The sequence below is a fragment of the Paractinoplanes lichenicola genome, from assembly GCF_016785085.1.
GTDB lineage: Bacteria > Actinomycetota > Actinomycetes > Mycobacteriales > Micromonosporaceae > Actinoplanes > Actinoplanes lichenicola.
In genome coordinates this window covers 393,995-451,665 of the sequence record NZ_JAENHO010000002.1, presented here as the reverse complement: position 1 = coordinate 451,665, position 57,671 = coordinate 393,995, and the positions used below count along the sequence as shown (strand labels likewise).

The window sequence follows — 57,671 nt, the reverse complement described above, 5'->3', positions numbered from 1 at the left end:
ATGCCGGCGATCACGTTCTCCGCGTCCTCGGCGGGCGGCGCGCCCGCGATCACCTGGCCCGACCTGTCCTGCCGGACCGCGGCGGGCATGGTGGCCGCGCCGGTCGGGCCGCGGACCATCAGCAGCTGGGCGCCGTCCCAGACCGAGACCGCACACGAGCTGGTGCCGAGGTCGATCCCGACCACACGATGGAAAAACGGGTACGCGTCGGGATGCTCGGTCAAGGCCGCCCCCTGGACCAGCAGTTGCACGGTATATCTGGTCGCCAAATTAACATTCGTCGCCGACCCGACAGAACTGACAGCGATCGATCCGTCGGACATCCGACTGATGCTGGACAAAACATGGCAGGGTGCACGGCATGGCTGTGGTGCTTGTCGACCTGACCCAGGAGGAGCTCGTCCAGCGACGGCCGTCCATGATCGCGCTCTTCGCCGACGCCATGGTCCAGAACTACGGCGTCGGCCCGGCCGAGGCGTACGCGGAGGCCGTGCGGCAGACCGACGAGCTGCTCCCGGCGGGCGTGCACACCGCGGGCCAGCTGCTGCGCAAGGGCATGGACGGCGACGACGAGGTCGGCTTCCTGTGGATCTCGCTGCCCGGGATCCCGTACGCCACCATGGCCTGGATCGCCGAGGTCTCGGTGCGCGAGGACAGGCGCAACCGCGGCTACGGCAGCGCGATGCTGCGAGCCGGCCAGGCCGACCTGCTCGAGCGCGGCGTGCACCGGGTCGGCCTGCACGTGTTCGGCGTCAACACCGGCGCCCGGCGGCTCTATCGCCGGCTCGGCTATCGCATGCTGGCCCAGCTGCGCACCCGGCCCGTCACCGCCCGGACGGCGCCGGTCGGCCTCGTGCCGATGAGCCGGCCCGAATACGAGGCCCGGCTGGCCGAGGTGCTCGAGCGCGACCCGGTCGCGCTGACCCGCGACCCGCTCGCCCCGCCCACCCGCGCCGCCGAGGTGGCCCAGGTGCTGGCGCCGCAGGGGGTGGACAGCCCCGGCGTCCATCTGCGCCACGCGGTCAGCGGCGGCCGCCCGGTCGGCTGGATCTGGTTCTCGCTGCCCGGCCCGCACCGCCCCGGCACCGGCGCGGTCCACTACCTGACGATCGACGAACCGTTCCGCGGCCGCGGTCTGGGCCGGGCCCTGCTCGAGGCGGCCGAGGCCGAGTACGCCCGCCACGACGTGCCCCGGATGGGTCTCTGGGTCGCCGCGCCCGGCCCCGAGCGGTTCGCCGACGCGCTCGGCCTCGACGTCTCCTCCGAGCAGCTGGTCAAGGACCTGTAGCTCAGCCCTCGACCCCGGTGGCCTCGTGCGCCGAGCCGACCGGCTTGGACTGCGACGACCCGCGCTGCCGGAGGAAGATGGCCAGGATCGCCATCGACGCCACGGCCAGCAGCTCCGACTGCCAGTTCTGCAGGGTCCGGTTCCAGAAGTCCGCGCCGAGCACGTACTGCCCCCACGAGACCGGGTCCTGGCGCTCGCTGAGCTGCTCCTCGTTGAAGGCGGCGACCCCGGCCACCGACTGCGCGAGCCACGAACCCAGGAAGATCAAGCCCATCACGAGGCCCAGCGAGTTGGCGAACACCGACGTGCGCCACCCACCCACGCGGGCCCACTCGGGCGACTTCTCATCGGCGTACGGGCCGATCTTCTGCTCCTCGTCGGTCTCGCGGCCGGGCTTGTGCAGCGACTTCGACTCGGGCGAGCCCCTCTGCAGCAGCCACACCGTCAGCACGATGAACAGGAAGAACTGCAGATACTCGGACTGCCAGTTCTCGGCCACGTCGACGCCGAAGCTGGCCGAGGTCACGTAGCGCCAGAACGCGACGTCGGGCAGCCCGGAGGCGCGCTGGGCCTCGTTGAAGACCGCCAGGCCCGCGTACGCCTGCCCGACCAGCACGATCAGGAACAGCAGCCCGAACACCAGGCCGATGGAGTTCTCGCGCACGAATCGTCTCACCGGTGCAGCACCCCCAGCGCCGTGAAGTAGACGAGACCGGCCGCGACCACGAGCAGCAGCACGACGAACATCGAGCGCATCTCAGTCCCCCTCGACGGAGCAGTCGTACGGGCGGCTCGCCTGCGGGGTGCACCCGGCCGCGACCACGCGCCAGCCACCCGGGAACGCGCCCAGGAAGACCGTGTCGTCGTCCAGCTTGACCTGGGCCCACTGCCCGTAGACCGAGGTCTCGACCACGGTTCCCGGGCGGGGCAGGCTCTTCTCGAGGATCGCCTGCGGGCACGGCTCGTCCTCGGCCACCGTCCGCAGCGTCGCCGGGGCCAGCAGGGCACACGCCGCCTCGCCGTCGCCCGCGTCGACCACTGCAAGCAGCCGTACGGCAATGCCGGAGGCCGCCTCGGCCTGTTCACCGACCGTGGCGCAACCGGCCGCGGCGCCCAGCAAGGCCACGCTGACCAGCAAACTTCGGAATTTCACGGGGCGCCGCATGCCCGGATTTTGAGCGCCTATGCGGCTGCGCGCTCCGCATCTCCGAGGGCGTGCTCAGCCCAGCCGATGCGCTGGGCCGCCAGATACTGAGCGCCTATGCGGCTGCGCGCTCCGCATCTCCGAGGGCGTGCTCGGCCCAGCCGATGCGCTGGTCCGAGAGGTCGGCCTTGCGGGCCTGATCGACGGCCTCGCGCAGCAGCCGCAGGGCCTCGGCCAGGTTGCCCGCGGCCAGCTCGGCCTCGCCCAGCGCGAGCGTGCCGGTGGCCACCCGCCGCGGGTCGCCGTAGCGCTCGCGCAGCACCTGGGACATGCGCAGGTGCCGCAGGCCGCGCTCGACGTCGCCGGAGACGAAGACGTGGAAGAAGCCGATGTGCCGGTGCACCTCGGAGCGCACCATCTCGTCGGCGTAGCTCTCGGCCAGCGCCAGCGCCTCGGTGTAATAGGGCATCGCGGTCGTCCAGTCGCCCCGCAGCACCTGGTGCACCAGGCCCAGGCCGAACAGCGACTCGGCGGCGCCGGCCGGGTCGCCCACCTCGCGCTGGATGCGCAGCGCCGCGGTGAACAGCTGCTCCTCGGTGGCCCAGTCGGCCCGGGCCAGGTCGCCGCCGATCGCCGCGAAGTGCGCCAGCATGCCCAGCCGGGTCAGGGCGGCCGCCTCCTCGACGCGGCTCTGCTCGTCGCAGGCCCGGCGGCGCGCCCCCTCCAGCAGCTGCCACGCGGAAAGGAAGTCGCCGGTGCGGTACGCCGCCTCGAGCATCGCCTCGTTTCCGGCGGCCAGCAGCGCCCCGGCGGTCGACTCGCTCCCCATGGACGCTACGTTAGCCACCAATCACAACGCGCGCAGTGCCTCATCGATGGGGGTCGAGCCGCCGAACAGCTCGAAGGTCACTCCGATAGTCGATGGCGTCGTCAGGCAGGCCGCGATCACCGCCGCCACGTCGTCGCGGGTCACCGAGGCCCGGCCGCCCAGCTCCCGCGAGACGGTGACCAGGCCGGTGCCGGGCTCGTCGGTCAGGCCGCCCGGCCGCACGATCGTCCAGTCGAGGCCGGCGCGGGCCGTGACGTACGCGTCGGCCTCGCCCTTGGCCTCCAGATAGGCGCGCATGGCCTCGCCGCCCGCCGCGGGATCCTGAGCGCCGATCGACGACACCATCACATAGCGGCGGACACCCTCCTCGACGGCCGCGTCGGCCAGCTTGATCGCACCACCGAGGTCGACGGTCCGCTTGCGCGCGGGGCCGCTGCCCGGGCCGGCCCCGGCCGCGAAGACCACGGCGTCGGCGCCCTTGACGTACGGGGCAAGCGACTCGTCGTTCTCGAGGTCGCCGATCACCGGCACGGCCCCGACGGCCTGCAGGTCGGCGGCGTGGGCGGGCTTGCGGATCAGGCCGCGGGCGGTGTGGCCCTCGGCGGCGAGCAGCTTGAGCAGACGAAGAGCGACCTGACCGTGGCCGCCGGCGACAAGAATGTCCATGCCCCCGAGACTAAGGCCTGTTTCATGACTGGGACGGGGCTGCGGCAGGGCCCAGATCCCGCCTGGCGGCGTCCCGCGAAAGCCCGGTTCCAACACCGGGAGCCGGGCTTCCACGGGCCACCACCAGACGAAATCTGGACCCGGCCTCGCTGCCGCCCCAGTCATGAAACAGGCCTAAGCCGACTCCCGGATGACCAAGGTCGGCTGGAACGTGACCGAGCGCGGCAACCGCCCCGGCGACGCGATGTGGGCCATCAGCACCTCGGCCATCTCGGCCGCCATCTCCTCGACCGGCTGACGCACGGTGGTCAGCAGCGGCCGGCAGTCGAGCGCGGCGCTGCTGTCGTCGAAGCCGACCACGGCGATGTCGTCCGGCACCCGGCGGCCCAGATCCTGCACCGCGCGCAGGGCGCCCTCGGCCATCAGGTCGTTCGCCACGAAGAGCCCGTCGATCCGCGGATGCTGCGCGAGCAGCCGCCGCGCCGCGGTCTCGCCGCCGGCCCGGGTGAAGTCGCCCTCCACCGCCGGCACCTCCCGGCCCGCCAGATGCGCCCGGAAGCCCTCCAGCCGGTCGAGGCCGCTCGGGATGTCGAGCGGGCCGCTGATCGTGGCCAGCCGGGTGCGGCCCAGCGACAGCAGCCGGTCGGCCGCCAGCCGGGCGCCCAGCCGCTGGTCGACGTCGACGTAGCTGACCGCGATGGGCGAGGTGGGCCGGGCCGACACCACGGCCGGGATGCCCAGTTCGTGCACCTGGCGGGGCAGCGTGTCCTGCTCGTGGCTGCTGATCAGCAGCACGCCGTCGACGTGCCCCTGGCGCAGATAGCGGATGACCTGGTGGTGGTCGGTGGAGTCGGTCGGGATGACCACCAGGTGCACGTCGTGCGGGCGCAGCGCCCCGGTCGCGCCCGCCGTGATCCGCCCGAAGTACGGATCCGTGAAGATCCGGTTGAGGAACGAGTTGTTGTCGGGGCGGTCGGGCTCGCTGATCACCAGCGCGACCGAGTCGGAGCGGCGGGTCACCAGGCTGCGGGCGGCGACGTTGGGCACGTAACCGGTCTCGGCGATCGCCCGCTGCACCATCTCACGGATCTTGGAATCCACGCTCGGGGCGCCGTTGATCACGCGAGAGACGGTCGCGCGCGACACCCCGGCCGCCTCCGCGACCTGATCCATCGTCGGGTGTTGCCCACCACGCGCGGGCCGGGTTGTCATGCGGTCCGTTATAGCAGCGCTGTGGTTCTCCTGGTGACGGGTGCCGCCGCCGTCCGTTGCTCCGCCGGCGACACCCGTGGTCATCAGGGACGTCCGTCCGTGCCGCACTTGATGATCGGACGGATGCAGTCGTTCACCCGCCGGGCCAGCTCGTCGACCGGCCAGGCGTTGAAGAAGTCGCCGTGCATCGTGTAACCCGGCCCCGAGGCCAGCCGGAAGTTCGCCGGGTTGCCGTTGACCGGATACCGCATGACCTGCCGCAGCTTCGGCACGACGACCGGGTGGCTGGCCGGGCAGGCGTTGTTCACCGGGTACGCCATGTGGCTCTTGTGATCCGGCGAGTCCAGGTTGACGCCGTCCCAGCAGTGCGGGAAGTCGAGGTACGACTCCAGCATCGTGCCCGGCGGACAGGTGACGAAGTCGTGCGACGAGCCCGCGTCACCCGCGTGCAGGCACGACCAGCGCGAGATCGTGTTGTCGTTCGGCCCGGTCGCCTTGGCGTTGCCGGCCACGATCCGCAGGCCGAGCGGGAACGGCTGGGTCTGCGCGATCAGGTCGTCGCGCACCCCCTCACCCAGGTAGTAGAAGATGCCGGTGGTCGGCTCGACCGGGGTGTTGCCGTTGTAGAAGGTCGGAATCCAGTACGACGACTTGTCGATCGACGGGTTGCAGTTCGAGTTCGCGTTGAGCAGGTCCTGGGTGGTGCTGTACGCGTTCGTCACGGTGCTGCCGAAGAAGCTGTGCATGTGCGACGCGCCCGGCAGCCCCGGGAAGATGATCGGGTCGTCCGGCAGCCGGTGGCTGAACGGGCAGTCGGCCAGGAACTCGGCCACCCGCACGGCCCCGGGCGGGATCGTCGGCGTGGTGCCGCCGCCCCCGCTGCCGTACACCTGGAACTCCGTCAGCGAGACACCCCACTGCGTGGCCCGTACGGTGGTCTCGAGCCGGACGTAACGCCCGGTGCCGGTGACCGTCAGCGCCTGCCGGCCGCCCGTGCCGTTGGTGGTGTTGTAGACAGTCGTCCACGAGGAGCCGTTGGCCGACGTCTTGAGGCTGAAGCTACGGGCGTACGCGGCCTCCCAGTTCAGCACGACCGACGAGATGGTCGCGCTCGCGCCCAGGTCGACCTGCAGCCACTGGGGGTCGCTGAAGGCGCTCGACCAGCGGGTGCCGAGGTTGCCGTCGACCGCGTTGGACGCCGGGAAGGCGGCCGACTCGGACGAGCTGGCGGTGGCGGTCTTGCCTTGCGAGATGAGGGTGTCGGCGGCGCTCGCCTTGGTCGCGACGACCAGCAGGGACGAGACGAGCAGGGCCGCGGCGAATATGACCTTCTTACGCATGATGCCGTCCTTGGGGGAAGGCCGGGGGCTCGCACCCCCGGCCGGACGATCACTGGTAGACGCGCACGTAGTCGACGAGCATGCGGGACGGGAACGGGGTGCTGGCGTCGATCGGGCCGGGGAAGTCGCCGCCGACTGCCAGGTTGAGGATCAGGTAGAACTTGTGGTCGAAGATCCAGGGACCGCGGGTGTTCTCCACGGTGGCCTTGTCGGCGTTGAAGACCTGCCGGCCGTCCAGGAAGAACCGGATGCCCTTGCTGTCCCACTCGGCCGCGTACACGTGGAAGTCCTGCGAGAGGTCCACCCCGGCCGCGTTCTTCTGGCCGTATCCGCCGCCGCCGTTGTAGGCCGGGGCGTGCAGCGTGGTGTACATCTCGCTGGTGTTGCGGCCCAGGACCTCCATGATGTCGATCTCGCCGTTGTAGGGCCACGGGCGTCCACTCAGGAAGTCCTCGCCCATCATCCAGAACGCCGGCCACAGGCCGTTGCCCTTCGGCACCTTGATCCGGGCCTCGAACCGGCCGTACTGGGCGCTGAACTTGCTGCCCGTGTTCATCCGGCCCGACGTGTACTGCCGGCCCTGATAATCCTGCCGGCGGGCCTCGATGACCAGGTTGCCCTGCCCGTCGGTCTGCGCGTTCTCGCTGTTCGGCGTGTAGTACTGGATCTCGCCGTTCTGCGGGACGCCCGGGTCGTACGTCCACTTGGCCGTGCTCGGCTTCGTGCCGGCGCCCTCGTTGAAGTTGTCCTCGAAGACCAGGCGGGTGGCCGGGAACGTTGGGTCGGCGGGCTGGGCCGGCGGGTTCACCGGGGCGCCACCGGTGCCGTAGACGCTGAACTCCCACAGCGAGTAGCCATATGTACTACTACGGACCGTGCCGTACATCCGCACGTACCGGCCGGTACCGGTCGCGTTGATGACGTCCTTGAGCCCGTCACCGTTGGTCGTGCTGTAGATCGGCGTCCAGTTCGCGTTGTCGTTGGACACCTGGATCTGATAGCTCTTCCCGTACGCCGGGTCCCACTGCAGCACCACCTGCGAGATGGTGGCCGTGGCGCCCAGGTCGACCGAGATCCAGCCCGGGTCGACCCAGCCGTTGGTCGAGCTGGTCGCCCAGCGGCTGGCCGGGTCGTTGTCGAACGCCTTGTCCGGGCTGCACGGGTTGCAGTTGACGTCGTTCTGCCAGGTGGAGGCGGCCGCGGGCTTGTTGTAGGAGAGCAGCCGGGTGCCACCGGTCGGCGGGGTGGTCGGGGGCGTCGTCGGCGGGGTGGTCGGGCCGCCCGAGAAGACCTGGAACTCCCAGAACGAGTAGCCGTAGATCGGCAGTGCGCGCTCGGTCAGGTTGATCCGCACGTACCGGGCGGTGCCGGTGACCGCGATGCTCTGCTGCCCACCGGCGCCGGTCGTGGTGGCGTACGCCTGGGTGTAGCTGGTGCCGTTGGTCGAGAACTGGATATTGAAGGCCTTGGCGTAGGCCCCCTCCCAGTTGATGGCGATCCGGCTGACCGCCGTGGCCGCGCCGAGGTCGACCTGCCACCACTGGCTGGCCGAGAACGAGCTGGCCCAGCGGGTGCCGGCGTTGCCGTCGACGGCCTCGCCGGGCTGGTAGGCGCCGGCCACTTCGGTCGAGCTGGCGGTGGCCGGCTTGCCCTGCGAGACGACCACTTCGGCGGCCTGCGCGGTCTGCGTGGTGACGACGAAGAAGGCGGCGATCAGCCCGACGAGGGCCGCGCCGAGCGTGAGAATCCGGGCCGGGGACAGCCTGCTGCGAGGCGTCCCGAGCCCGTCCAGGACCGGGGATGTCATGGAGGACTCCTGCTTTTCGGGGATGTGTCCGAGCGGTTTCCACCTGGGGACCGGCTTGTGAAAGCGCTCTTTGTGACGTCACTCTGAACCGGGGTCTCCGCCCCTGTCAATGCCTGGTAAACGACTCGGGAAGCGCTTTCTCAACATTCCCGCAGGTGAACAGCAAAACGCCCCCGACGGTTCCGGAACCGTCGGGGGCGTCGAAAAGCCGGGTCAGTTGTCCTCGAGGTCGCCCTCGGTCTCCAGGTAGAGCTGCTGCAGCGCGTTCAACGTCTCGGGGTCAGGCGACTCCCAGAGTTTGCGCTCGGCCGCCTCCAGCAGGCGTTCGGTGACGCTGTGCAGGGCCCACGGGTTGGACTGCTGGAAGAACTTCTGGTTCTCCGGGTCCAGGGCGTACGTGGTGGCCAGCTGCTCGTACATGTAGTCGGTGACCACGCCGGCCGTGGCGTCGAAACCGAACAGGTAGTCGACGGTCGCGGCCAGCTCGAAGGCTCCCTTGTAGCCGTGCCGGCGCATCGCGGCGATCCAGCGCGGGTTGACGACCCGGGCCCGGAAGATCCGCGCGGTCTCCTCGGTCAGGCTGCGGGTGCGGGTGGCGTCCGGGTTGGTCGAGTCGCCCACGTACGCCGCGGGGGCCTTGCCGGTCAGCGCGCGCACCGTGGCGATCATGCCGCCGTGATACTGGAAGTAGTCGTCGGAGTCGGCGATGTCGTGCTCGCGGGTGTCGATGTTCTTGGCCGCCACGTCGATCCGCTTGTACGCGTTCTCCATGTCGGGCCGGGCGGGCACACCGTCCAGATCACGGCCGTACGCGAAACCGCCCCACACGGCGTACACCTCGGCCAGATCCTTGTCGGTGCGCCAGTTCCGGCTGTCGATCAAAGGCAGAATCCCGGCCCCGTACGCCCCCGGCCGCGACCCGAAGATGCGCGTGGTGGCCCGCCGCCAGTCGCCGTGGTCGTCCCGGTCGGCCAGGGCGTGCGCGCGGACGAAGTTGTCCGGCTCGTCGAGCTCGGCGACCATCCGGAAGGCGTCGTCCATCATGGCCACGACGTGCGGGAACGCGTCGCGGAAGAAGCCCGAGATGCGCACGGTGACGTCGATCCGGGGGCGGCCCAGCTCCTCGCGGGCGATCGGCTCGAGGCCGGTGACGCGGCGCGAGGCGGGGTCCCAGATCGGGCGTACGCCGATCAGCGCGAGAATCTCGGCGATGTCGTCGCCGGCCGTGCGCATGGCGCTGGTGCCCCAGGCCGAGAGCCCGACCGAGCGGGGCCAGTCGCCGTAGTCCGTCTTGTAACGCGTAAGCAGCGACTCGGCCATGGCCTGACCGGTCTCCCAGGCCAGCGCGCTCGGGATCGCCTTGGGGTCGACGGAATAGAAGTTGCGGCCGGTCGGCAAGACGTTGATCAGGCCCCGCAGCGGGGAGCCGCTGGGGCCGGCCGGCACGTAGCCACCGTCGAGCGCGTGCAACAGATTGCTCAGCTCGTCGGTGGTGCGCTCGAGCCGCGGCACAACCTCGGTGGCCGCGAACGCAAGCACGTCCCGAACCCGCCCAACGTCCGCAACACCCGCGCCCGCCGCGCCCGCCCCGCCCGCAGCCGTCGCACCCGCCCCGCCGGCAGCTTTCGCACCCCTCATTCCCGACATTTCAGAAATGTCGGGAAGTGGAGGGGTGGAGGAGGGGGTGGAGTCAAGGAAGGGCTCGGCGATGACTTCGATGGCCGCCGGATCCGTCGGCCATCCGTTCTCCTCCATCGCGATCACCAAGCCGCGCGCGATCGATTCGACGCGGTCGGTCTCCACGGTCGACGCGTCCTCGGCCAGGCCCAGCGCCTCGCGCAGCCCCGGCAGCGCCGCCACCTGGCCCGCCCACATCTGCCGGGCCCGCAGCATTGCCAGCACCAGGTTGACCCGGGCCTCCCCCGCCGGCGCCGCGCCCAGCACGTGCAGCCCGTCGCGGATCTGCACGTCCTTGACCTCGCACAGCCACCCGTCGACGTGCAGGATGAACTCGTCGAACTCCTCGTCGCCGGGGCGGCTCTCCATGCCCAGGTCGTGGTCCATCCGGGCGGCCTGGATCAGCGTCCAGATCTGGGCCCGGATCGCGGGCAGCTTGGCCGGGTCGAGCGCGGCGATGTTCGCGTGCTCGTCGAGCAGCTGCTCCAGGCGGGCGATATCCCCGTACGACTCGGCCCGGGCCATCGGCGGGATCAGGTGATCGACCAGGGTCGCGTGCGCCCGCCGCTTGGCCTGGGTGCCCTCGCCGGGGTCGTTGACCAGGAACGGATAGATCAGCGGGAGGTCGCCCAGGGCCGCGTCCGTGCCGTCCGAGGCCGACATGCCCACGTTCTTGCCCGGCAGCCACTCCAGGTTGCCGTGCTTGCCGACGTGCACGACCGCGTGCGCGCCGAAATCGTCGGCCAGCCACCGGTACGCAGCCAGATAGTGATGCGACGGCGGCAGATCGGGGTCGTGATAGATCGCCACCGGGTTGGCGCCGAACCCGCGCGGCGGCTGCACCATGACCACGACGTTCTCGTCGCGCAGGGCGGCCAGCACGATGTCGCCCTTGTCGGTGTAGAGCTCGCCCGGCGGCGGCCCCCAGTGCTGCTCGACCGACTCGCGCAGGTCGCCGGGCAGGGTCGCGAACCACGTCGCGTACGCGGAACCGGAGATTCTGACCTTGTTCTCGCTGAGCTGTTCCTCGGTGAGCCAGTCGGGATCCTGCCCGCCCGCCGCGATCAGGGCGTGGATGAGGCCGTCACCGTCGTATTCGGAGAAGGAACCGACCTGGTAGCCCCGCCCGCGCATCGCCTCGATCAGCGCGACGGTCGAGGCCGGGGTGTCGAGCCCGACCGCGTTGCCGATCCGCGAATGCTTGGTCGGATAGGCCGACAACATCAGCACGATGCGGCGCTCGGCCGGCGGGACGTGCCGCAGCCGGGCGTGCGCGACCGCGATGCCCGCCACCCGCGCCGCCCGCTCCTCGTCGGCGACGTAGACCGACAGCCCGTCCGGGTCGATCTCCTTGAACGAGAACGGCACCGTGATGATCCGCCCGTCGAACTCGGGGATCGCCACCTGCGTCGCCGCGTCGAGCGGGGACAGGCCGTCGTCGCTCGCCTCCCAGGCCGCGCGGCTGCTGGTCAGGCACAGCCCCTGCAGGATCGGCACGTCGAGGTCGGCCAGCACCCCGACGTCCCAGGCCTCGTCGTCACCGCCGGCGCTCGCGGTCGCGGGTCGCGTTCCCCCCGCGGCGAGCACGGTCACCACGAGCGCATCCGCCTTGCGCAGCTCGGTCAAGAGCTCTTCCGACGCCGTACGGAGGGAAGAAGTGAACAAAGGCAACGGCCGGCCGCCCTTGGCCTCGACCGCGCGGCACAGGGCCTCGACGAACGCCGTGTTGCCGGCCATGTGGTGAGCGCGGTAATAGAGCACCGCCACGGTCGGCCCGGTCGCCGTCGTCTCGCGGGGCAGCGGCCCCCAGTCGGGCGCGGCCTGCGGCGGCGCGAAGCCGTGCCCGGTCAGCAGCACCGTGTCGGAGAGGAAGTTGTGCGCCGCGGTCAGGTTGTCCGACCCGCCCTGGGCCAGATAGAGATGCGCCTCGGCGGCCACCCCGGCCGGCACCGTCGACAGCTTCATCAGGTCGGCGTCCGGCGCCTGCTCGCCGCCCAGCACCACCACCGGCACGGGCCCCGCGAGCAGCGCGTCGAGCCCCTCCTCCCAGGCGCGGCGCCCGCCGAGGATCCGCACGACGACCAGCGTCACGTCCTCGAGCAGGGCGGGCAGATCTTCCACACCCGTACGGGCCGGGTTGGCCAGCCGCCACGGCGAGCCGCTGGCACGGGCGCTGAGCAGGTCGGTGTCGGAGGTCGACAGCAGCAGGAACACGCAAAGCTCCCCTCGGGGTCCGCGCCCCGGGTAGTAGAGATCACGGCGACCGGAGTTCCTGGCTCCCAGATCGTTGCCGGCCTGGTGACAGTGGCGGGACCGCGCCGGACTCACACCGGCTTCCTCCGCGGCGTCGCCGCTCGTGACCTCCCACCCTTCCCGGCCCCGATACTCGCCGTCAAGGAGGGTGCCGCTGTGTGACGATCCCGACCCGAGGATGCGCCCCGGTCGGGGGTCGAACGTAGGATCCGGGCCGTGCCTGCCCGTAACTCCGACGTCGACGCGTGCCCCGGCGCCCTGCGCCTGCACCAGGCCGCCGACGGCCCGCTGGCCCGCGTGCGGCTCCCCGGCGGCCTGCTCACGGGCACCCAGCTGACCTCCCTGGCCACGCTGGCAGCAGAATTCGGCGACGGCCACCTGGAGCTCACGTCCCGGGCCAACCTGCAGCTCAGAGCCCTGACCAACGCCGACCCCACGGCCCTCGCGACCCGCCTGTCGGCCGCCGGCTTGCTGCCGTCCGAGACCCACGAGACCGTACGCAACATCGCCGCCCCACCCCTGGCCGACGCCACCCTCCGCACCTTGGTCGCCGCCCTCGACGAGTCGCTGTGCGCCGATCCGGCCCTGGCCGCCCTCCCCGGCCGCTTCCTCTTCGCCCTCGGCCAGGTCCCCCTCTTCCCCGACCTGTCGGCGATCCCCACCAACGACTCGTTCACAATTCTGTTCGCCGGCCACGACTTCGGCCTCCACGTCCCGGCCGACGCCGTGGTCCCCACCCTGCTGACGGCCGCCAACGCGTTCCTGGCCCTCCGCGCCGAGACCGCCCGGCCCGCGTGGCGCCTGCACGAGCTGCCCGACGGCCCAGCCCTGGTCGCCGCGCGGACGGCATCGGCCCTAGGTCTCGCCGCAGCCACACTTGTCCGCACCGCGACCGGCGACGAGGCCCCAACCGTCGTCGGAGTCGTGCCGCAGGTCGACGGGCTCATCGCGGTGGGGGCGCTGGTGCCGCTGGGGCGGCTCGGCGGGGAGGCGTTGCGGCTGCTCGCGACTGCGCGGCGGCTCGTGGTGACGCCCTGGCGTGGGGTGGTTGTGCCCGATCTGACGGCCGAGGCGGCGCGGCGGTGGGCGCGGGCGCTCGATGAGGTGGGGCTTCCGGTGGAGCCGACCACGCGGTGGGCCGGGGTGACCGCCTGTGCCGGGCGACCCGGGTGTGCCAAATCCCTGGCCGACGTGCGGGCCGATGCCGATAGCACGAGCACGTATTCCGACGGTCTGCCTGTGCACTGGATCGGCTGCCCCCGCGGGTGTGGGAGCCCGTCCGGGGCACATGTGCGGGTCGAGGCCACCCCGGCCGGTTACGCCGTGACCCGGCAACCGGACGGGGAGACGTTCACCGGCGACACGGCCCACGCCGTCGCCGCCGCGAGGAGGAACTGATGGAGTACGAGAGGGACGGCGCCGAGATCTATCGGCGTTCCTTCGCCACGATCCGGGCCGAAGCCGACCTGAGCGGGCTGCCCGCCGAGGTGGCGCAGGTCGCGGTTCGCATGATCCACGCCTGCGGCATGGTCGACCTGGTGCGCGACATCGGGTATTCGCCGCAGGTGGCCGTCGTCGCGCGCAAGGCGTTGCTGGCGGGCGCCCCGATTCTGTGCGACGCCGAGATGGTCGCCTCCGGCATCACCCGCAAGCGCCTGCCGGCCGCCAACGAGGTCGTCTGCACGCTGCGCGACCCGTCGGTGCCCGCCCTCGCCGAGAGCCTGGGCACCACCCGCAGCGCCGCCGCGCTCGACCTGTGGGGCGACCGGCTGGCGGGCTCGGTCGTCGCGATCGGCAACGCCCCGACGGCCCTGTTCCGGCTGCTCGAGATGATCGCCGCCGGGGCCCCGCGACCGGCCGCGATCCTCGGCATCCCGGTCGGCTTCATCGGCGCCGCCGAGTCCAAGGACGCGCTGGCCGCCACCGACCTCGAGCACCTGATCGTCCGCGGCCGCCGGGGTGGCAGCGCCATCACGGCCGCCGCCGTCAACGCCCTGGCTTCGGAGGCGGAGTGACCGGCAAGCTCTATGGGGTCGGCGTCGGCCCCGGCGACCCCGAGCTGATCACGCTGAAGGCGGCCCGCCTGATCGAGTCGGCCGCCGTCGTGGCCTATCACGCGGCCCGCCACGGCCGCAGCAACGCGCGCGCGATCGCGGCCGGCCTGCTCCGTGAGGGGCAGATCGAGGAGCCGCTGATCTACCCGGTCACGACCGAGACCACCGACCACCCGGGCGGCTACCAGGGCGCGATCGACGAGTTCTACGCCGAGGCCGCCGACCGCCTGGCCGCGCATCTCGACGCCGGCCGTGACGTGGTGGTGCTGGCCGAGGGCGACCCGTTCTTCTACGGCTCCTACATGCACATGCACAAACGCCTGGCCCACCGGTACGACACCGAGGTCGTCCCCGGCGTCACGTCGGTCAGCGCCGCCTCGGCCGTGCTGGGCCGCCCGCTGATGGAGCGCGACGAGATCCTGACCGTGCTTCCCGGCACTCTGCCCCCGGCCGAGCTCGCAGCCCGTCTGGCGGCGACCGATTCCGCAGCCGTTATGAAACTCGGGCGCACCTTCGACGGCGTACGGGAGGCTTTGACGAAGGCCGGTCGCCTCGACGACGCCTGGTACGTCGAGCGGGCCACCACCGACCGTGAACGTCATGCCCGCCTGGACGAGGTCGACCCCGACTCCGTCCCGTACTTCTCGCTCGCGCTGCTGCCCAGCCCGGCAGCGACCGCGTTCGTGGAGGGAGAGGGAGAAGGCGCCGCCGAGAAGGCCGAGAAGGCCGAGACGGTAGTAGGGGAAGGCAGCGCGGCCGAGGGTGCGGGCACGGAGCAGGACGGGCGGCGCGGCAGCGTCACTGTCGTCGGGCTGGGGCCGGGGGATCCGATGTGGCTCACCGCCGAGGCGCGCGGGGTGCTGGCCGCGGCGGACGATCTGATCGGGTATCAGCCCTATCTCGACCGCGTCGGAACCGGGAAGCACCAGCGTAAGCACCCGTCCGACAACCGGGTCGAGGCCGAGCGGGCCGCGTTCGCGCTCGATCTGGCCAAGCGGGGGCGGAATGTGGCCGTCGTGTCGTCGGGTGATCCGGGGGTGTTCGCCATGGCGGCGGCCGTGCTCGAGGTCAGCGAGGACCCGCAGTGGAAGGCCGTCCCGGTGCGGGTCGTGCCGGGGCTGACCGCCGCGCAGGCCGTGGCAAGCCGGGCCGGCGCCCCGCTCGGGCACGACTTCTGCATCATGTCGCTCTCCGACCGGCTCAAGCCGTGGTCGGTCATCGCCGACCGGCTCGCCTCCGCGGCAAGGGCCGACTTCGTGATCGCGATCTACAACCCGGCCTCCAAGTCGCGCCGCGAGCAACTGGTCAACGCCCGGGCCCTGCTGCTCGAGCACCGTGACCCGGCCACCCCGGTGGTGGTCGGCCGCGACGTCGGCGGCCCGCAGGAATCCGTACGGGTCACCACGCTGGGCGAGCTCGACCCGGCCTCGATCGACATGCGCTGCCTGTTGATCATCGGTAGCTCGCAGACCCGGGCCGTCCCCCGCGGCGACGGCAGCACCTCGGTTTACACCCCCAGGACATATCCCACCGCTCAATAAAAGCCGTATAACACCGCCGCCGCCGGGCCCGACCAGGGTGCCCGGCCGCTGCAGCCTGTCCGCAACCCGTAGCAACGCCAATGCAATTCGCAAACCCAGCTACGGCAAAACCATCCGACCGATAGAGGTGGCGCTCCCGAAAAAACTTCCGCGTTTCATAACGAAGGGCAACGACAAGTCGTGTTCTCGCCTCGCCGCTGCGCCGCCGTCCTGGCCTCCGCTCTGCTCATGGGCCTCGCGCTCCCGCACGCCCCGGCCACCGCCGCCGCCAGCAAGGCGTCGAAGCCCGCCGTGAAGACCGCCACGCCGGCCAAGGCGACCACGACCAAGACCACCACCGCGACCAAGACCACCACCGCGGCGAAGACCACCACGGCCAAGACGACGGTGAAGGCCGCCGAGGCCCCGGCCGTGCCGACCCTGGCCTCCCGCATGGCCGCGGTGAAGACCGCCAAGTCGCTCAACTACTACCCGTCCGGCGCGGGCTGGTCGAAGATGTGGATGAACTGGGACCCCGCCAAGGTCGACGCGGACCTGGCCAAGGCCGACGCGCTCGGCGCCGACAACGTGCGGATCATCATCTTCCCGACCACGTTCGGCTGGCCCAAGCCGTACGACGCCTACCAGCAGCGCCTGGCCCAGTTCGTGAACATGGCCTCGGCCCGCGGCATGACCGTCAAGTTCACCCTGTTCGACTGGTGGGACGGGTACGAGGAGGTCGCCAACAGCGTCAACTGGGCGAACACGCTGCTCAAGCCGTACAAGGACGACAAGCGCGTGATCTCCGTCGAGCTGCAGAACGAGTTCAACGCGGGCGACTCGGCGGCCGTCGGCTGGGCCAAGAAGATGGTCCCGGCGATGCGCTCGTCGTTCCCGACCATGCCGCTGACCTTCTCGGTGGACGGCACCTCGGGCGCCCCGGGCATGGCGAAGATCAAGTCCGCGATGTCCTCGACCCCGATCGACTACTACGACTTCCACCTGTACGGCAACTCCGAGCGCGCCCTCGCGATCATCAAGAACGCGCAGGCCACTGTCGCGCCGTACCCGATGGTGATCGGCGAGACGGGCCTCAACACCCTGCAGAACACCGAGGGTGAGCAGGCCGCGTTCCTGGCCCGCGTGTTCGAGGCGGCCGAGGTCGCCGGCGTGCAGTCGGTGGCGCCGTGGACCCTGAACGACTTCGCCCAGGGCGCCATCCCGTCCTCGGCCGTTTCCCGCATCCCGGCCCAGTACAGCTACGGCCTCTACCGCCTCGACGGCTCCGCCAAGCCGGCCGCCGCCGTGGTCAAGGCGGGCTGGACCAACACGAACATGCCCGCGAGCCTGATGGACCCGAGCTTCGAGGCCGGCCTCAACCTGACCCCGTGGCGCGCCTACATGCCCGAGCTGGGCCTGGCCGTCAAGACCCAGAGCATGGCCCGTACGGGCAAGTGGTCGGTCAGCATGACCAACACCGGCAAGACCGCGGCGGGTTCGCCGTCCTACCGGGTCGCCCCGATCGTGCCGGTCAAGCCCGGTCAGAAGTGGCACGGCGAGGTGTGGGCCCGCGGCAACGCGGCCACGGGCACCACCAACATCGCGCTGAGCTGGTTCGACGCGAACGACAAGTGGCTCGGCGGCGCCACCTCGACGTGGCTGCCGGTCGGCACCACCGGCTGGACCAAGCTGGTCGTCGACGGGGCGGCCCCGGCCGGCTCGGCCAGCATGCAGGTTCACCTCAAGTCGGGCGAGAACACCGGCACGGTCTGGTTCGACGACGCGGTGATCTCCGCGTCCTGAGCTGAAGCGGACAGGTCGGGAGCGACCGCGACGGGCACGCCCATCCGGGCGAACAAGCGAGTGAAGGCGGCCACCGATTTCTCCCACGAGGAGGGGTCGGGGTGCCGCCTTCCGGCGTTCGCGCTCGCGGAGACGATCGCGGAGCCCAGCGCCGACGGCGACCCGGCGGCCACGAACGTCGTGCCGGAGTACTCGGAGGCCGCCTCGACGAGCCCGCCCACCGAGGTGACGACGACCGGCAGACCGTGACTCATCGCGATGTGCAGCGGCCCGCTGGCCGAGCTACGCCGATAGGGCAGCACGACCACATCGGCGGCGGCGAAGAACCCGTCCACCTCGGAGTCGGCCACATAGCGGTTGACGAAGGTGATCCGATCGGCGGCAGGCGAGTCCGCGATCATCGCCGCGGGCAGAGTCCACCCCTCCCACGTCTCCCCCACAACGGTGAGCGTGTAGTGCGACGGCAGCCGGCCAAAAACCTCAACAAGATCTTCGAGCCCCTTGTACGGGCGGATAGTCCCGAAGAAAAGCAGGCGAACTTGATCATGGGGAGAAGGGGCGGCGGGCGCGGAAACGGAGGAGGGAGTGGGCGTGGGAGCGGTGGAGAAAGCGGGCGCGGAGGAGGGAGTGGGCGCGGGAGCGGACGGGAAGGCGGGCGCGGAGGAGGGAGTGGGCGCGGGAGCGGCCGCGGTGGGCTGAGGGGTGGGAGTGGGTGTGGGATCGGCGGCGCGGCGGGCCGGTGGGACCGCCGAGCTGTCGTGGTGGTCGAACGGGCCGTGGAGCGCGATCTCGTCCGGCACGCCGGTGAGGTCGTATGTGGAGCGGACTGCGACGCGGTCGAAGGCGGAGTGGACGATGACGCCGTCGGTGCGGGAAAGCAGGAGCTTGATGAGTTTGCGGCAATAGAGGCCGGCCCATTTGTGCTGGGCCTCGCCCGTGTCCTGCACCTCGTGGAACTCGACGACCACCCGGATCCCGAGCGCGCGGGCGGCCAGGCAGAGCACCAGATACGAGTGCAGCACCGCGCCGGTCCACCACTGCAGCACGAGCACTTCGGGTCGGAACGAGCGCAGGAATCGCACCGCGCGGATCAGGCTGGGCACGCCCCACCAGTCGATCCCGTCGAAGACCTCGACCCGGGGATCGTACGAGAGGGCATTGAGCTGCTGACCGACGCGCGCCCGCCCGGGATAGAGCCGCGTGGGCAGCAGTTGCCGCATGAGGATCGCGCCGACCTCGTAGCGCTCGGCCAACGCGTTGCTCAGCCGGCAGGTGTAGTAGCTGATGCCGGAGAGGAAGCGCCAGCCCGAGCCGACGACAACGATTCGGGTGCGGCCGTCAAGAGGCGGTGGCGATGCAGGCACGGTAGACCTCCTCGATCTGCGGGACGACGCGGGCGGCGGTGTAGTCGAGCCCGCGGCGGTGGCCGGCCGTGCGCAGCCGCGCGGTCAGGCCGGGGTCGGTGAGCAGCCGCCGGATCGCGGTTACGAGCGCGTCCGCGTCGCCCACGGGCACCTGCAGGCCGCTCTCGCCGTCGCGGATCATGTCGGCCAGGCCGCCCGCCGCGGTGGCGATCAGCGGGGTGCCGGCCAGCAGGGCCTCGACCGCGACCTGGCCCATCGGCTCCATGACCGAGGGCACCACGCCCGCCGCCGCGCCGTGCCAGGCCGCCATCACCTCGGGGTGCGGCACGTTGTGGCGCACGATCACGCCGTCGGGGATGGGCGGGGTGTCGTCGCGGGGCGTCCCGACGCAGACCAGCGTGGGGGCGTCGCCATCCGGCAAAAGGCGCCGGTACGCCTCGAAGAGCACGTCGATTCCCTTGTGCGGCCCGAGCGCGCCCACGAAGAGCAGGTACGGCCGGTCGGGCAGCCAGGCCGGGCGGGGCGTGTTGCGGGCCAGCTCGTCCAGCCCGTCCGGCACCAGCGACGTGATCACCTGGACCGGCAAGTCACCCGGGAGCCGGCCCCGGCTGACCCCCTCGGCGACGGCCGGCGAGATCGCGGTCAGCGCGTCGATCCCCCGGTGCCGCTGGGCCCGCAGCGCGCTCGTGAGCAGCGCCGACTTCGGCCGTCCGTACTGCGGGGTCGCGCACGGCACACACTGACCGAGCCGCGGCCCGGAACACGTACGGCCGTTGCGGGCAAAGGTCTTCTTGACGCACGTGAAGCCGAAGTCGTGGGCCGTGTGCACGTGCGGCAGGCCGCCGCGGCCGTAGCGCAGGGGCAGGTAGCTGTACATCATCCAGTCGTGGCTGTGCACCACGTCGTATTCGCCGTCGCGGAGCACCCGCCGGATCGCCGCGGTGGTCAGCGGGTCGGCCGTGGTCGGGTGGAACGGCTTGCCCGCGTCCGCGTTCATGCCCGGCAGCAGGGTGTTGGCCACGCTGCGCACGCGTTTCACCCGTACGCCCCGGATCTGTTCGTCGTGGGCGGCGAGCGGTGTCGCCAGCGTGAGCACGGTGACCTCGTGCCCGCGCCGCACCAGCTCCTCGCTGCTGGTGGCGATGCTGCGCTCGAGCCCGCCGATCACGGGCGCGTACAGGTTGGACAGGTGCAGAATCTTCATGCAGTGGGGGCCTTTCGCCAGGAACGGACGGAACGAAGCGCGACGACGAGGGCGCCCGCGGTCTGGCCGACGAGCCAGGCGATGCCCGCGGCCTCGATGCCGGTGCCGGGCAGCCAGAGCCAGGTCAGGGTCACGCAGACGGTGGCCATCAGCAGGTTGAGCCGCAGGCAGCGGCGGAACTCACCGAGCGAGCGCCAGTGCGCGACGGCCAGGTTGGTGATCGCGTCGGGCAGCGCGGCCAGCACGAGGATCTTGAGCAGCAGCGCGCCCTCGGCGGCGTAGCCCGCGCTGAACAGCCCGAGGATCCGCTCGCCGGCGAAGAACAGCACCAGCGCCGGCAGCCCGGTCACGGCCAGCACCACGACCGAGGCCCGGGGCAGGCCGGCCGCGGCCGCGTTGGTGCGCTCGGCGTAGAGCGCGGAGGCGACCGCGGGCGACACCATGAACAGCACCGACGCGGTCATCCAGGCCACGTAGAACTGGGCGTTGGCCTCCGCCCCGAGCCGGGCGGTGACCAGCACCGGCAGCAGCGCGGTGGGCCCGGCCTGGGCCAGGTTGATCAGGTGGTGGCCGCTCAGCGAGCCCTGCACGTGCCGCAGCTCGGCGCCGATCCCGGCCGCGGTGAGCCGGGCCCCGGGCCGCAGCCGGCCCAGCATCGTGGTCATCGTGTACGCCGTGACCGCGAGCGACGGCAGCGTCCAGGCCAGCAGCACGACGCCCGCCCCGCCGTAGCCGGCCCAGGTCAGCAGGCCCAGCGTGGCCAGCTTGCCGGCGGCCAGGGCCAGGTTGCGGGTGAACATGCCGTGGCTGGCCCGGTGGGCGACGAAGACGTTGTCGAGCAGCGTCGTGGCGGTCAGCGCGACCGACGTGACGACCAGCGCGGCGACGCCGGACGAGCTGCGCAGGAAGGCGAAGTTCCCGGCGATCGAGGGCAGCACCCCGGCCGCCGCGAACGAGACGGCCGCGGTCGCCCCGCACCCGGTGAGCAGCCCGGCGCCGACGATCCGCGACCATTCCAGTACGCCGGTGCCGGGCAGCCGCTGGATGAACATGTGCCCGAGGCCCAGGTTGGACACCATGCTGACCACGGTCGAGACGGAGATCAGCGCGGTGGCCGTGCCGATCGCCGGCTGGGCCAGCTGACGCGCCGCCAGCAGCCAGTAGAGGTAGCCGAGCCCCGCCGTGCCGACCGTGCTCGCCATGATCAGCACGCTGTTGCGGGCCAGGGAGTCGCGCGAGACGGTCCTCAGCATTTCGCAGGTCCCCGGCCGTAGAAGACGGTGCTGGTCGTGCCCAGGCTGATCTCGATGCGGTGCAGGCAGCCGTCGGGCGGGGCGGGCACGAAGACCTCGACGGCATCGGTGGCGTCGGGCGCGACGGCCAGCGGACGGCCCGCGACGAGCCGCGCCCCGACCCGCACCCGCAGCGGCGCGGTCGCGGCCGGCAGCCCGGCGCTGCTCACCCGCAACCGGACGTGCAGGCCGTGGGCCGGGATGGCGACCGGCCGGTCGATCTCGGCCGCCCACCCGGTGAGCGCGACGCTCATGTAGCCCGGCTGCGGCGGGTGCGGCAGCCGGTCGTACGCCTGCAGGGCGAGGAACCCGGCGATCAGCGTGAGCGAGGCGGGCAGCACGACCGCGCCGATCATGCGGGGCAGCCGCGGATCGGCCGCGGCGCCGGTGGCCCGCTCGCGCACCAGCACGACCGCGCCGAGCAGGGTGACCAGCCCGGCGAGGCCGATCGCGACCGAGCGGGGGCCGATCGGGATGCCGCCGACGTGCAGCGTGAGGGTCACCAGGGGCAGGCTGACCAGCCCGGCCGCGGTGGCCAGGCCGATCCGGTGCACCGGGGGCATGCCCTCGCCGGTCAGCGCGCGCAGCCAGAGCTCGCCGATCGCGGCCAGGGCGGCCAGGCAGACGGCCGCCGGCAGCCAGGGCAGCCCGGCGACGAAGGCCAGCAGGAGCAGGGCGGCGTAGACGGCCGCCACCAGGCGGACAGTGGTCACCGGCGGGCCCTGTACGAGGAGAAGTCGAACCGGTAGATCGCGATGTTGCCGCTGTCGTAGATCTTGATGGTCCACGGCGTCCGGTCGAACTTGGTGAGCTGACCCAGCGTGAACGCGGGCCGGCCGTCGTGCGGGACGGGCTCGTTGGTCTCGAAGTAGATCTGGATCTCGGGCACCTCCCGCGCCATCCGCCGGTCGACGATGAGATAGCCGAACTTCCAGGAGCTCAGCTGCTCGATCAGGCGCGGCGGGATGTCCTGGTCGGGCTGGGCCAGATACAGGTCGTACGTGCGGAACGACTGCGACCCGGTGACCGGCCGCTGCTCCCCGTACGAGCCGAAGATGAGCCCGGAGTAGCGGTCGGCGACGATCCGCAGGTCCCGGCCCTGGGTCTCGTGCAGCCAGGCGGAGGCGGCGGCCACCTCGGGGGTGGACGAGCGGGTGTCCGAGCCGAAGACGGGCGGGCCGGGGAACCGGTAGGACGGGTTCATGCCGGCCGCGGTGTTGCCGACCAGCCCGACCGTGCAGGCCGCGAGCAGGGCCACGGCGACGGCGACGCGGGCCGTCCGGCGGGTCGCGTGGTCGAGCAGGGCCACCACGACCGGGGCCACCACCACGGCGATCCCGAGATAGCTGAACGCCCACGAGCGGCGGGCACCCTCGGCGCCGGACGGGGTGAGGATGAGCAGGGCGGCCGGGAAGTAGAGCGAGCCGAGCACCAGCATGGCGAGCGCCCCCGTACGGGAGACCGCGTCGCCCGTACGCCGATAACGCAGCCGCCACAGGGCCGCGGCCATCGCCGCCCCGGCCAGCCCCTGCGCGCCGAACGCGGCGTACCGCTCCCACCAGGGCGCGATCGACTCGCGGAACAGGGTGCGCTTGCCCGAGCCGCTGCTCCCGGCCATGCCGGCGACCTGGTCGAGCGCCTTGGCCAGATAGGGGTCGAGGTAGCCGGCCGTGCGGGGCGCGACCACGGCCAGGTAGGTCACCACGAGCACGGCGGCCGAGCCGGTCAGCACCCAGGCGGTCCAGGTGACCGCGCGCGGGTGGCTGCGGCGCAACGCCCGCGCGGTGGCCACGGCGCAGAGGATCAGCATGACGCCGAGCAGGCCGAGGGCGGTCAGGTGGTGGGTGGCGATCGTCGCGGCCGAAAGCACCAGCGTGACCGCGGACCAGCCGAGGCGGGCCCGTCCGGCCGGCCCGCGCATCGCCCGGTGCAGCGCGACCAGCGTCCACACCAGCAGCGGGATGGCCAGCGACTCGTAGCCGAACTGGGTGTCGAAGAACAGGAACGAGCTGTTCAGGCTGTAGAGGACGGCGGCCACCGCGGCGACCCGGCCGTCCTGCCAGATCTCCTCGGCCAGCACGGCCACGCCCAGCACGACGAGCAGGTGCGCGGTGATCAGCACGAACAGCGCCCCGTGCCAGATCGAGACGCCGGTCAGCGCCGAGATCGAGGCGACCGTCGAGTGCAGGCCGGGGAAGTCGCCGACGACCTTGACGATCGGGTTCTGCTCGAAGAGCCGGCCGTCGAGGAGGATCTGGTGCGCCTGCCGCCAGTGCGCGAACTCGTCGTGATAGAGCGGCCCGTCCGGCGTGCGCAGCAGTTTGGGCAGGTAGGTGAAGCCCGCGTACGCGGTCAGCACTGCCACGCGCAGCCGGGCGCTCGAGCCGTGGCGCACCAGCCAGGCCACCGCGGGCAGGGTGAAGACCAGCAGGCCCAGCCAGAACAGCCCGAACTGGTCGCCGGTGTCCCACTCGGCGGCCCGGTTGGCCGCCACGAGCAGCGCGGACCCGGCCAGCCCGGTCACGACCAGGGTGGCCGTGCAGGCCAGGGCGGGCCGCCGGGACGCCGGGGCGGGCGTCTCGGGCGGGCTCGCGACGGCCCGGGCGAGGCCCTCCTCGACTGCCGGCTGGGTCAGCGTCATCGGTCGCCGGCTCCGGCACCGGCCTTGGCCTGCTGGATGACGTGGACCGGCGGGGCCACGCTCGTGTAGATCTCCCGGGTCGCCAGCACGACGTCGCTCCACGTGGGCAGCGCGTTGCGGCCCTGCTCGTCCCGGTCGGTGGCCGCCGCGACCTGCAGCGCGTCGGCCAGCGCGACCTCGTCGTCCGGGTTGACCAGCCAGAGCGGGGCGCCGGGGGCGGTCATCGCGGCCAGCTCGCGGTGGGCCGGGATGAAGGACGCGACGGTCGGGATGCCGGCGGTCAGCGCGTCGGCCACCGCCATGCCGAACGCCTCGTGGGCCGAGGCCGAGACCACGGCCGCGGCCGACGCCATCCGGGCGTGGAAGGCGCCGTCGGGCAGGCGGCCGTGGAAGACGACCCGGTCCGGCCCCAGGCCGAGACGGGCGGCGAGCTGTTCCCACTCCTCGGCGGCGGGCCCGGCGCCCACCACGTCGAGCCGGTGGTCGGCGGGCAGCTGGGTCATGGCCCGGATCACCCGGTCGACCCGCTTGTAGCGCTCGAGCCGGCCGACGCAGAGGATGCTGCGGCCGGGCTCGGGCCCGGCCACCAGGTCGGGGGCCGGGTCGGTGCCGTTGGGCACGACCACCATGCGGCCCCGCGCCTCGGGGAAGTGGCCGATCAGCAGCTCCCGCTCGGCCCGGGTGACGCAGATGATCCGGCTCGAGCGGGCCAGCACCCGGCGGCCGAGCGGGCGATAGATCGGGTGCAGGGCGGCGCGCAGCCGGCTGTGCCCGGTGCCGTGATAGTGCGGCGTGAAGACCAGCGGGGTGCGGTTGGTCAGCGCGGCCGGCAGCGCGGCCAGGGCGTGATAGCTGTGCGCGTGCAGCACGTCGTAGCGGCCCGCGTTGCGGCGCAGCCATTTCCACAGCGCCACCGAGAACCGGTAGTTGGCGGCCGAGACGGTGAGCGGGAAGCGGCGGACCACGACGCCGTCGATCGTCTCGACCGAGCCGACGGCGTGCTGGGTCAGCACCTCGACCTCGTCGCCGGTGGCCACCAGCGCGGCGCACAGCCGGCGGACATGGGTCTCCACACCGCCGACCTCGGGGTGGTAGGCGCTCGTGACGACGCCGATCCTCACCGGGTCCGCTCCGGCGCGCGGGCGGCGGCCGAGCGCCGGCGCGGCCACTCGCGGGCGATGGTGCGCAGCACCCGCATGCCGTCGGTGAACGCGTTGAGGTTGCTCTCGCCGTGGATGCGCTGCTGCTCGAAGCTGGGCACCTCGACGATGCGCAGCCGGGCCCGGGCCGCACGCAGGTTGAGCAGGGTCTCGATCTCGAAGCCGTCGCCCCACAGGCGGCCGTCGGCCGGGGTCGTGCTGTCGAGGCCGAAGACGTCGAGATGGCGGGCCCAGAAGGCGTTGTAGCCGTAGCAGAGGTCGCTGTACCGCGTACGGAAGAGGATGTTGACCATCAGGCTCAGGCCGAGGTTGCCCAGGCGGCGCAGCCGGGTGATGTCGGCGCTGCCGCCGCTGCCCGAGAAGCGGGAGCCCTTGGCGAAGTCGGCGCCGGCCCGCAGCGCCGCGATGAAGCTCGGGATCTCCTTGGGGTCGGTCGACCCGTCGGCGTCGATCATGACGATGATGTCGCCCGTGGCGGCGGCGAACCCGCAGGCCAGCGCGTTGCCCTTGCCGCGGCGGTTCTGCTGCACGATGCGGACGCCGGGCATCAGGCGGCGGGCGACGTCGACCGTGTCGTCGGTCGAGCCGCCGTCGACCAGGATGACCTCGTCGACCTGGGGCAGCGCGGCCATCACGTGCGGGAGGTTGAGGGCCTCGTTCAGCGCCGGGATGATGATGCTGACCAGCGGCTCACCCGCGGTCGCGAGCACCGGGGGCGGCAGCTCGGTTCCCGCTCCGGCCTCAGGGCGAATGTAGGGGACCGTCGACATACTTCTTCTCCAAGACTCGGTGGGGACGACAAGTGCCGCCGGCACCGGCCGCGGATCGGCCGGCACCGGCGAATTACCTGGTCAGGCTTCCGACCCCTGGAGGTTCCAGGAGTAGATGTCCTGCTTCGACAGGCCGGTTCCGGTCGAGCCGGTGAAGCCGACCCAGGCCGCGTCGCTGCCGACGTGCCCGGCCAGGTCGATCTCGTGCTCGAGCACCAGCCGCTCCCGGGAGCCGGGCTTCAGCGCCTTGACGTAGACGCGCAGCAGCTCTTCCTCGGCGTTGTAGACGACCCGGGCGGTGAACGGCCGGCCGTACAGCGCGATCGGCGCCTCGGCCGTGGCGGCCTGGTAGTCCGGGTTGCCGCCGAGCACCACGGCGAGGTGGTTGCGGCTCGAGTCGTACGAGTTCTGATAGATGTCGAACTCGACGGCCAGGCTCGGCTTGATCCCGCGGTAGCCCAGGCCGCCACCCCAGCCGCCGAGCGCCCGCGGGCCCTCGGTCTGCACGACGAACGCGATGCCGTCGGCGCCCGGCCGGAAGTGATGCAGGTAGACCTTGAAGGTCGACTCGAACGACTCGGTGACGTCGAGCTGGGTGGTCGACCAGGCCGACCCGGACTGCCGGTAACCGCCCGGGGTCAGCCGCAGGATCTTCTGCCGCACCTTGTCGCCCGACGACAGGATCAGGTCGGCTGCCCCGTTGCGGTCGAGGCTCTTGGCCGCGCCTTTGAAGGTCGGGTAGTCGATCAGCGGATCATTGTCGGCGCCGAACGCGGGTGCCCCCGCCGTGGCTATCGAGAGGGTCAGGGCGGCGATGAGCCCGCCGCGGGCCAGACGCGAGGAACGTGAAGAAGACACGGTTCTGCGCTCCATTTCGGATAATTTGCCCCACTAGGACGTCGCCTAAGGTAGGACAGCGCGCAGAGCCGCGTGACCGAGTCGAGACTATTTGCTCCGGATAGGATGCATTCGGTCCGTTACCCACTGATGGAACGCCCCGATGTGATGCTCGCTGGGCACGAGCACACCCCCTTGCGCGTACGCCCGGGAGCTCATCGACGGCTGGCAGCGCTCGCAGGCCTCGAAGTCCTGCCGGTTGACCCGGTCGAACAGCTCGACCGAGCGGCTCAGGTCGGCCCCCGACGCGACCACCTCGGGCAGGAACAACCAGTCGCACTCGACGATCGTGCGGTCGGCGGCCAGCGGGAACATCCGGTGGACGATGGCGTGGTCGGGCACCAGGTTGACGAAGACCTGCGGCTTGATCGTGATCGCGTAGTAGCGGCGGTCCTGCTCGGCGGCGATCGTGCCGATCGTGGTCACGCCGGGGCTGCCGTCGACCGTGAACCCCTCGACGTCGCGGCCGAACTCGGCGCCGTGCCCCACGTAGTACTGCGCGGCGTAGCCCCCGGCGAACTCGGGCAGCACGTGCACGAGCTCGGGGTGGATCGTCGAGCAGTGGTAGCACTCCATGAAGTTCTCGATGATCAGCTTCCAGTTGGCCGCCACGTCGTACCGGATCCGGCGGCCCACCCGCAGCTCGGGCAGGCGGTAGCGGTCGATCGAGGCGAGGTCACCGAGCCGCTCGGCGCACGCTCCCATCACGTCTTGGTCGAACGACGGCGGCGCGTCGGCCAGGCACACCCAGACGTAGCCCAGCCACTCCCGCACGTGCACCGTGCGCAGGCCGTACTCGACCCGGTCGACGTCCGGCATCTTGACCAGGTTGGGCGCCGCCACCAGCCGGCCGTCCAGCCCGTACGCCCAGGCGTGATACATGCACTTGAAGGTCCGCTTGACCGAGCCCGACTCCTCGGCGCACAGCCGCGCCCCGCGATGCCGGCACACGTTGAGGAACGCCCGCGCCACCCCGTCGCCGGACCGGGTCACCAGCACGCTCTCCCGGCCGACCTCGACCGTACGGAAGGCTCCGGGGGTGCCCACGTCGGCCGAGCGCACGACGCAGAACCACATGCGCTCGAAAATGAGCTCCTGCTCGCGCGCGAAGATCGACGGGTCGGTGTAGTGGTGGCCGGCGAGCGTCGGGATCAGCGACGAGGTCATGGCTCACTCCAGGGGGATCGAGAACCGCCGGGGGTCGAACAGGCCGATCGGGTGGGCGGTCGACCCGCAGGTGGCCAGGTCGGCCAGGATCTCGCCGACCACGGTGACGAACTTGAAGCCGTGACCGGAGAAGCCGCAGGCCACGGTGACCGACTCGTGCGCCGGGTGCCGCGCGATGACGAAGTGCTCGTCCGGGGTGGTGCTGTACATGCAGGGCTCGCCGCGCAGGAACGCGCCCGGCAGGTCGGGCAGCCGCTCGCCGCAGTAGCGGGCCATCTCGGCGATCTCGCTGTCGTGCACCTCGGTGTCAAGCGTGTCGGGCGTGGTGATGGTGCCGCGGCGGAAGAACGCGATCTTGGCGCCGCCCTCGGGACCGTCGATCGCCGGGAAGCCGTAGATCTGCCCGCCGCCGGCGTCCTCCCAGACATAGATCGGCTGCCGCTCGGGAAGGAACGGCTCGACCCCGCCGCGGGGCTGGAACCAGTACTGCACCTGGCGCTCGATGCGGAACTCGATGCCCAGGTCGGCCAGCAGCTCGGGGGCCCACGGGCCGGGCGCGATCACGAGCTGGCCCGCCGTGTAGCTGCCCTGGGCCGTGGTCACCCGGACGCCCTCGCCCTCGGGCGCCCAGCTCGCCATCGGCTCGTGGAAGCGCAGATCGGCGCCGCGCTTCTCGGCCAGCTGCAGGTTGGCGGCCACGGTGGCCTCGGGCCTGACGAAACCGGCCTTGGCCTCGAACAGCGCGATCTCGTCGTCCTTGGGGGCCAGCGTCGGGTAGCGCCTGCGGATCTCGGGCGCGTCGAGGATCTCGTGCACCAGCCCCCACTGCTCGGCGCTGGCCCGGCTGCCCGCGACCGTACGGCTGTCGGGCCGCCCGATCATCAGGCCGCCGGTCAGCGTGATCACGTCGCGGCCGGAGTCCACGGCGAGCTGGTCGAACAGGTCGTACGCGCGGAGCAGCAGGGGCACGTACTCGGGGCCTTCGAAGTAGGACTGCCGGGTCACCCGTGAGCCGCCGTGGCTGGCCCCGCGGTCGTGCGCCGGGCCGTACTTCTCCAGGCCCAGCACCCGTTGCCCGCGGGCCGCGAGCTGATTCACGGCGGCACTGCCCATCCCGCCGAGACCGGCCACGATGACGTCGTACGCGGACATGAATGCCTCCAGGCGTTCTTCTCAGGCGCGCAGCCGTTCGTGCGTGGGGTCGAACAGCGGCTCGGCGACGACGGTGGCGCCCAGCCGCCGGTCGAAACAGCCGATCGCGACCTGCGTGCCGGGCGTCGCGAGGGCGGCCGGCAGCCAGGCGTACGCGATCGGGAAGCCGACCGTGTGCCCGAAGGCCGCGCTGGTGACGAAGCCGACCGGGTCTCCCCCTGCATACACCGGCTCGCGGCCCATCGGCACAACTTCGGCGTGGTCGAGCCGCAGGCAGGTGAGCAGCCGCCCCGGCGGGCCCTCGGGCAGCGCCTCCCGTCCGACGAAGTCACCCTGGTCGCGGCGCACGGCAAAACCCAGACCGGCCTCGTACGGGTTGTCCTCCCCGGTCATGTCGGTGCCCCACAGCCGGTAGCCCTTCTCGAGCCGCAGACTGGTGAAGGCGGCCCGGCCCGCCGCGATCAGGCCGTGGTCGCGTCCGGCGGCCCACAGCGTGTCCCACAGCCGCAGGCCGTGATCGGCCCGCGCGTAGATCTCCCAGCCGAGCTCGCCGACGTACGACAGGCGCAGCATCGTGACCGGGACCGTGCCCAGGTAACCCTCGCGGGCCTGGAAGTAGCGGAACGCGCCGGGCGAGACGTCGATGTCGGTCAGCGGGGCGACCAAGTCGCGGGCGCGCGGGCCCCAGACGCCGAGCCCGCAGGTGCCGCCGGTGATGTCGCGGATCTGCACGCCCGCGGGCGCGTGGTCGCGCAGCCAGTGCAGGTCGATCGGGCCGTTGACGCCGACCTGGAACCGCTCGGGGCCGAGCCGGGCCACCGTGATGTCGCTGCGGACGCCGCCGTCGGTGTCGAGCAGCAGCGTGTAGGTCACCGAGCCGGGCGGTTTGCCGACGTTGTTGCTGGTCATCCCCTGCAGCCAGGCGACCGGGCCGGTCACTTCGAGGCGCATGAGCGAGGTCATGTCGTAGAGGGCGACGTTCTCGCGGGTCGCTTTCGCCTCGGTCTCGGCGATCGGGGACCAGTGGCGGCTCGACCACTCGTCCCTCGTAATCGTTTTCTCCGGCGCGGCGTTGGCCTCGTACCAGAGTGGTCGCTCCCAGCCCGCGGCCTCGCCGAAGACCGCTCCGAGCTCGGCGTGACGGGCGTGGAAGGCGGTGGTGCGGACATTCCGGACGCTCGGCGGGTCGAGCGGGTGAATGATGTCGTAGACCTCGACGAAGCTGCGGATCGCCCGCTCGCGGGTGTAGGCCGGGGCCAGCTGGGCCGGGTCGAACCGGTTGAGGTCGCATTCGTGCAGGTCGACGCTCGGGCGCCCGGCGACCAGCCACTCGGCGACCGCGCGGGCGGCCCCGGCCGAGTGGGTCACCCAGATCGCCTCGGCCACCCAGAAGCCGGGCAGCGTGCGCGACTCGCCGAGCAGCGGGAAGCCGTCGGCGGTGAACGAGAAGACGCCGTTGAAGCCGTCCGTCCGTTCGGCATTCTTCAGTCCGGGCAGAAGGTCGCGGGCGGCCTCCCAAGATTCGCGAAAAGTGTCGGGGGTGAACGGGAGCATCGACGGGTGCTCACCCTCGGCCAGCTCGTCCAGGCTCACCGGCATCGGCTCGTGCAGATAGGAGCCGATGCCCAACCCTCCCCCGTACGAGCGGAAGTAGAGATCTTTGTCCTGGTGCCGGACGATCGGCATCGTCTCGGGGGCGCCCACATTCGTCGTACGCACGAATTGGTGGGCCATCGGGAGCAGCGGGATCGTCGTTCGCGCCAGTTCGCCGATCTTCGGGCCCCAGAAGCCGGCGCAGCTCACGACGATGTCGGCCGGGTAGGACGAGTTCTCTGTCCAGACCCCGGCCACCCTGCCGTCCGCTTCGATGATCTTGATGACGCGCGCATGTCCGATAAATCGGGCACCGCGCTGTTGGGCTTTTTCGGCCTGTCTTTCTCCGGCCTGCACCGCCAGCGCCAGCCCGTCGGTGGGCACGTGCAGCCCGCCCAGGATCCGATCCTTGTCGAGCAGCGGCACCAGCTCGGTGCAGGCCACCGGGTCGAGCACCCGCGAGCCGATCCCCCACGACTGCCCGAAGCCGAACCGCCGGTGCAGCTCGGCCAGGCGCTCGGGCGTGGTCGCGACCTCCAGGCTGCCGACCTGCTCGAAACAGCCGAGCCCGGCCAGCTTCTCGACGGTGTACTTGGCGAGCCGCGACATCGTGCGCGAGGGGTTGGTCTGGAACACCAGCCCCGGCGCGTGCGAGCTGGACCCGCCCGTCACGAAGAGCGGGCCCTGCTCGAGCACTGTCACATCGGTCCAGCCGCGCGCGGTGAGCTCGTCGGCCAGGGCGCAGCCGACCACGCCGGCCCCGATGATCACGACCTGGGGGCCGGTCACGCCGGGATCCAGGGCTTCCAGGTCGCCTCGTGCTCGTTCACCCACTTCTCGGCGGCCTGGTCGGCCGACATGCCCTGGTTGGTGAGGTAGTCCGAGACGAGGTTCTGGTCGTCGTTGGTCCACGTGAAGTTCTTGACGAACTGATACGCGGCGCCGCCGGTGTCGGCGAACTTCTTGCTGGCGATCTTGTCGAGCTTGTAGTCGGGATAGTCGCAGGCGACCTTCTTCAGGTCCTTGTCGCAGCCCTCGGTGTAGGCGGGCAGCTTCACCCGTACGTACTTCTCTTTGGCGAACAGCCACTGCGGCTCGTAGAAGTAGAAGAGCAGCGGCTTCTTCTGCGCCGTGGCCTGCTGGGCGGCCTTGATGATGGCGGCCTCGCTGCCCGAGTAGACGACGGTGTAGTTCAGCTTCAGGTTGGTGACCAGGGCCTCGTCGTTGGTGACGAAGGACGGGTCGCCGGCCAGGAACTGCCCCTTGCCCTTGGACTCCGAGGTCTTGAACAGATTCGCGTATTTGTTGAGGCTCTTGTAGTCGGTGATGTCCGGATACTGCTGGGTCATCCACTCCGGCACGTACCAGCCGATGATGCCCTCGTTGCCGGTCGGCCCGACCTCGACGGCGACCTTCTTGTCCTCGATGTAGGTCTTCTTGAGATCCGGGTGCCCCCAGTTCTCGACGATCACGTCGACCTCGCCGGTCTCGAAGCCCTGCCAGGCGATCTCCTCCTTGAGCTCCTTCTTGTCGACGGTGTAGCCCATCTTCTTCTCGAGCAGATAGGCGATGACCGCGGCGTTCGCCTCGTAGCCGACCCACGGGTTGACGGCCAGGTTGACCGTGCCCTTGGCGCCGGCGCTGGGCTCGTCCTCCCCGGCCCCCGAGGTGGCGCCGCCACACGCGGTCAGGCTGACTATGAGGGCCGCGGCTACGGTCGTACGGAAGGTTCTCATCTGCGTGGTCCCTTCGAGTTGTGAAAACCCTGGGTCAGGCGATCGAGCAGAATGCCGAGCAGGACGATGGCGAGGCCGGCCGCGAGCCCCTGGCCGAACAGCTCGCGCTGGGAGAAGCCGGCGACGACGTCGTAGCCGAGGGCGCCCGCGCCGACCAGGCCGCCCACCACGACCATGGCCAGCACCATGACGATCCCCTGGTTGGCCGCGAGCAGCAGGCCGCCCCGGGCCATCGGCAGCTGCACCTTCCAGAGCAGCTGCCGCGGGGTCGAACCGGCCGAGACGGCGGCCTCGACGACGGTCGCGGGCACGTCGCGGACGCCCCGCTCGACCAGCCGCACGACCGGCGGGACGGCGAAGATGACCGCGGCCACGATCGCGGTGAACCGGCTGGCCCCGAAAAGCGCGACCGCGGGCAGCAGATAGACGAACGAGGGCATGGTCTGAGCGGCGTCGAGCACCGGGCGGATCGCAGTGGCCAGCCGGTCATGCCGGGCGCAGAAAACGCCGACGGCCACGCCGACCACCAGCGTGAGGGCGATCGCGACGAGCACGGTGGCCAGGGTCTGCATCGAATGCTGCCAGAGCCCCAGCCCGGCGATCCCGGCCGCGGCCAGCGCGGCGATCAGGGCGGCCCGCCACCCGCTGACCAGCGTGCCGAAGGCGGCCACGGCCAGCACGAACAGCCACCAGGGGGTGGTCACGAGCAGCGTCTCCAGGGGATCGAGGACACCGGCGCTGATCCCGTTCTTGAGCCCCTCGGTCACGTCGTACCAGTGCAACTCGATCCACCCGACGACCTCATTGACCGGGCCGGCGGCACTCCACTGCGGCAAGTTGCCGGGATCTATCGCAATGAAGGATGTCGCCACGACGGCGACCAGAGCGGCACCCGCGCCCGCCCACCTCCATTGCCGCTGTCGCCGCGTCCGATGCGCCCCTGCCTGGCGGGCGGCGTTCGTGGTGATGCGGTCGAGCACGACGGCCAGGATCACGATCGCGACGCCGGCGTCGAAGGCCGCGCCGACGTTGACCCGCTGCAACGCGTTGACGATGTTCTGGCCCAGGCCCGGCGCGTCGATCAGGGCGGTGATCACCACCATGGACAGCGCCAGCATGATCGTCTGGTTGACCGCGAGCACCAGGGTCGTCCGGGCCATCGGCAGCCGCACCTTGGTCAGCAGCTGCCAACGGGTCGAGCCGAGCGCCGTCGCCGCCTCGACCGCGGTCGCCGGCACCTCGCTGATGCCGAGCGCGGTGATCCGGATCGTGGCCGGCACCGCGTAGATCATCGTGGCGATCACCGCGGCCGGCTCGCCGATCAGGAACAGCAGCGTCATCGGGGCCAAGTACGCGAAAGTCGGCATGATCTGCATGACGTCGAGCACCGGCCGCAGCGTCGCGCCGACCCACCGCACCCGGGCCGCGAGCACACCCAGCGGCACGCCGATCAGCACGCTGAGCAGCACCGCGGACAGCGTCAGCACCAACGTGTCGACGCTCTCGTCCCACAACCCGAGCACGCCGAACGAGAGAAAACCGAGCAGAGCCAACAAGCCCGTACGCCATCCCGCCAGCACCAGGCCGATCGCGCTGACCGCCGTGACCAGCCCGGCGAACCCGAGCCCGTAGAGCGCCGCCTGCACCACGTCGACCAGCAGCCGCACACCCAGGCGCACGTAATTCACGCCGTACAGGAAAAATGGGCTGGTGTCGCGGTTGGCGTCGACCCAGTCGCGCACGCCGTCGAAGAACCGGGCGGCCGCGCCGTTGCCATCGGCCGCCCCGTCCGTGCGGAACAGCAGATAGGCCGCCGCCGTCAAGACGATCAAGACCGCGGCCGCCGTACGCCTGCCGCCCGCACCCCGGCGCCGCGGAGCCCCCGCCGCATCGGTCGCCGGCGGCAGCACCCGCCCACCCTGAAGCGCCGGCGGCGGCACCGTCGCGGTCACGACACCCCTCCCGGCTCCCCTTTTCCGCCGCGCCCGGTCATGCCGGCACCTGGCGGTGGTGGCTGACCAGCGCGGGCAGCAACCGGTCGCGGTCGATCACGCCGAGCCGGCGGGTACCGTCGACGACCGCGATCGGCCGCTCGGCCCGCAGCACCCGATGCACGGCGTCGCGGATCACTGTGCGATGGCTGAGCGGCTCGTCCTCGCAGAGCTCCTCCGGCCCGGCCTCCCGCATGATCCAGCGCAGCGTCAGCACGTCAGAACGCGGAACATCACGCACGAAGTCGGCCACATAGGAGTCGGCCGGCGCGCCGACCAGCTCCTCGGGCGTGCCCACCTGCACGAGCTCGCCGTCGCGGAGCACCGCGATCCGGTCGCCCAGGGTCAGCGCCTCGGCCAGGTCGTGCGTGATGAACACCAGCGTCTTGCCGACCTCGGCGTGCAGCCGGCGCACCTCGGCCTGCATGTCCCGCCGGATCAGCGGGTCGAGCGCGCTGAACGGCTCGTCGAACAGCAGCACCTCGGGGTCGGCGGCCAGCGCCCGGGCCAGCCCGACCCGCTGCTGCATGCCGCCGGAGAGCTGATCCGGGTATTGCTGCTCGTGCCCGTCCAGGCCGACCAGGGCCAGCACCTCGGCCGCCTGGCGATGCCGCTCGGCCCGCCCGACGCCCTGAATCTCCAGCCCGTACGCCACGTTGTCGAGCACCTGCCGATGCGGCAGCAGCCCGAAATGCTGGAACACCATGGCCACCTGCCGCCGCCGCAGGTCGCGCAGCCGCTTCGCGTTCATGGCACGCACCGATTCGCCGCCGATACTGATCTCGCCGCTGGTCGGTTCGATCAGCCGGGTCAGGCACCGCACCAGCGTCGACTTGCCGCTGCCGGACAGCCCCATCACGACGAACACCTCGCCCGGCTCGACGTCGAAGCTGACCTCCCGTACGGCGACCAGACAGCCCGTACGGGCACGCAGGTCGGCCCGGGACAGCTCGGCCAGGGGCGTGCCGACGATCCGGTCGGCCCGGGGACCGAACACCTTCCACAGATCCGTTACCGCGATCATCGGTGCCATCCCCGCCACCCCCTACGCTCGGTTCAACTCGGCGCTGATCAGGTCGGCCGCCCGCTCGCCGATCATCAGGACGGTCACCATCGGGTTCACCGAGGGCATCAGCGGAAAAATCGAGGCGTCGGCCAGGCGTACGTGGGGAACGCCCTTCAACCGCAGCTCCGGATCGACGACGCTCAGCTCATCGCCCGGCGACCCCATGCGGCACGTGCCGGCGGGGTGATAGACCGTGTGGTGCGCGGCCCGCCCGTACGAGGAAAGCTCCTCATCGGACCGCAACGCGGGCCCCGGCGCGATCTCGCGCGCGATCCACTTCGCGAAGGGCTCGGTCGCGGCCACCTCCCGGGCCAGCCGCAGCCCGTCGACGATCGTCCGCTCGTCATAGCCCTCGGGATCCGTGAAATACCGGAAGTCGAGCAGCGGCTTGGTCCCCGGGTCACTGTCGGCCAGCGTGAGCCGCCCGGCACTGCGCGGCCGCGGCACGTTGGGCGTCATCCCGAACCCGTGGCGCGGCACGTCATACCCGAGCCGCTCGGTATTGAAGGTGAACGGGATCTGATACAGGTGAAACATCAGATCGGGCCGCTCAGCCCCAGGATCCCGCCGCACGAACAGGCCCGCATCCGAGTCCATGGCCGACATCGGCGGAATCTCCCGGCTCGCCTCCCACAAAATCAACGACTCCGGATGATCGAGCAAATTCTCCCCGACCCCGGGCAGGTCGGCCTTCACCTTGATCCCCAGCCGTTCGAGCTGCCGGGCCGGCCCGAACCCCGAGTGCAGCAGCAACCGAGGCGTATCCACCGCGCCGGCGCACAACACGTACTCATGCCGAGCCCGAATCAGAACCCGCTCACCATTCCCCGCGCCGCTCTGCCCGGCGCCGCTCTGCCCCGCGCCACCACTCTCCGCGCCATCCTGCCCCGCGCCGCTCTGCCCTGCGCCGCTCTGCCCCGCGCCGCTCTGCCCTGCGCCACCACTCCCCGCGCCGCTACTCCCCTCAACGCCCCACGCCCCGCCATCCCGCCAGCCCTGCCCGATATTTACGGATATACCGGCTTCCGGATCGAGATGGTAGGCCCAATGATTGGTCAGGATCGTGAGGTTGGGGCGGTCCAAGTGCGGGTGCAGGTAGGCGACCGAGGCCGACGACCGCACGCCCGTCTCCGGGTGGTAGCCGACCGGGAAGAAGCCGGCGCCGTCGGCGAACGGGGCCGCGTTGAAGTCGTCGTGGATCGGCACCCCCAGCGCGGTGTGGCAGGCGGCGACGAAGTCCTCGGCCAGCGGGTTCCGATGCTGCGGCGCGACCGGCACGATATTGATCGCGAGCCGTTTCCACAGCGGCACCATTTCCTCGTACGACCATCCGGCCGCCCCCGCCGCCACCCAGTCCGCGAAATCCTCGGGCGGCGGCAGAAAACTGATCATGGTGTTGTGCGAGGAGCAGCCGCCCAGGACGCGGGCTCGCGCTTGCCGCAGATGCGAGTTGCCCCGGGGCTGCGGCACGATCGGATAGTCGTAGTCGAACTCGGACTCGAGCAGGTTGATCCAGTTTCGCAGCTGGAGTATCCGCTGGTCACCGACGTCGGAGGGCCCGCCCTCGAGCACGCAGACGCTCACGTCAGGATCGGCGGAAAGGCGCGACGCGACAACCGACCCGGCGGTGCCGCCGCCGACGATGACCACGTCGAATTCTCTGGTTTCCAGGATCAGTCACCTCTGCTTTCCCGGTCTCCCCGCGCCCCCAAAGAATCATCAGGTCCAACGTCGATGGTCAATGTCAACAGCGGACTTTTACCTCAGTGCAACAAAGCAGCCCCCCGCTCGCCCACTTCCGAGAAGATCGCGACTCCTAGGATCGGCCCGTGCCCTTCCCCTACCTGGACGCGCCGACGCCCCTGGCCTTCGCCCACCGCGGCGGCGCGGCCGACGGCGACGAGAACACGGCCGAGGCCTTCGAGCGCGCCGTGAAGCTCGGCTACCGCTACGTCGAGACGGACGTGCACGCCACCGCCGACGGCATCCCGGTCGTCTTCCACGACGCCACCCTCGACCGGGTGACCGACGGCGCCGGCGCCATCGAGTCGCTGACGTGGGCCGACCTGCGATCCGTGCGCATCGGCGGCGCCGCCCTGGTCCCCCGCCTCGACGAGATCCTGGCGGCGTGGCCCGAGATCCGCTTCAACATCGACATCAAGGCCGACCCCGGAGTGGCCCCCACCGTCGAATGCGTGCGCTCCTCGAACGCCGCGGACCGCGTGCTGCTCGCCTCGTTCAGCAACCGCCGCCTGGCCCAGGTGCGCTCCCTGGCCGGCCCGGCCGTCGCCACCTCCCTCGGCCTGCGCTCGGCGGCCCTGCTGCGGCTGGCCTCACTGACCGGCACCCCCGTACGCCTCCCCGCCTCGGTCGCCGCCGTGCAGGTGCCACCCCGGCACGGCCGTTTCACCGTGGTCGACCGCCGCTTCGTCAAGCTCGCCCACCGCCTGGGCCTGCAGGTCCACGTCTGGACGATCGACGACCCGGCCGAGATGAACCGCCTGCTCGACCTCGGCGTCGACGGCATCATGACCGACCGCCTGACCGTCCTCAAGGACGTCTACCAGTCCCGCGGCCTCTGGCCCGCTTAACCCCACCCCCGCTCTGTTTACGCCCCACAGGCCGCGGCCTCTGGCCCGTCAAACCCCACCCCCGCTCTGTTTACGCCCCACCCGACCTGGGGGCGGGCCCAAGGTAGCGATTTTCGGGATGCGGCGGTCCGCGTTGTCCACAGGGGCGCCTTGATCGCCGAGCGAGGCCCTGAGTTATCCACAGCGCCGCAGTGAGACCGCTGAGATGTGCCTCACCCGGCAGGCGGTGGGGTGGCGGCTTGTGGCGCGCAGCGGGCGGGCGACGACGTACGGCCGGCGAGTCGCGGCGGCAAGGTGGCGGCTTGTGGCACTCAGCGGGCGGGCGGCGGGCGAGCGGCGACCTGCGGCCGGTGAGTCGCGGCGGTGGGGTGGTGCGGTGGAGCGGGTCGGGTGAATACGCTGGGAAAGGGCTTGGAAACGGGCTGGAATGGTTTTCCCAGGTTGCTCTAAGGTGCATCGGGCCGGACGTGCTTTACATTCTTCTGTGACGACGTGACCTCGGGGCGCCACCGGTGGCCCTCCGAGCGGTCCGAGAAAAAGTCGCAGGTCAGCGAAGTTTTTGCGATCTTGGTTGAACCCGGGACATCAGCCGTTCGGATGATGTCTGGGGTTCGAGGGGTGGCCCATATTTTTTCTTTAAGTTTGGGCTAAGAATTCATCAAGTTCGCTCCCGGAATTGCATTCCGGCGGGGTGGCTCTTACCGTCTGGGAGCCGGTCGGAATGTGGGCCGGGTGGATTCTTCGAAGATGAGGTATCACGCATGCGTAGGTCTGCTTACCGCCGCGCGGCCGCCACGCCGTCGGGACGCAACCGACGGCTGTTCGCGGTCGGTGCGGTGATCGCCGCCCTGGGTGCGGCCGTGGGCTTCGCCCAGATCTCCGGCGCCGCCGAGAACGATCGGCCCGAGGGCAGCGGGGCCGGCAAGGTCGTCAACGGACAGGTGATCCTCACCGACACGTGTATCGACAGCAACCTGGCTCCGCACACCGGCTTCCAGGAGGGCAGCAAGTGTGTGTCCACCGAGTTCGGTGAGGTCGGCGAGGCCAAGGACAATCCGAGCCTGCTGATCACCGACGCGCCCGAGCGCATCGCGGCGAACACGCCGTTCAGCCTGACGATCAGCACCCGCAACCTGATCCGCGACCGGTTCCTCGCGGCCGGCAAGGGTGGCTACTACGTGGAGAGCTCGGTCCTCAAGGACGGTCTCGTCCGCGGCCACTTCCACACCGCGTGCCGCATGCTGCCGAACACCAACGAGGCTCCCGCGCCCGACCCGGTTCCGGCGTTCTTCGTCGCGACCGAGGACAGCAAGGGCAACGCCACCCCCGACGAAGTGGTCATCCAGGTGCCGGGCATGCCGACCGACGGCATCGCCCAGTGTTCCTCCTGGGCCGGCGACGGCTCCCACCGCACCCCGATGATGGTGCGCGCCAACCAGACGCCCGCGATCGACTCCGTGCGCATCACCGTCGGCAACGCCGGCGGCGGCAACAACGGAGGCGGCAACAACGGCGGCGGCAACAACGGCGGCGGCAACAACGGGGGCAACAACGGCGGGAACAACGGCGGCGGGAACAACGGCGGCGGCAACAACGGCGGCGGCAACAACGGCGGCAACAACAACGGCGGCAACAACGGCGGCAACAACGGCGGCAACAACGGTGGTGGCAACAACGGCGGCACGCCGGGCAACCCGAACAGCACCGTGACGCCGACCAAGCCCCCCACCAAGACCCCGACCACGGCGCCGACGGTGAAGGACGACTTCACCCCCGACCCGACCAAGCCGGCCACTCAGCCGACCAAGCCCACCGCCACCAAGCCCCCGGCGACCCAGCAGCCCCCGGCCAACACCGGCGGCGGCAACACGGGCAACACCGGCGGCAACAACAGCGGCGGCAACAACGAGTCGGACGACAACGACAACGACGTCCCGGCGACCAAGGCCCCCAAGCCCCGCGCGACCACCAGCAGCGCGGCGCCCGCGGCCGGCACCGACTACACCTACGAGGACGGCCAGTTCAACTCGGGCAACAAGGCCCCGGTGGCCGACCAGGTGGCCCAGGTGCAGGCGGACGCCCCGAAGAAGGACGACGGCGGCCTGCTCGCCCTGACCGGCAACAACACGGTCGCGGTGGTCGGCGGAGCGGCGGTCCTGCTGATGATCGGCCTGATCATCATGGCGCTGACCCGGCGCCGGCGGCTCCCGGGCAGCACCTGGGAGTAAGAGCCACAACGAGGAGGGCGGTCCGCATCGCGCGGGCCGCCCTTTCCTCGTCGGGAACTCGTATCCGCGAAAGTGAGGGTAGCCTTACCGGCGATTACGCGAACCCGGAAGCAGAGGACGAAGCATGGCTAACAGGCCGGCACGAGCGGCGACCGAGGCGGTCGTCACCCGGGTGGAGCAGCTCACCCCGCACATGATCCGCATCGTCCTGAGCGGCGACGCCCTGCGTGGCATCGAGGCGGGCGCCCACACGGATCACTACGTCAAGATGTTCTTCCCGAAGCCGGGCGTCGCCTATCCCGAGCCGTTCGACATGGGCGCGATCCGTGAGACCCTCCCCGCCGAGGACTGGCCGGTCGTCCGCACCTACACCGTGCGCAAGTGGCTCCCCGAGATCCCCGAGATGTGGGTCGACTTCGTGGTGCACGGCGACGAGGGCATCGCCGGCCCCTGGGCGGCCGCGGCCAAGCCGGGCGACGTGGTCCGCTTCATGGGCCCGGGCGGGGGCTATTCCCCCAGCCCGCAGGCCGACTGGCACCTGCTCGCCGGTGACGAGAGCGCGCTGCCGGCCATCGCCGCCGCGCTCGAGGGCATGCCCGCCGGCGCGCGCGTCCGGGCGTACGTGGAAATCGACGGCCCGGACGAGGAGCAGAAGCTCGAGTGCCCCGGCGACCTGGAGCTGACCTGGCTGCACCGGGCCGGTCGGCCGGTCGGCGAGCCGCTGGTCGAGGCCGTACGGGGAACCGTTTTTCCCGAGGGCCAGGTGCACGCGTTCGTGCACGGTGAGGCGAACTTCGTACGGGATCTGCGCCGTTTCCTGAAGAACGAGCGCGGCATCCCGATGGCCCAGCTGTCGATCTCGGGCTATTGGCGGCGCGGCATGAACGAGGACGGCTGGCAGTCGTCCAAGCGCGAGTGGAACCAGCAGGTGGAACAGGAGCAGGACCGGTCGTGAGCCCGATCTTCCCGGGGTCGATGATGTGTAAGTGGTGGCTGCCGGAGAAGACCTGACCGTTAAGCGTCGCGGGCGCATGATCGCGCTGGTCGCGCTGCTGCTGGCCGCGGTCAACCTGCGCCTGGCGGTGACGAGCGTCGGCCCGGTGCTCGACGAGATCCGCGGCGGTCTCGGCATGAGCTCGACGATCGCCGGGCTGCTGACCTCGGTGCCGGTGGTGTGTTTCGCCGCGGTCGGGCTGAGCGCGCCCCGGCTGGCCCGGCGGTTCGGCTCGTCGCGGGTGATCCTGGTCGGCCTGGTGGTGCTGGCGGCCGGCCTCGCGATCCGCCCGTTCGCGCCCGGCACCGCCCTGTTTCTGCTGCTCAGCCTGGTCGCTTTGGCCGGCATCGCGGTCGTCAACGTGCTGCTGCCGTCGGTCGTCAAGGATCGCTTCCCCGACAAGGTGGGCTCGACCACGGGCCTCTACACGGTCGCGCTCAACGTCGGGGCCACCACCGCCGCGGCGGCCACCGTGCCGCTCACCGAGCACGCGTTCGGCGGCGACTGGCGGATCGGGCTGGCCTGCTGGGCGGTCGTGGCCGTGCTGGCCGTGCCGTCATGGCTGCCGCTGGCCCGCGAGCCGTTCGCCCCGCCGGCCGAGGTCAAGAGCGACGAGCTCGTACGGGTCTCGCGCCACCCGGTCGCGTGGGCGCTCGCGGTCTACTTCGGCATGCAGTCGACCTCGGCGTACGTGATCATCGGCTGGCTCCCGCAGATCTACCGTGACGCCGGGATCTCGGCCGAGCAGGCGGGGCTGCTGTTCGCCCTCACGTCGTTCCTCGGGGTGCCGCTCGGGTTCGGGCTGTCCGCGCTGGCCGGGCGGGTGCGCAGCCAGAGCTGGATCGCCGTCGGGCTGGGCGTCTTCGGCCTGGCCGGCTATGGCGGGCTGTGGTGGGATCCGGCCGCCGCGCCCTGGCTGTGGGCGACGTTCCTGGGCATCGTCAACACGGCGTTCCCGCTGGTGCTGACGCTGATCGCGCTGCGCGGCCGCACCCCGGGCCGGGTGGTCAAGCTGTCCGCGTTCGCGCAGAGCGTCGGCTACATCATCGCCATCCCGGGCCCCTTCCTGGTCGGGGCCCTGCACGACGCCACCGACGGCTGGCGGGCGCCGCTGACGCTGGTGCTGTGCCTGATCGTCCCGCAGATCGTGGCCGGCTGGTTCGCGGGCCGCGACCGTCAGGTGTAGCCGATTCATTCATTACGTTCCGCACAAGTTTGATTGCTCTCAGGCATGACGATCTATGGGTCGTGGTGCAGAGTGTGGTTATGAGTGCGGATGTGTGGGAGGTCGGCGACTCCTACGAGGCCTATGTCGGCCGGTGGAGCCGCCTCGTGGCCGCCGATTTCGTCCGCCGGCTGGGAGTGCCGGACGGCCGCCGCTGGCTCGACGCGGGCTGCGGCACGGGCGCCCTCACGTCGGCCATCCTGACGACCGGCCCGGCCCGGGTGACCGGGGTCGATCGCTCGCGGGGCTTCCTGCGCTCCATCCCCGCCGCCGCCACCCCCGTCGCCGGTGACGCGGCCGCCCTGCCGTTCCGCGACGCCAGCTTCGATGCCGTGGTCAGCGGACTGGCGCTCAACTTCGTCCCCGGTCCCGAGCGGGCCATCGCCGAATTCGCACGAGTCGCCAAACCCGGCGCGGTCGTCGCCTCGTACGTCTGGGACTACACGACCGGCATGCGGATGATGCGCTACTTCTGGAACGCCGCCGCCGAGGTCGTGCCGGCCGCCGCCCAGCGGGACGAGGGTCCCCGCTTCCCGATCTGCCACGAGCCCGCCCTCCGCGCGGCCTGGGCCGAGGCCGGACTGACCGAGATCACCACCCGGGCGATCGAGGTCCCCACCGTGTTCGCCGGCTTCGACGACTTCTGGCGGCCGTTCCTGGGCGGCCAGGGCGCCGCGCCCGCCTATCTGGTCACGCTGCCCGATCGGGACCAGGCCGAGATCCGCGAACGCATCCGGTCCCGGCTGCCGGTCGAGACCGACGGGACCATTCCCCTCACCGCGTCGGCGTGGGCCGTCCGCGGCGTCAGTCCCCACCCAGCAGAAGGAGGCGCATGACCACGGAACACCCCGTCCCCGCGCAGCGCAGGAGCCCCGAACCAGAGTCCACCACTTCGACCCCCGCCCAACGCATGATCGCGCTCGGCATCGTGCAGGCGGACAACCCGGCACTGCGAGCGCGCGCCCGCCCCTTCGAGCTGCCCCGCGAGGCCGCCGAGGCACGCGAGACGATCACCAGAATCAGGGCCGCGATGGACCGGGTGGCCGCGGCGCACCGGTTCGCGAAGGGCATGGGCATGGCCGCGCCGCAGATCGGCATCGACCGGGCCGCGACGGTCATCCGTACGGGGAACGGGGAATTGGTCTTGTTGAACCCGCGGATCGTCGACCGGTCGGGCGAGGGCGAGACCCTGTTCGAGGGGTGCCTGAGCTTCTTCGACGTGCGCGGCGAGGTCGAGCGGGCGGCCTGCGTCACGGTTGAGCACCGGCGGCTCGACGGCGTTGTCGAGACCACCCGGTTCGGCGGCGGCCTGGCCCGGCACGTGCAGCACGAGGTCGATCACCTCGAGGGCCGCCTCTACACCGACCGCATGCCCACCGGTACGGATGTCATCCCGCTCTCGGAATATCAGGGCACCGGCCGACCGTGGCGCGACCCGTGACCGGCTACGCGGCCCGATCCGTCCACCCGGCCGGCGCGCGCTCGGCAAAGCGCCACCGCAGCCGGATCTGACTGGTCAGCAGCAGCTCGCGCAGCCGCAGCGTGTAGACGATCGTGCCGTTCTCCCCCGGCGACGCTGTCGGGGAGAAGCCCTTGATGCCCGCGTACGACAGGGTTTCCGCGCTGACCTCGGCGGCGATCTCGGCCGGCAGCCGCAACGACATCGTCAGCGCCCGGGTCGGGAACCGGATGTCGCGCTGGAACCACTGGCCCCACAGGCTGGCGGGCACGCGATACGAATACGTCACCCGCGTGCGCTCGCCCGGATAGAGCGGGAACCGCGCCCGCGCGTTGCCGAAGATCAGCACCATCTTGACGTACGCATCCGACGAGCGGGTCACCCGCACGTCCATCGCCTCGGGTCGCTCGTCGCCCGCGTGGGCCTCGAAGCCCAGGTCGGAGAGCTGCAGCGGGCTCTCGGCGTAGAGCCGCCGGGACACGCCGGGCTGGTCGGGGTAGCGGTCGACGTCGACGCGCACCGGATAGCAGGTGACGGGCCGGTCGCCGACGTTGCGCACGACCCGCTCGACCCGGCACGAATACCACCCGTCGGCGTAGGCCAGGGTGGCGTTCTCCTCCTCGATCACGAGCGTGGCCGGCAGCATCGGGCTGGGCTCGTAGTCGTTGCGGAGCACCGGGGTGGGCGCGGGCTCGCCGGCGGCCTGCCGGCACTGCTCGTACCGCGAGATGATCTCACCCCCGCTCGCCAGGACCGCCTCGGCGCGGCAGGCGAATTCGAGGGTCGGGTGGTGGCGCAGGCTCTCCACGTGGCTGATGTATGACGGGTGGTAACCCATCGACGCGGCGAGCTGCTTCTTGGAGAGGCCGCGGCGGGTGCGCCAGGCGGTGAGCACCTGGGCGAACGCCGTACGGGCCGCGAGCTCGAGTTGTGAGGTCATCACACACTCCTCAAGGGACGCTGTCCGGCCATGATGCCCCACGTATTACCCGCCTGCCAGGTCAACAATGTCACTTTACGGATTCGTGAGATTACTCAGCGCTCACTTGAATCGCGGTTCATGTTGTTGAATCATGCGCGCAGCAAAGCGATGACGGGCGCGAACTCCTCCATGAAGAGCCCGCTCACGCCCACATAGGAGACGTCGAACTCCTCGCGGCGCCGGCACAGCAGGTCGGCGATCCGCTCGGGCGAGCCGGTGAGGAAGGCGATACCACCGGCGGAGGCCATCTCGACCGGGTCGCCGCCGACCATCCGGCTCAGCCAGGGCGGCACGTCACCCGGCGCCGGGGCCACGGCGGCCACGTTGAGGTGCAGCTCGAGACGGGCGAAACGCTCTCCTGCGGCGGCCCGCAAGGCCTCCACCGTACGGGCCAGCTCGGGCTCGGTGGTCCGCGGCGGGAGGCCCAGCGCGACGGTGTCGGCCCGCTCGGCGGCCAGCCGCAACATCCGCGGGCGACTGGCCGCCACCAGCACGGACGGCGGCTTGGCCAACCCCCGTACGGCGTCGATGGTCGCCCCCACCCGGGCCAGGCGCTCGGCCGGCGTGCCGAAATCGCCGCCCAGCGCCTCGGCGTCGCGCTCGGCCCCCGGCCGCCCGCCGCCGAGACCCAGCTCGAAGCGCCCGCCGCTGATCAGCTGGAGCGTCTCGGCCTCCCAGGCGACGAGCCCGGGCGTACGGTTCGGCGCGCTCAGCACATAGGTGCCGACACGCAGCCGGGTGGTGACGACGGCCGCCGCGGCCAGGGCGGCGAACGGCGACAGGGTGTGCAGCGTGTCGGGCACGAGCAGGGTGTCGTACCCCAGCCCCTCGGCCCGGCGGGCGGTCGCGGCCCACTCGTCGCCGGTGGCCGCCCGGCCCGCGACGACCCCGAAGCGGAACTCTCGCTCAGTCATGCCGACATGCTCGCGCGGCCGGTACGCCCCCGTCGTCGACCCACAGTCGACACCGCGCGTACTCCCCCCGTCGTACGCGCAAGGGTTTTCCCTGATTCGGTGACGAGCGTCGATGCCTACCGTCTCAGCATCGGACCTTGAGCCCGCCCTCAACCCCCGGGCGGGAAAGGAGTACCCGCGTGAAACGTCGAACCCCTCTGATCATCGCGCTGGCGGCCGGAACCGTGGCCGCCTCCGCCATGGTCGCGGCGACCGGCCCCGCCGCCGCCGCGCCGCAGGACCCGTCGGCCGTGGCCGCCCTCGCCGCCGACAAGGCGGACGCCCTCGTCGCGAGCCGCCCGGCGATCCTGCACGCAGGCGCGAACGAGACCTTCCAGCAGCAGAAGGTCATCCAGTCGTCCGGCCTCAACTACGTGCCCTACAAGCGCACCTACAAGGGCCTGCCGGTCGAGGGCGGCGACTTCGTCGTGGTCACCGACGCGGCCGGGCAGACCAAGGCCACCTCGGTCGCGCAGAGCGCCCCGGTCGGCGAGCTCTCCACCGTCGCCAAGATCGCCGACAGCGCGGCCGCCGCGACGGCCAAGGCCCAGCTCAAGACGGTGACCAGCACCGAGGCGACCAAGCTGGTTGTGCTGGCCGAGGAGGGCAAGGCGGCCACCCTCGCCTGGCAGACCACGGTCGCCGGCACGAACGCCGAGGGCCCGAGCCGGCTGACCGTCGACGTCGACGCCACGAGCGGCAAGGTGCTGCGGACGACGGAACGGGTCATCGACGTCACCGGCACGGGCACCGGCTGGATCAACGGCTCGGTCTCGATCGACACCACCCAGTCCGGCTCGAGCTACCTGCTGCAGGACCCGAGCCACACCACGATCCGCTGCCAGAACGCCTCCGGCAACACGACGTTCAGCGGCCCGGACAACGTGTGGGGCAACGGCAGCGGCACCGACCGTGAGACGGGCTGCGTCGACGCGTTCTACGTCGCGCAGAAGCAGTACGCGATGCTCTCGTCGTGGCTGGGCCGCAACGGCCAGAACGGCAGCGGCGGCGCCTGGCCGATCCGCGTCGGCCTCAACGACCAGAACGCGTACTACGACGGCACCCAGGTGCAGATCGGCAAGAACACGGCCGGCCAGTGGATCGCCTCGGCCGACGTGGTCGGGCACGAGCTGGGCCACGGCATCGACGACACCACCCCGGGCGGGATCTCGCGCTCGGGCACCCAGGAGTTCGTCGCCGACACGATCGGCGCGGCCACCGAGTGGTTCATCAACAACCCCAACGACGCCCCCGACTACCAGGTCGGCGAGGAGGTCAACCTGGTCGGCAGCGGCCCGATCCGGTACATGTACAACCCGTCGCTCGCGGGCGACAGCAACTGCTACTCCAGCAGCACCCCGGGCTCCGAGGTGCACGCGGCGGCCGGCCCCGGCAACCACTGGTTCTATCTGATGGCCGAGGGCACCAACCCGACCAACGGGCAGCCCACCAGCACCCGCTGCAGCGGCTCGGGCGCGATCACCGGTCTCGGCATCCAGAACGCCATGAAGATCATGTACAACGCGATGCTGATGAAGACGTCGACCTCGTCGTACCTGAAGTACCGCACCTGGACCCTGACCGCGGCCAAGAACCTCTTCCCGAACAGCTGCACCGAGTTCAACACGGTCAAGGCGGCCTGGGACGCGGTCAGCGTGCCGGCCCAGTCGGGCGACCCGACCTGCACCGGCGGCGGCACCACCCCGCCGCCGACCACCACCCCGCCCCCGAGCGGCAGCTGCACCGGCACCAACGCCACCGACGTGACGATCCCGGACGCCGGCTCGGCGATCAGCAGCAGCATCGCGATCAGCAACTGCGCCCGGGCCGCCTCGGCGACCTCGACGATCGCGGTCAACATCGTCCACACCTACCGGGGTGACCTGCGGGTCGACCTGGTGGCCCCGGACGGCACGGTCTACAACCTGAAGGCGACGTCGTCCTCCGACAGCGCCGACAACGTCAACACGACGTACACGAAGAACCTGTCGAGCGAGCAGGCCAACGGCACCTGGCAGCTGCGGGTGCAGGACGTCTACTCCCAGGACACCGGCTACATCAACACCTGGACCCTGACCGTCTGACCTACCTTCCCCTGACGCGGGGCTCGGCTTGACGCAGCCGGGCCCCGCGTCGCTCGGGTGCGGCTGGGTTGCCCGCCGTTGCCTTCCGGGTCCCTTCCTTCATCCGGGCGCGCGCTCCCCGATCGGTATTGCTGACAGCAGCCGAACGACAGAAGGAGCCCGAACTTGAAGCGTCTCGTCCGCAAGGCCATCGTCACCGCCGCCCTCATCGCCGTCCCGACCCTCTTCAGCGCCCCCGCCTTCGCGGCCACGTCCGCCGAGGCGCCGAAGAAGGCCGCGGCCGTCGACCAGGTCGCGTACGAGAACGAGGTTGTGAAGCTGACCAACGCCGAGCGCACCGCCCGCGGCTGCAAGGCCCTGCGAATCGACGACCGCCTGGTCAAGGCCGCCCGCGCGCACAGCGAGGACATGGTCAAGCAGCGCTTCTTCGACCACACCGGCTCGGACGGCAGCAACTTCGTCACCCGCGAGGTGCGCGCCGGCTACCCGCGCAACGGCGCCTCGGCCGAGAACATCGCCTACGGCTACCGCACGCCGCAGCAGGTCGTGACGGGCTGGATGAACAGCTCGGGCCACCGCAAGAACATCCTGAACTGCTCGAGCATCGCGGTCGGCGTCGGCCTGGCCATGACGTCGAACGGCACCCCGTACTGGACCCAGGACTTCGGCCGCGTCTGACCTGTCAAGATCGTCCGCCTACTGCCCGTCCCCCGCCACACCACGGGGGGCGACCCCGCAGCCAGGCTAGTGGCCGGACCTGAGGGGACGGCCGGTTATCCACAGGACACAGGCTTATCCACAGCCGAAATGCCGCACAGCTCCTACTGCGCGGCATTTCGGCCTTCTGGCGTCGCGAGTGACTTCTCGACTTCGATCAGTAGTGAGCCGGTGACTAAATCGGCATCAAACGGCCGGTTGGAACGCATGCCGCCGACCGGAACTCACGCACCGGCGGGAACTCACGCCCCCGGCTGGAACGGGATCAGGCCGGGCGGAACGAATCGCGCTCCGCGGGCGCCGCATGCTTGATCATCAGGTGGCGGGTCACCGAATACTCGCCGACCGCCTCCTGGCTCATGTCCTTGCCGAAGCCGGACCCCTTGACCCCGCCGTGCGGCGCCTCGGACGCGATCGGAAGATGGTCGTTGATCCAAGTCACGCCCACGTCGAGCCGATGCGCCACCCGCAGCGCCCGCCCCACGTCGCGGGTCCAGATCGACGAGGCCAGCCCGTAACGCACGTCGTTGGCCAGCCGCACGCCGTCGTCCTCCGACGAGAACGGCACCACGACCACCACCGGCCCGAAGATCTCATCCTGCACGATCTCGCTGCGCTGGTCGGCGTCGAGCACGAGCGTCGGCGGGAAGTAGAACCCCGGCCCGTCCAGCGCTCGACCCCCGACGGCCACCCGAGCCCCGTCGGCCACGGCCCGCGACACGAACCCCGACACCCGCTCCCGGTGCGCAGCGGAGATCAGCGGCCCGATATCCGTAGCCGAGTCCCACGGGTCCCCGGTTCGCACCCGGGTCAGCGCAGCCTCCAGCGCCTCGACCGCCTCCGCATAGACCGACCGCTCGACATAGACCCGGGTGGCCGCCGTGCAGTCCTGCCCCGTGTTGTAGGTGGCCCCCATCGCCACCCCGGCCGCCATCTCCGACAGATCCGCATCCGCGAAGACGATCGCCGGCGCCTTACCCCCAAGTTCCAGATGTACGCGTTTCAGCCCGTCCACCGCGCCCCGCATGACCTCGCGCCCGGTCGCCGTCGAGCCGGTCACGCTGACCATGTCGACACCCGGGTCCCGTACGAGCGCCGAGCCGACCGCGGCGCCACCGGTCACCGCGCCGACCAGCCCGGCCGGCGCCCCCGCCTCCTCGAACAGCTTGACGAGGGCGAGCGTGCTGCGGGGCGTCTGCGGCGCCGGTTTGATCACCACGGCGTTGCCCGCGGCCACGGCCGGCCCGATCTTCCAGACGGCCATGACCAGCGGGAAGTTCCACGGCGCGATGCTGCCCACGACCCCGATCGGCCGCCGGATCAGCATCGACGTGTATCCGGCGGACAGCGTGCCCGCGCCTGTGCCGTCGAGCGATCGTGCCGCCCCGGCGAAGAACCGCAGGTTGTCGACGCCGAACGGCAGTTCGCCGTCGCGCATCACCGGCAGCGGCTTGCCCGTCTCCTCGACCTCGAGCCGGGTCAGCTCCTCGGCGTCCCGCTCCACGAGGTCGGCCACTCGCAGCAGCACGCGGGCCCGCTCGGCCGGCGTAGCGTCCCGCCAATCCTGAAACGCGGCACGAGCGGCGGCCACGACCTTCCCGACCTCGGGCAGCTCGGAATCACTGACATCTGAAATGTTAGATCCAGTGGCGGGATTGATGAGCGCGGTCATGCGCCGGCCTGCCCGGAAGAGCCGGCCTCGACGCCAGCCGCCCCGATTTTCTCGATGGCGTCCGCGGCCACTCGCAACCCGTCGGCCGATCGGATCGACACGCTGACCGAGGCGAGCCGGGAGGCCAAACCGGCGTCGTTCAGCAGCCGGTCGATCGCCGCGCGCATGTCGTCAGGCGTGAACCTGTACGGGTCCAACCGCACGCCGAAGCCGGTTTCGTCGACTCGTTGCGCGTTGTCGTACTGGTCCCAGAACAGCGGCAGCACGATCATCGGCTTGCCGAAGTGCATGTCGTGTTGTTGCCGCCGTGCGTGATCACCAGGTCGACCAGCGGCAGGATGCTCGTCTGCGGCAGGAACTCGGCGCCGATCATGTTGTCGGCCAGCTCGAACTCGGCGTGCAGCGGCCCCTTCGACACGATGTACTTGTGCTCGGTCTCGGCCAGCGCGGCGATCACCCGGCGCATCAGCTCCACATCGGCCGACCCGAGCGACCCCAGGCTGAAGTAGATGATTTTGCCGGCGGTGGAGGAGAAGCCGGCCGGCAAAGAAAAGCCGGAGTCGGTCTCCCGTACGGAGGATTCGAGCCGCTGCCACGTGTCCCCGAGCGGCCGCGCCGACGTGTAGTCCAGCGCCGACGGATACACGTACAGGTTGAGCTCTCCCTCGTGGATGAACTCGAGGTCGGGCAGCGCGGGGGCACCCTGCTCGACGACCCACGCGTTGAACTCCGCCCACATCGCCCGGTGGGTCCGGTCGTACTCGGCGCGAAATTCCTCCCATCCCGTACGGTCGTCGGCCGCATACCCGCTGAACACCGGCGCGATGTCCGGGCCCTTCACCTCGAGCGGGTTGCACGACACGATCCGTACGAACGGCACCCCGGCCGTGTTGAGCGCCGGGAACGCGACCACGTTGTCCTCGACGATCACGTCGGGCCGGACCCGGGCGATGATCTCGGTGAGCGTCGGCTGGCAGAACTTGGCGCCGTCGATCAGCTCCTGCCAGACCGGCTTGACCCACGTGTCGAGCTGCTCGATCGTCGGCTTGCGGAATTCGGGCGCGGTGTCGCGGATGAAGTCCTTCCAGAACTGCCCGGCGTCCTGCGGGGTGTCCGGCTCGGGGGCCAGGTGCACGAGGTCTTCCTCGAACCCCAGCGCGGTCAGCTTGCCCGCCCAGGAGGCCTCGGCCGCGAAGACCACGCGGTGACCCCGGCGGCGCAGCACATCACCGATCCCGATGCAGTTGTTGGTCGGCCCGTACGCGCTCTCGGGCAGGAACAGAACCGTCAGAGGCATTGCCGACCTCCCCAGCCGTTGTTGAACGGCAATTCAACAAGTGCTCTTGCGGAAGGTCAATACCCTGAGCCTATGGTTGTCGGCGACAGTTGACGATCAAGTGAAACGGAAACACGTTGGCAACCCGGAAGAAGCGCAGCGAGCGCCGGGCGGACCTCGTCGAGGCGGCCCGCCGCGCGATGATCCAGCACGGGCCGGGCGGGGTGCTGCTCAACCAGGTCGCCGAGGAGGCCGGGCTGACGTCCGGCGCCGTGCTCTACCACTATCCCGACCTCAGCGACCTGCTGCTCGAGGCGAACCAGGCCGGCATGGAGCGCTTCTACGCCGAGCGGATGCGCCGGATCGGCGGGCTCACCGACCCGATCGAGAAGCTGGTCGTGACGATCCGGTCGGGCCTGCCCACCGACGCCGACGACGCCGACGTACGGCTGCTGTGCGAGCTGGGCGGCTCGGCCGGGCGCAACCGGGTCTACGCGGCCCTGCTCACCACGCTGTTCGACCGCCAGGTGTCGATGTATCAGACGATCCTCGAGCAGGGCGCCGCCCGGGGCGTGTTCGCGCTGGCCACGGATTCGCAGACGATCGGCCGCAACCTGGTCGCGCTCGAGGACGCGTACGGGTATCGGATCGTCGCCCGCCACCCCACGCTCGACGCCGCGCAGGCCGAGGAGCTCATTCTCTCGTACGCCCGGCAGGCGACCGGTTGTCCATTGGAGGTCGCGGCGTGACCGCGGCCCCTTCGCCCGGCCGGTCCGCCGACCTCGTCCGACGTGCCCTCGACCGCGACCCCGCGCTGCGGCATTTCGTCCCAGTGGAATCTAACATTTCACTGACCGAACGCCCGATCACTGTCGATCAGACCAACGAGTCGGTGGTGGTCGACGAGCAAGTGGTCGTCAAGTGGATGCGTACTCCCGCCCCCGACCGGTCCACCCCGCTGCTGGCCCACCTGGCCGCCAACGGTTTCACCAGCATGCCCACCCCGCACGCGGCCCTCTTCGACGGCGACAATCTGGTCGCGCTGGTAACCGGATTCCTCCCCGGTGGCCTGGACGGCTGGGACTGGTGCGTCGACGACCTGCTGGCCCAGCTGGACGGCGGTCCGCCCGCGAACTTCGGCCGTGACCTGGGCGTTCTCGCCGCCGAGCTGCACGCGGCCCTGGCCACCCCGTCCGCGCTGCTGCCGGAGCCGGTCGTGCCCGCGCCACCGGCCGACGGGTGGGCCGAGCTGTTGGAGGAGGCGCTGGCCACCAGCGCCGCAGAAACCCAAGTGGCGGGGCTGCCGGAGGTCGCCGATGACTGGTTGGCCTCGATCCGCTCCCGGCTGGCCGCCGACCTCGACTCACCCGCCCGATCGCGCCCGGGAAAGGCCATCCACCTGCACGGCGACCTGCACGTCGGGCAGATCCTGCGCTGGCGCGACGGCTACGCGGTCATCGACTTCGACGGAAACCCGACACTGGCCGCGCGCCCCGAACCGGTCGCCCGCGACGTGGCCCAGCTGCGGACGAGCGTGCTGCACGTGGCCGAGATCGCGAACCGGCGCACGGCGGGCCGGCACCGCGCCGAGCTGGTCGCCTGGGGCCGCCGCACGGCCGATGACCTGCTCACGGCGTACCGGGAAACGCTCTTGACCCGGGGCCTGGGTGAGCTGCTCGATGTCGGCCTGGTGCGGCCGTTCGAGGTCGAGCAGGAGTGCCGCGAGCTGGTCTACGCGGCCCGGTTCCTCCCCCGCTGGCGATACGCGCCGCTGGGTGTCCTGCGTTCCTGGTACGGGTGATCCGATTGCATCCCGCTCTGTTCCTGGCCGACCTCGAGGCCAAGCCGGCCGCCCTGCACACGCTGGCCCGGCACCTCGCTGATGCCGATCCGTGGGCCGCGCTGGGCCACCCCGGACGGGTGACCTTCGTAGGCATGGGCAGTTCCCGGTACGCCGCCCTGGTCGCGGCCCGCCGGTTGCGGCTGCGCGGCGTCGACGCGTCGGCCGAGTACGCCTCGGACGTCCTGCCCGCGCTGCCGGGCCCGCTGATCGCTATCTCGGCGTCGGGCACGAGCCGGGAGACGCTCGACGCGGTCGAGGGGCGCGACTACGTGGCCGTCACCAACGTGCTCGACTCGCCGCTGGCCCGCGGCGCGACCACCGTCGTCCCGATGCACGCGGGCCCCGAGACCGGCGGCGTGGCCTGCCGTTCCTTCCAGCACACGTTGCTGCTGCTCGACGCGCTGACCCGGCACCTGTCCGAGGCGAAGACCGAGCCCACCGTACGGCTCATCGAGCGCACCGCCGAGGCCACGGCGGATCTGCTCGAGCGCCGGGACGCGTGGCTGCCCCGGGTCGACGAGCTGCTGGACGGCGGGGACGGGGTCTACGCGCTCGCGCCGGTGGACCGGATCTCGTCGGCGCTGCAGTCGGCGCTCATGGTGCGGGAGGGGCCGCGCCGGGCGGCCGACGGCTGCGAGACGGGCGACTGGGCGCATGTGGACGTCTATCTGACGAAGACGCTGCGCTATCGTGCGCTGCTATTTCCGGGTTCACGTTACGACGAGCAGGCGCTCGAGTGGATGCGTTCGCGAAAGTCCACCGTGGTATCGGTCGGCGCCGATGTGCCGGGCGCCGCGGGAACGGTTCGCTTTCGGCACGACGACGTTCCTGACGTACGCCTGATGACCGAAACCCTGGTCGCCGAACTGGTGGCCGCGAAATGGTGGGAACGCGTCGCACAAACGTCACCGTAATGGGTGAGAATGGTGATTCTGAGTGCGGGTGCCGCAACTCCCGGTGATCGGAGCCACGGCACCCTGGATAGACACCCGTCTTCGGAAAGCGAACTTTCAGTGAGCACTTCCCAACGGCGCGTGCTTATCGATAGAGTTCTGGTCAGGCGTCGAGGTCGAACTCGCCGTCCTTGGCCGACCCGACGAAGGCGGCCCACTCCGCAGTCGTGAACATCAGCGCAGGACCGGAGCGGTCCTTGCTGTCCCGGACGGCGACGCCCTGGTCGAGGAAAGCGACCTCGACACAGTTGTTTCCGCCGTTGCCGTTGCTGCGGCTGGCCTTCTTCCAGACCGCGCCGGTGAGAACGGCAGCGTTTTGCTGGTGCGTGAGCAACTCAAGCACCCCCCTTCATTTATGCGGTTGTCTCGCGAGAGCACTACGCGACGAGCAGGCTCTCAATCATCTTGATGGTCATCCGGTGGTCGAGCGCCCGAGCACTCAAACGCTCGAACTCCTGCCGGTAGCGAACAACCTCGGCCGGTTGCTCTTCGTAGTAGTCTCCCGCAAGACCTTCAAGATAGACAACATCCAAATGGGTGGTCTCCCGAAACTCCAAAAGCGCTGCTGAACCGCCGAGGAACGTGTGTTCGCCGGCACTGAAGGGGAGAATCTGCAGCATCACATTGGGTAATTGAGCAACCTCGATCAGATGCCGAAGCTGTTCGTTCATCACGTCGTCACCGCCTACTACCCGGCGCACCACCGATTCGTCGATGATGGCGGTCAGTTCGAGCGGCCGCTCGCCGCGCAGCCGCACCTGACGGGTGAGTCGCAGCGAGACGCGGCGGTCCGTCTGCTGTGGTGACTCGTTCGAGCGGCCGGTCCGGATGAGCGCACGCATGTACGCCTCCGTCTGCAGCAGCCCGGGCACGATGATCGGCTCCCAGGCCCGCATCGAGGCGGCGGCCGCCTCCAGGCCCACGAAGTTGCCGGGACGCATGATGTCCCGGTAGTCGGTCCACCACGTTCGCTCGCGCGACAGCCGGGCCAGTTCGACCAGCGCCTCGCGATAATCCTGATCACCGACGCCGTACAGCGTCAGCAGGTCTTTCACATCTCGCGGGGTCACCGCCACACGCGCCGTTTCGATGCGCGTGACTTTCGCGGCGTGCCACTCGAAATGCCTGGAGACGTTCTCTTGCGTCAGCCCTGCCGCTTCGCGACACCGTTTAAGTTCCGCACCCAGACGGCGGCGGCGCAGGGTTGGCCCTTCATCTACGGACACCTGGACTCCCTCGGTCCTGATGAGACCGATAGTACGGCCCAGGCCTTCATGATCCAAACACGGCGTACCAAACAAAAAGTACTAGCCTTCTTGTATATGCCCTTCCGGCGGGTACATGATGCGCGGACATCGAGTCACAGCGTTTTCTACCGACAGTGATCATCGCGGCCATGGTGGTCACTGCCAACCCGACCAAAGACCATCAAGACGTTGTCTAAGGGGCGTGGCGGCGTGTTGGCTGACCAGTACTTCCTGATCGCACACGAGGACCGCACCGGCCGGTCCAGACTCCATCCACGTGCGACCGGCCTTGGCCTGGCCGCCGCACTACTAGGCGAGCTCATCCTGGAAGGGCGGATCGGCATCTCCGACGGCGATCTGCTGATCCTGGACCGGCATCCTCCGTCGGACGCGCTCGCGCACGATGTCCTCGACCTGCTGGTCGCCCAGCCGCAACACCGGGACGTCCGGATCTGGCTGGCCTTCCTCTCGCAGGACGCGGCCATCCGGGTCGGCGAACGGCTCACCCGCCTCGGCGCGGTCGAGACGGTCACCAAGCGGCGGCTGCTGTCCACCGAGACTCTCTATATGCCCAACAGCGCGGCCCAGCGCAACGCCGCCGCCTGGGCGCCCGCACGCCTGGCCAACATGCTGGTGCGCGGGATGGGCATGAGCATCACCGATCGGGTGCTGATCGGGCTGGTGGCCGCCACCGGCCTGACCCGGCACGTGCTCTACGACTTCGAGGCGCACCGGCACGCGTTCCAATCGCTGCCCAGCGCCGTCGGATCACTCCCGGCCGACCTGCGGGAGCTCGTCGAATACACCGAAGCCTCCGTGGGCTCGGTCGTCACTGTTGGCCGCCGGTGAGCGGCATCGGGCGCCATCACCTCGGGCGCAACAACTCTGAACATTGGGCCGGGAGGCTGCTGGTGGCACGTATGGAACCCGAAGAACCGGACATCGTCTCGAAGGCGCTGGCCAAGAACAGGCTGGGCGTCCCGTCGGTGGTGTTCTTCGGAGTCGCGGGCGCGGCCCCACTGACCGTGATCATCGGTTCGATCACGACCATCTACGCGATCATCGGCAGCACCGCGGTGCCGATCGCCTATCTGGTCACGGCGGGGCTGCTCTCCCTGTTCACCGTCGGCTTCGTCGCCATGAGCCGGCACATCGTCAACACCGGCGCGTTCTACTCATACATCAGTCATGGGTTAGGCCGTGTCATCGGCGTAGGGGCAGCCTTCGTGGCCCTGCCCGCCTACTCCCTTATGCAGATAGGCCTGTTCGGCCTGTTCGGCTCGGTCGCCAGCGGCATCCTGGCCGCGTTCGGCTTCACGGTGCCCTGGTACGCCTGCGCGATCGTGGCCTGGTTCGCGGTGGCGATCCTCGGCCTGCTCTGGGTCGACCTGAGCGGCAAGGTGCTGGCGGTCCTGCTCGTGCTCGAGATCGCCGTCGTGCTGATCTACGACCTCGTGATGATCGGCAACCCGGCCGACGGGCACATCACCTTCTCCCAGTTCTCCCCGGCGCCGCTGGCCACCCCGGTCATCGGCATCCTGATGGTGCTGGCGATCGCCGGCTTCGTCGGCTTCGAGGCCACCGTGGTGCTCTCCGAGGAGGCCAAGGACCCCAAGCGGACGATCGCGCGGGCCACCCACATCGCGGTCATCCTGGCCGGCGTCCTGTGCGCGGTCTCGGCCTGGGCGATGTCGGTCAACACCGGCCCCGACCAGATCGCCGCGCGGGCCGCCGAGCATCAGACCGACCTGGTCTTCCAGCTCGTCGGGCCGCACCTGCCGAGCTTCCTGATCGACCTCGGCTACGTGCTCTTCCTGACGA

The 57,671-nt window shown here is 70.7% G+C and carries 49 protein-coding genes and 1 riboswitch (2 of these 50 running past the window's edge); of the genes, 18 read left to right on the top strand and 31 right to left on the bottom strand.

What is annotated here, in order from left to right; all coding sequences use genetic code 11:
• Nucleotides 1-269, bottom strand: partial view of an Hsp70 family protein gene (locus JKJ07_RS06625; protein ID WP_202990332.1) — the beginning only. 1,198 nt of this gene lie to the left of the window's left edge; 269 of the gene's 1,467 nt are visible here — the first part of the coding sequence; it begins with the start codon at nucleotides 267-269; the stop codon falls past the left edge of the window.
• Nucleotides 270-361: 92 nt separating this feature from the next.
• Between JKJ07_RS06625 and JKJ07_RS06620 the strand changes: the two genes are divergently transcribed.
• Entirely contained in the window at nucleotides 362-1,288 is a 927-nt protein-coding gene (locus JKJ07_RS06620) for a GNAT family N-acetyltransferase (RefSeq protein WP_202990331.1), read from the top strand.
• Between the two features lies 1 nt (nucleotide 1,289).
• Here JKJ07_RS06620 and JKJ07_RS06615 read toward each other — a convergent pair whose 3' ends face one another.
• The 8 genes from JKJ07_RS06615 to cobN all read right to left on the bottom strand — a co-directional run bounded on the left by JKJ07_RS06615 (nucleotide 1,290) and on the right by cobN (nucleotide 12,177).
• Nucleotides 1,290-1,964: a DUF6766 family protein gene (locus tag JKJ07_RS06615; protein ID WP_202990330.1), complete on the bottom strand. Its 675-nt coding sequence runs from the start codon at nucleotides 1,962-1,964 to the stop codon at nucleotides 1,290-1,292.
• An 81-nt stretch (nucleotides 1,965-2,045) separates the two neighbouring features.
• Nucleotides 2,046-2,453 (bottom strand): hypothetical protein, encoded by a 408-nt coding sequence (locus JKJ07_RS06610; protein WP_202990329.1) that lies wholly within the window; start codon nucleotides 2,451-2,453, stop codon nucleotides 2,046-2,048.
• A 94-nt stretch (nucleotides 2,454-2,547) separates the two neighbouring features.
• Nucleotides 2,548-3,261 carry a tetratricopeptide repeat protein gene (locus JKJ07_RS06605; protein WP_202990328.1) on the bottom strand — a complete coding sequence of 238 codons (714 nt, stop codon included), beginning with the start codon at nucleotides 3,259-3,261 and terminating at the stop codon, nucleotides 2,548-2,550.
• A 21-nt stretch (nucleotides 3,262-3,282) separates the two neighbouring features.
• Nucleotides 3,283-3,927, bottom strand: coding sequence for an SDR family oxidoreductase (locus JKJ07_RS06600; RefSeq protein WP_202990327.1), 645 nt, complete (start codon nucleotides 3,925-3,927; stop codon nucleotides 3,283-3,285).
• Nucleotides 3,928-4,101: 174 nt separating this feature from the next.
• On the bottom strand, nucleotides 4,102-5,139 hold the full coding sequence (locus JKJ07_RS06595) for a LacI family DNA-binding transcriptional regulator (protein WP_236028451.1): 1,038 nt from the start codon (nucleotides 5,137-5,139) through the stop codon (nucleotides 4,102-4,104).
• A gap of 83 nt (nucleotides 5,140-5,222) precedes the next feature.
• Nucleotides 5,223-6,479 (bottom strand): DUF1996 domain-containing protein, encoded by a 1,257-nt coding sequence (locus JKJ07_RS06590; RefSeq protein ID WP_236028450.1) that lies wholly within the window; start codon nucleotides 6,477-6,479, stop codon nucleotides 5,223-5,225.
• Nucleotides 6,480-6,528: 49 nt separating this feature from the next.
• On the bottom strand, nucleotides 6,529-8,286 hold the full coding sequence (locus JKJ07_RS06585) for a galactose-binding domain-containing protein (RefSeq protein ID WP_202990326.1): 1,758 nt from the start codon (nucleotides 8,284-8,286) through the stop codon (nucleotides 6,529-6,531).
• 213 nt (nucleotides 8,287-8,499) lie between these two features.
• Nucleotides 8,500-12,177, bottom strand: coding sequence for a cobaltochelatase subunit CobN (gene cobN, locus JKJ07_RS06580; protein WP_202990325.1), 3,678 nt, complete (start codon nucleotides 12,175-12,177; stop codon nucleotides 8,500-8,502).
• Nucleotides 12,178-12,229: 52 nt separating this feature from the next.
• Nucleotides 12,230-12,303: riboswitch (cobalamin riboswitch) on the bottom strand.
• Nucleotides 12,304-12,432: 129 nt separating this feature from the next.
• Here cobN and JKJ07_RS06575 point away from each other — a divergent pair.
• The 4 genes from JKJ07_RS06575 (at nucleotide 12,433) to JKJ07_RS06560 (ending at nucleotide 17,593) form a co-directional block, all read left to right on the top strand.
• Complete coding sequence (locus tag JKJ07_RS06575; RefSeq protein WP_307834147.1) at nucleotides 12,433-13,614, top strand: ferredoxin-like domain-containing protein; 1,182 nt, start codon at nucleotides 12,433-12,435, stop codon at nucleotides 13,612-13,614.
• The gene (locus tag JKJ07_RS06570) at nucleotides 13,614-14,231 is read left to right on the top strand and encodes a precorrin-8X methylmutase (RefSeq protein WP_236028449.1); all 618 of its coding nucleotides are present in this window, start codon (nucleotides 13,614-13,616) and stop codon (nucleotides 14,229-14,231) included. Before JKJ07_RS06575 ends, JKJ07_RS06570 begins: the two co-directional genes overlap by 1 nt.
• Nucleotides 14,228-15,811: a precorrin-2 C(20)-methyltransferase gene (locus tag JKJ07_RS06565; RefSeq protein ID WP_202990324.1), complete on the top strand. Its 1,584-nt coding sequence runs from the start codon at nucleotides 14,228-14,230 to the stop codon at nucleotides 15,809-15,811. The genes JKJ07_RS06570 and JKJ07_RS06565 overlap by 4 nt, the downstream gene beginning before the upstream one ends.
• A 180-nt stretch (nucleotides 15,812-15,991) precedes the next feature.
• The gene (locus JKJ07_RS06560) at nucleotides 15,992-17,593 is read left to right on the top strand and encodes a glycoside hydrolase 5 family protein (protein ID WP_307834146.1); all 1,602 of its coding nucleotides are present in this window, start codon (nucleotides 15,992-15,994) and stop codon (nucleotides 17,591-17,593) included.
• Here JKJ07_RS06560 and JKJ07_RS06555 read toward each other — a convergent pair.
• From JKJ07_RS06555 to JKJ07_RS06485, 15 genes are all read right to left on the bottom strand, one after another.
• Nucleotides 17,527-18,957 carry a glycosyltransferase gene (locus tag JKJ07_RS06555; protein WP_307834145.1) on the bottom strand — a complete coding sequence of 477 codons (1,431 nt, stop codon included), beginning with the start codon at nucleotides 18,955-18,957 and terminating at the stop codon, nucleotides 17,527-17,529. The genes JKJ07_RS06560 and JKJ07_RS06555 overlap by 67 nt on opposite strands.
• Nucleotides 18,932-20,161, bottom strand: a complete 1,230-nt coding sequence (locus JKJ07_RS06550) for a glycosyltransferase family 4 protein (protein ID WP_202990323.1) — start codon at nucleotides 20,159-20,161, stop codon at nucleotides 18,932-18,934. Before JKJ07_RS06550 ends, JKJ07_RS06555 begins: the two co-directional genes overlap by 26 nt.
• Nucleotides 20,158-21,414, bottom strand: coding sequence for a lipopolysaccharide biosynthesis protein (locus JKJ07_RS06545; RefSeq protein ID WP_202990322.1), 1,257 nt, complete (start codon nucleotides 21,412-21,414; stop codon nucleotides 20,158-20,160). Before JKJ07_RS06545 ends, JKJ07_RS06550 begins: the two co-directional genes overlap by 4 nt.
• Entirely contained in the window at nucleotides 21,408-22,166 is a 759-nt protein-coding gene (locus tag JKJ07_RS06540; protein ID WP_202990321.1) for a hypothetical protein, read from the bottom strand. Before JKJ07_RS06540 ends, JKJ07_RS06545 begins: the two co-directional genes overlap by 7 nt.
• Nucleotides 22,163-24,094: a putative glycosyltransferase family protein gene (locus JKJ07_RS06535; protein WP_202990320.1), complete on the bottom strand. Its 1,932-nt coding sequence runs from the start codon at nucleotides 24,092-24,094 to the stop codon at nucleotides 22,163-22,165. Before JKJ07_RS06535 ends, JKJ07_RS06540 begins: the two co-directional genes overlap by 4 nt.
• Nucleotides 24,091-25,215, bottom strand: a complete 1,125-nt coding sequence (locus JKJ07_RS06530; RefSeq protein WP_307834144.1) for a glycosyltransferase family 4 protein — start codon at nucleotides 25,213-25,215, stop codon at nucleotides 24,091-24,093. Before JKJ07_RS06530 ends, JKJ07_RS06535 begins: the two co-directional genes overlap by 4 nt.
• A complete protein-coding gene (locus tag JKJ07_RS06525; protein WP_202990318.1) occupies nucleotides 25,212-26,024 on the bottom strand; it encodes a glycosyltransferase family 2 protein in 813 nt (270 codons plus the stop codon). Before JKJ07_RS06525 ends, JKJ07_RS06530 begins: the two co-directional genes overlap by 4 nt.
• An 81-nt stretch (nucleotides 26,025-26,105) precedes the next feature.
• Nucleotides 26,106-26,897 (bottom strand): L-type lectin-domain containing protein, encoded by a 792-nt coding sequence (locus tag JKJ07_RS06520; protein ID WP_236028448.1) that lies wholly within the window; start codon nucleotides 26,895-26,897, stop codon nucleotides 26,106-26,108.
• Between the two features lie 72 nt (nucleotides 26,898-26,969).
• A complete protein-coding gene (locus JKJ07_RS06515; RefSeq protein ID WP_202990317.1) occupies nucleotides 26,970-28,088 on the bottom strand; it encodes an aromatic ring-hydroxylating oxygenase subunit alpha in 1,119 nt (372 codons plus the stop codon).
• A 3-nt stretch (nucleotides 28,089-28,091) separates the two neighbouring features.
• Complete coding sequence (gene solA / locus JKJ07_RS06510) at nucleotides 28,092-29,240, bottom strand: N-methyl-L-tryptophan oxidase (protein ID WP_202990316.1); 1,149 nt, start codon at nucleotides 29,238-29,240, stop codon at nucleotides 28,092-28,094.
• Between the two features lie 21 nt (nucleotides 29,241-29,261).
• Nucleotides 29,262-31,622, bottom strand: coding sequence for a GcvT family protein (locus JKJ07_RS06505; RefSeq protein ID WP_202990315.1), 2,361 nt, complete (start codon nucleotides 31,620-31,622; stop codon nucleotides 29,262-29,264).
• Nucleotides 31,619-32,569, bottom strand: coding sequence for an ABC transporter substrate-binding protein (locus JKJ07_RS06500; RefSeq protein ID WP_202990314.1), 951 nt, complete (start codon nucleotides 32,567-32,569; stop codon nucleotides 31,619-31,621). Before JKJ07_RS06500 ends, JKJ07_RS06505 begins: the two co-directional genes overlap by 4 nt.
• Entirely contained in the window at nucleotides 32,566-34,479 is a 1,914-nt protein-coding gene (locus tag JKJ07_RS06495) for an ABC transporter permease (RefSeq protein ID WP_202990792.1), read from the bottom strand. The genes JKJ07_RS06500 and JKJ07_RS06495 overlap by 4 nt, the downstream gene beginning before the upstream one ends.
• Before the next feature lie 79 nt (nucleotides 34,480-34,558).
• Nucleotides 34,559-35,593 (bottom strand): quaternary amine ABC transporter ATP-binding protein, encoded by a 1,035-nt coding sequence (locus JKJ07_RS06490; protein WP_202990313.1) that lies wholly within the window; start codon nucleotides 35,591-35,593, stop codon nucleotides 34,559-34,561.
• A gap of 12 nt (nucleotides 35,594-35,605) precedes the next feature.
• Nucleotides 35,606-37,276, bottom strand: a complete 1,671-nt coding sequence (locus tag JKJ07_RS06485) for a GMC family oxidoreductase (RefSeq protein ID WP_307834142.1) — start codon at nucleotides 37,274-37,276, stop codon at nucleotides 35,606-35,608.
• Between the two features lie 179 nt (nucleotides 37,277-37,455).
• Here JKJ07_RS06485 and JKJ07_RS06480 point away from each other — a divergent pair, with 179 nt between their 5' ends.
• The 6 genes from JKJ07_RS06480 (at nucleotide 37,456) to JKJ07_RS06455 (ending at nucleotide 44,105) form a co-directional block, all read left to right on the top strand.
• Nucleotides 37,456-38,217: a glycerophosphodiester phosphodiesterase family protein gene (locus JKJ07_RS06480; RefSeq protein WP_202990312.1), complete on the top strand. Its 762-nt coding sequence runs from the start codon at nucleotides 37,456-37,458 to the stop codon at nucleotides 38,215-38,217.
• A 761-nt stretch (nucleotides 38,218-38,978) separates the two neighbouring features.
• On the top strand, nucleotides 38,979-40,445 hold the full coding sequence (locus JKJ07_RS51610; protein ID WP_202990311.1) for a hypothetical protein: 1,467 nt from the start codon (nucleotides 38,979-38,981) through the stop codon (nucleotides 40,443-40,445).
• Between the two features lie 124 nt (nucleotides 40,446-40,569).
• Nucleotides 40,570-41,400, top strand: coding sequence for a siderophore-interacting protein (locus JKJ07_RS06470; RefSeq protein ID WP_202990310.1), 831 nt, complete (start codon nucleotides 40,570-40,572; stop codon nucleotides 41,398-41,400).
• Nucleotides 41,401-41,434: 34 nt separating this feature from the next.
• On the top strand, nucleotides 41,435-42,625 hold the full coding sequence (locus JKJ07_RS06465) for a CynX/NimT family MFS transporter (protein WP_307834141.1): 1,191 nt from the start codon (nucleotides 41,435-41,437) through the stop codon (nucleotides 42,623-42,625).
• Nucleotides 42,626-42,705: 80 nt separating this feature from the next.
• Nucleotides 42,706-43,500, top strand: coding sequence for a class I SAM-dependent methyltransferase (locus JKJ07_RS06460; RefSeq protein ID WP_202990309.1), 795 nt, complete (start codon nucleotides 42,706-42,708; stop codon nucleotides 43,498-43,500).
• Nucleotides 43,497-44,105 (top strand): peptide deformylase, encoded by a 609-nt coding sequence (locus JKJ07_RS06455; RefSeq protein ID WP_202990308.1) that lies wholly within the window; start codon nucleotides 43,497-43,499, stop codon nucleotides 44,103-44,105. Before JKJ07_RS06460 ends, JKJ07_RS06455 begins: the two co-directional genes overlap by 4 nt.
• Before the next feature lie 4 nt (nucleotides 44,106-44,109).
• Here JKJ07_RS06455 and JKJ07_RS06450 read toward each other — a convergent pair whose 3' ends face one another.
• Together JKJ07_RS06450 and JKJ07_RS06445 are read right to left on the bottom strand one after the other, a co-directional pair.
• The gene (locus JKJ07_RS06450) at nucleotides 44,110-45,063 is read right to left on the bottom strand and encodes a helix-turn-helix domain-containing protein (RefSeq protein WP_202990307.1); all 954 of its coding nucleotides are present in this window, start codon (nucleotides 45,061-45,063) and stop codon (nucleotides 44,110-44,112) included.
• 131 nt (nucleotides 45,064-45,194) lie between these two features.
• Nucleotides 45,195-46,019, bottom strand: coding sequence for an LLM class flavin-dependent oxidoreductase (locus tag JKJ07_RS06445; protein ID WP_202990306.1), 825 nt, complete (start codon nucleotides 46,017-46,019; stop codon nucleotides 45,195-45,197).
• A gap of 179 nt (nucleotides 46,020-46,198) precedes the next feature.
• Between JKJ07_RS06445 and JKJ07_RS06440 the strand changes: the two genes are divergently transcribed.
• Together JKJ07_RS06440 and JKJ07_RS06435 are read left to right on the top strand one after the other, a co-directional pair.
• A complete protein-coding gene (locus tag JKJ07_RS06440) occupies nucleotides 46,199-48,142 on the top strand; it encodes a M4 family metallopeptidase (protein WP_438871364.1) in 1,944 nt (647 codons plus the stop codon).
• 165 nt (nucleotides 48,143-48,307) lie between these two features.
• Nucleotides 48,308-48,820 carry a CAP domain-containing protein gene (locus tag JKJ07_RS06435; protein ID WP_202990305.1) on the top strand — a complete coding sequence of 171 codons (513 nt, stop codon included), beginning with the start codon at nucleotides 48,308-48,310 and terminating at the stop codon, nucleotides 48,818-48,820.
• Nucleotides 48,821-49,124: 304 nt separating this feature from the next.
• Here JKJ07_RS06435 and JKJ07_RS06430 read toward each other — a convergent pair whose 3' ends face one another.
• The 3 genes from JKJ07_RS06430 to JKJ07_RS06425 are packed head-to-tail and all read right to left on the bottom strand — an operon-like array spanning nucleotide 49,125 to nucleotide 51,828.
• Entirely contained in the window at nucleotides 49,125-50,531 is a 1,407-nt protein-coding gene (locus JKJ07_RS06430; protein WP_202990304.1) for an aminobutyraldehyde dehydrogenase, read from the bottom strand.
• The gene (locus JKJ07_RS49660; protein ID WP_236028447.1) at nucleotides 50,528-50,803 is read right to left on the bottom strand and encodes a hypothetical protein; all 276 of its coding nucleotides are present in this window, start codon (nucleotides 50,801-50,803) and stop codon (nucleotides 50,528-50,530) included. The genes JKJ07_RS06430 and JKJ07_RS49660 overlap by 4 nt, the downstream gene beginning before the upstream one ends.
• Nucleotides 50,800-51,828, bottom strand: a complete 1,029-nt coding sequence (locus JKJ07_RS06425) for a glycosyltransferase (RefSeq protein WP_236028446.1) — start codon at nucleotides 51,826-51,828, stop codon at nucleotides 50,800-50,802. The genes JKJ07_RS49660 and JKJ07_RS06425 overlap by 4 nt, the downstream gene beginning before the upstream one ends.
• Before the next feature lie 116 nt (nucleotides 51,829-51,944).
• On the opposite strand from JKJ07_RS06425, the gene JKJ07_RS06420 reads away from it, so the two are divergent.
• From JKJ07_RS06420 to JKJ07_RS06410, 3 genes are read left to right on the top strand one after another with little or no spacing between them, the layout of a single operon-like run.
• The gene (locus JKJ07_RS06420) at nucleotides 51,945-52,556 is read left to right on the top strand and encodes a TetR/AcrR family transcriptional regulator (protein ID WP_202990303.1); all 612 of its coding nucleotides are present in this window, start codon (nucleotides 51,945-51,947) and stop codon (nucleotides 52,554-52,556) included.
• Nucleotides 52,553-53,608, top strand: coding sequence for a hypothetical protein (locus tag JKJ07_RS06415; RefSeq protein WP_202990302.1), 1,056 nt, complete (start codon nucleotides 52,553-52,555; stop codon nucleotides 53,606-53,608). Before JKJ07_RS06420 ends, JKJ07_RS06415 begins: the two co-directional genes overlap by 4 nt.
• Entirely contained in the window at nucleotides 53,605-54,564 is a 960-nt protein-coding gene (locus tag JKJ07_RS06410) for an SIS domain-containing protein (protein ID WP_202990301.1), read from the top strand. The genes JKJ07_RS06415 and JKJ07_RS06410 overlap by 4 nt, the downstream gene beginning before the upstream one ends.
• A gap of 142 nt (nucleotides 54,565-54,706) precedes the next feature.
• Here JKJ07_RS06410 and JKJ07_RS06405 read toward each other — a convergent pair whose 3' ends face one another.
• Both JKJ07_RS06405 and JKJ07_RS06400 read right to left on the bottom strand, forming a co-directional pair.
• Nucleotides 54,707-54,946: a DUF397 domain-containing protein gene (locus tag JKJ07_RS06405; RefSeq protein ID WP_307834140.1), complete on the bottom strand. Its 240-nt coding sequence runs from the start codon at nucleotides 54,944-54,946 to the stop codon at nucleotides 54,707-54,709.
• 34 nt (nucleotides 54,947-54,980) lie between these two features.
• Nucleotides 54,981-55,829, bottom strand: a complete 849-nt coding sequence (locus JKJ07_RS06400) for a helix-turn-helix domain-containing protein (RefSeq protein ID WP_202990300.1) — start codon at nucleotides 55,827-55,829, stop codon at nucleotides 54,981-54,983.
• Nucleotides 55,830-56,060: 231 nt separating this feature from the next.
• Between JKJ07_RS06400 and JKJ07_RS06395 the strand changes: the two genes are divergently transcribed.
• Together JKJ07_RS06395 and JKJ07_RS06390 are read left to right on the top strand one after the other, a co-directional pair.
• Nucleotides 56,061-56,699, top strand: coding sequence for a GOLPH3/VPS74 family protein (locus JKJ07_RS06395; RefSeq protein WP_184955748.1), 639 nt, complete (start codon nucleotides 56,061-56,063; stop codon nucleotides 56,697-56,699).
• Nucleotides 56,700-56,770: 71 nt separating this feature from the next.
• Nucleotides 56,771-57,671, top strand: the 5' portion of a protein-coding gene (locus tag JKJ07_RS06390; protein WP_202990299.1) for an APC family permease. It continues 635 nt past the right edge of the window; only the first 901 of its 1,536 coding nucleotides appear in the window; it begins with the start codon at nucleotides 56,771-56,773; the stop codon falls past the right edge of the window.

What these genes read in the sequence shown, in the direction of transcription:
- JKJ07_RS06620 (WP_202990331.1), top strand. Translation starts at nt 362, where the DNA reads ATGGCTGTGGTGCTTGTCGACCTGACCCAGGAGGAGCTCGTCCAGCGA.
- JKJ07_RS06610 (WP_202990329.1), bottom strand. Translation starts at nt 2,453, where the DNA reads ATGCGGCGCCCCGTGAAATTCCGAAGTTTGCTGGTCAGCGTGGCCTTG.
- JKJ07_RS06605 (WP_202990328.1), bottom strand. Translation starts at nt 3,261, where the DNA reads ATGGGGAGCGAGTCGACCGCCGGGGCGCTGCTGGCCGCCGGAAACGAG.
- JKJ07_RS06600 (WP_202990327.1), bottom strand. Translation starts at nt 3,927, where the DNA reads ATGGACATTCTTGTCGCCGGCGGCCACGGTCAGGTCGCTCTTCGTCTG.
- JKJ07_RS06595 (WP_236028451.1), bottom strand. Translation starts at nt 5,139, where the DNA reads ATGACAACCCGGCCCGCGCGTGGTGGGCAACACCCGACGATGGATCAG.
- JKJ07_RS06590 (WP_236028450.1), bottom strand. Translation starts at nt 6,479, where the DNA reads ATGCGTAAGAAGGTCATATTCGCCGCGGCCCTGCTCGTCTCGTCCCTG.
- JKJ07_RS06585 (WP_202990326.1), bottom strand. Translation starts at nt 8,286, where the DNA reads ATGACATCCCCGGTCCTGGACGGGCTCGGGACGCCTCGCAGCAGGCTG.
- JKJ07_RS06570 (WP_236028449.1), top strand. Translation starts at nt 13,614, where the DNA reads ATGGAGTACGAGAGGGACGGCGCCGAGATCTATCGGCGTTCCTTCGCC.
- JKJ07_RS06550 (WP_202990323.1), bottom strand. Translation starts at nt 20,161, where the DNA reads ATGAAGATTCTGCACCTGTCCAACCTGTACGCGCCCGTGATCGGCGGG.
- JKJ07_RS06545 (WP_202990322.1), bottom strand. Translation starts at nt 21,414, where the DNA reads ATGCTGAGGACCGTCTCGCGCGACTCCCTGGCCCGCAACAGCGTGCTG.
- JKJ07_RS06535 (WP_202990320.1), bottom strand. Translation starts at nt 24,094, where the DNA reads ATGACGCTGACCCAGCCGGCAGTCGAGGAGGGCCTCGCCCGGGCCGTC.
- JKJ07_RS06525 (WP_202990318.1), bottom strand. Translation starts at nt 26,024, where the DNA reads ATGTCGACGGTCCCCTACATTCGCCCTGAGGCCGGAGCGGGAACCGAG.
- JKJ07_RS06520 (WP_236028448.1), bottom strand. Translation starts at nt 26,897, where the DNA reads ATGGAGCGCAGAACCGTGTCTTCTTCACGTTCCTCGCGTCTGGCCCGC.
- JKJ07_RS06515 (WP_202990317.1), bottom strand. Translation starts at nt 28,088, where the DNA reads ATGACCTCGTCGCTGATCCCGACGCTCGCCGGCCACCACTACACCGAC.
- solA (WP_202990316.1), bottom strand. Translation starts at nt 29,240, where the DNA reads ATGTCCGCGTACGACGTCATCGTGGCCGGTCTCGGCGGGATGGGCAGT.
- JKJ07_RS06500 (WP_202990314.1), bottom strand. Translation starts at nt 32,569, where the DNA reads ATGAGAACCTTCCGTACGACCGTAGCCGCGGCCCTCATAGTCAGCCTG.
- JKJ07_RS06490 (WP_202990313.1), bottom strand. Translation starts at nt 35,593, where the DNA reads ATGGCACCGATGATCGCGGTAACGGATCTGTGGAAGGTGTTCGGTCCC.
- JKJ07_RS51610 (WP_202990311.1), top strand. Translation starts at nt 38,979, where the DNA reads ATGCGTAGGTCTGCTTACCGCCGCGCGGCCGCCACGCCGTCGGGACGC.
- JKJ07_RS06470 (WP_202990310.1), top strand. Translation starts at nt 40,570, where the DNA reads ATGGCTAACAGGCCGGCACGAGCGGCGACCGAGGCGGTCGTCACCCGG.
- JKJ07_RS06460 (WP_202990309.1), top strand. Translation starts at nt 42,706, where the DNA reads ATGAGTGCGGATGTGTGGGAGGTCGGCGACTCCTACGAGGCCTATGTC.
- JKJ07_RS06455 (WP_202990308.1), top strand. Translation starts at nt 43,497, where the DNA reads ATGACCACGGAACACCCCGTCCCCGCGCAGCGCAGGAGCCCCGAACCA.
- JKJ07_RS06450 (WP_202990307.1), bottom strand. Translation starts at nt 45,063, where the DNA reads ATGACCTCACAACTCGAGCTCGCGGCCCGTACGGCGTTCGCCCAGGTG.
- JKJ07_RS06445 (WP_202990306.1), bottom strand. Translation starts at nt 46,019, where the DNA reads ATGACTGAGCGAGAGTTCCGCTTCGGGGTCGTCGCGGGCCGGGCGGCC.
- JKJ07_RS06430 (WP_202990304.1), bottom strand. Translation starts at nt 50,531, where the DNA reads ATGACCGCGCTCATCAATCCCGCCACTGGATCTAACATTTCAGATGTC.
- JKJ07_RS49660 (WP_236028447.1), bottom strand. Translation starts at nt 50,803, where the DNA reads ATGATCGTGCTGCCGCTGTTCTGGGACCAGTACGACAACGCGCAACGA.
- JKJ07_RS06425 (WP_236028446.1), bottom strand. Translation starts at nt 51,828, where the DNA reads ATGCCTCTGACGGTTCTGTTCCTGCCCGAGAGCGCGTACGGGCCGACC.